Source organism: Streptomyces sp. cg40 (assembly GCF_050320165.1).
GTDB lineage: Bacteria > Actinomycetota > Actinomycetes > Streptomycetales > Streptomycetaceae > Streptomyces > Streptomyces hokutonensis.
Map to the genome: position 1 here is coordinate 3,610,190 of NZ_CP190128.1, position 57,671 is coordinate 3,667,860.

The window sequence follows — 57,671 nt, forward strand, 5'->3', positions numbered from 1 at the left end:
GCTGGACGAACCGGCCACCGGCCTCGATCTGCCGGGCCGGGAGCGGCTGCTCGACGCTCTGGACGGGCTGCGCCGGGAGCATCCGCGGCTGGCCACCGTCCTGGTCACCCACCACCTGGAGGAACTCCCGGCCGGCACCACCCACGCCCTGCTGCTGCGCGACGGCCGCCCCCTCGCGCAGGGTCCGGCGGCCGAGGTCCTCACCAGCGACCAGGTCGGCAAGTGCTTCGACCTGCCGCTGGTCCTGGAGCGGCACGAGGGCCGCTGGAGCGTACGGATCAGGCACCGGCGGTGAACGAGAGGGGCGCCCGTCCACCGAAGGACGGGCGCCCCTTTCGCTCGGGTCACTCCCGGGTCACTTGTTCAGGTGGGCCCAGAACTCGTCGAACGACAGGACCTTGTCCCCGTTGAGGTCCCGCGTCTTGATGATGGCCTCGGCGACCGACTCGGTCACGTTCCAGTCGCCTCCCTGTGCCAGGGCGGTCTTGAACTCGGCCGCGGTGATGAAGCCGTCACCGTCCGTGTCGATCCGCTGGAAATGCTTGCGTGCTTCCTCGATGTCCGCCACCGGATCCGCCCCTTCGTAACGCTTTACTGCCTGTTGACGGAGGCCAGATTAACCGGCCGCCCGCGCACGCAGTGCGGCGACCACCCACGCGAACTCCTCGCGGTGCGCTCCGGCGGGCCCGGAGCCCTTCACCGTGGACAGCAGCTCCCGGTACCGGGCCAGCCGGTCGTTGGCCGCCGACTCCATCCGCTCCAGCACGACGGCCGGATCGCCGCCGTCCCCCAGCACCTCCCGTACGATCTCCGCCGCCTCCGGAGACTCGGGGGCGATCCCCCGCTGCCGGGCCTCCCCGCCCAGCTGCACCAGGCGCATGGGGAACCAGGTGGCCCGCCCGGGTGCGGCGCTGCGGCCCTGGTCCGCCGAGTTGAACTCCATGACCTTCCGCATCTCCCCCCGGAACTCCGGGTCCTGCACCATCTCCGCCAACTCCACCCAGGCGTCGACCTGTTCGGGGGTCGGATCGTCCGGCAGGTCCACCGCGATGGTGCGCATCCGCTCCTCGATGGACGGATCCACGGTGTCGAGGCCGTGGAACAGCTCGTCCACGAACTCCTCCATGATCCGCCTGCGTTCGGCTGCCGACAGCCGCGCCAGCTTGTTCATGAGCGTCATCTCCTCTGCGGTCGAACCGCGTCGCGCCACGGTCGACAGCACCGCGCGGGTCACCCGGAGCGCACGGATCTGCGCGTCCAGCGCCACCACATGGGCGGCGGCCACCTCCGCGACCGTCGTCTCCCCGGCCAGCACCTTGCGTACGTCGTCCAGGCCGAGGCCCAACTCCCGCAGGGTGCGGATCAGTTCGAGACGGGCGGCGCACTCGGCGTCGTAGAGCCGATAGCCGCCGGCGGAGCGGGTCACCGGGGTGAGGACGCCCTCGTCCGACCAGTAGCGGATGGTGCGCACGGTCAGTCCGGTGGCCCTGGCCAGCTCCCCGATGGTGAGCAGTGCGGTGCCGTCGTCGATCATGTCGTGAGTGTGGGCCTTCCAGTGGGTGGAGACTCAAGGAGTGCGAGGAGCACGGCGATGGAGACTCTCCGGGACATTCTCGACGCGGCGGCGCGGGGTGTCCTCCCGCCGCCGGACGGCCGTACGACCGTCGTGCCGCAGGCGTCCGAGCGGGACGCGGGGGTGCTCGCCTTCACGGCCCACGCGGTGGTCTTCGTCGACGAGGACCCGCAGTGGGTGTACGACACCCTGGCCGCCGTTCCCTGCGACGCGCTCGCGGCGCCGATGAACCCGCGGTTCCTGGCGGCCCTGCTCGACCGGACGGGCCGTACGGCGGAGACCGTCGACGCGATGCTCGTGGGCGCCCCGCTGCCGGGCGAACCGCCGCTCCCGCTGAAGGAGATCACGGACGGCGACCATCCGAGGATCGTGTACGCCCGCGGCCGGCGCGACGACGTGCGCGCGTGGACGACCGAGGGCGGGGTGCTGGTGACGGGCCGCGGGATCGCGGGCCGCCTGGAGGTCTCGGTCGAGATCGAGGAGGGCGTACGGCACCGGGGGCTGGGGCGCGCGCTGGTGGCCGCCGCGCGGCAGCTGTCGGCCGAGCCGCTGTGGGCGCAGGTGGCGCCGGGGAACGCCCGCTCGATGCGGGCGTTCCTCGCGGCGGGCTACCGTCCGGTGGGTGCGGAGGCGCTGCTGCTCGGCGCGCCCTGAGCGTCAGTGCCAGGGCTGGTAGTACGGGTTGCTCTCGCAGTCGCTCATGATCTCGACCTTGGTCTTCTTGTCGACCGGGCAGACACCGATGATGTACTGCCGCTTGATGCCGCCGGGGAAGGCGACCTCGACCTGGTCGGCCCACTTGTGGGTGTCGCCGATGGTCTTGTTGACGTCCACACCGCCGGGGGCGTCGATGTAGTAGTTGTAGCCCGACTTGTACCAGGTCTTGTACAGGTCGTGGTCGTAGGTCGTCGAGACGTACGGCGAGGGCTGGTTGACCAGGACGTACTTCTCGATGTCGTACTGCCCGTTGATGACGTCCTTGGGAGCGAAGCCCTGCTCGAAGACGACCGCCGGGCCGCGGCTGTCGCTGCGGTAGAGGGTGCCGCACGTGGTGCGCCAGACCGGGTCGGGGGTGATGCGGGAGATGTCCACGCGGTCGTCGACGGCGGCCGTCGCCGGGTCGGCGACCACGGGACAGGCGGGCGCGGCGGCCCGGACCGGCGTGCGGGTGGTGTGGACGGGGGCGGTGGCGGCGGTCGTGGCGAACACGGCCGCGAGGGACAGGACGGCGGCAGCGGTCCGTCGCCGCAGATGCAGGGTGATCATGCGGGGCACGATTCCGGTTCTGCGACGGCGGACCGTGGATCATCACCCGTACGGGGCGTGTCCAACTGACCGCATTTCAATCCGACTTCAGCACTTCAGCACTTCAGCACTTCAGCGGAAGATGCCGGTGTGGCCGAGCGAGTAGCGGCCGGGCTGCGGGTAGACGGCGAGGCCGTGCGGGCCACCGCCGACCTTGATGCGGGCGAGCTGGGTGCCGGTGCGGGTGTCGATGGCGTACACCTCGGAGTTGTAGCGGCCGGACAGCCACAGGACCTTTCCGTCGGCCGAGACACCGCCCATGTCGGGGCTGCCGCCGTGCGGCAAATGCCACTTCTTGGTCAGCCTGTTCTTCGTGAAGTCGAAGATGGAGATGGAGCCCTCGCCCCGGTTGGAGATGTACATCTCGCGCGAGTCCCGGCTGATGTAGAGGCCGTGGCAGCCCTTTCCGGTGGGCAGGAAGTCCGGCTTGGCGAAGGTGTCGCCGTTCAGCACCCACATGCCGCCCGCCATCATGTCGGCGATGTAGAATCGCTTGCCGTCGGGCGAGATCTTGACGTCCTGCGGCATCGAGCCGTGGAACGGCAACTTCTGCTGCCCGATCACCTTCATCTTCTCGGTGTCGACCTTGAGCAGTTCGCCGCTGAACTCGCAGGAGACGATGAAGTAGCGGCCGTCCGTGGAGAAGTCGGCGTGGTTGACGCCGTAGCAGCTGACCGGAACCGCCTTCACCGTCTTCATGGTGTGCGCGTCCCGGAAGACCAACTGCCGGTCGAGGGAGGCCATCACGATCGCGTACTTGCCGTTCGGCGTGAAGTACAGGTTGTACGGGTCGTGCACGTCAACCGGCTTGCCCGCCCTGCCCGTTCGCGGGTCGATGGGCGTCAGGGTGTTGCCGCGGTCGTTGTTGACCCACAGGGTCTTCAAGTCCCATGAGGGGACGACGTGTTGGGGCTGGACCCCGACCGGGATGGTCTCGACGACCTTGTACGTCTTCGGGTCGATCACCGAGACCGTGTTGGAGCCGGTGTTGGGGACGTAGACCCGGGACGGGAAGTCCCGTACCACCGAGGAGAGTTGATTGGGCCGGTCGGCCGCGTACACGTCGGCCGGGTCGAGCACCGGCGGCATTCCGGGCAACCCCTTTGCCACCTGCGGCTGTTGCTTCTTCTGCTGCTGCGGCTGGAGCGCGGCCTTGGTGCCGAGGGCCTCGTCGGCGTGGTCCTGCGAACCGCAGCCGGCGAGGGCGGCCAGTGCGGCGAGGGCGGCGCCGGAGACCAGGGCGCGGGTGAGGAGGGTGGATCGCATCAGCTCAGCAGCTCCGTGGTCGTCACCGCGCGCAGTCCGCGGCGGTCGAGTTCTTGCAGTACGGCGGGGAGCGCGGCGACCGTGCCGGCGTACCCGAAGTGCATGCTCACGACGGAGCCGTCGCGGACCTCGGCGAGCACCTTGCGGGTGACGGCGGGGGCGCCGGGCTCGGTGAAGTCGAGCGAGTCGACGTCGTAGGAGAGCACGTGCGGGTAGCCCACGCGGTGGGCCAGGCGCTGGACGAGGGGGGACGCGGCCGGGGCGCGCGAGGGCCTGAACCAGGTGCCGATCGAGCCGGTGAGCCGCTTGAGGCGCTCGGCGCAGCCGGTGATCTCGGCCAGCGCGTCGGCCTCGGACAGGGTGTTGACGGCGATGTGCCGCTGGGTGTGGTTGCCGAGGTCGTGGCCGCCGTCGAGGATGCGGCGGGCCATCTCGGGGTGGGTGTCGAGCCAGGTGCCGACGGCGAGGACGGTGACGCGGGCGCCGTGTTTCTCCGCCTCGGTGAGAAGGGCGGTGGCGATCTTGGGGTCGCCCTGGCCGTGGAAGGTGAGCGCGATCCGGGGGCGGTCGCGCGGTCCGTGGGTGATCTGCGCGGGCTGCCGGGGGAAGGCGCGCGGGGCGGGAGCGGTGAGCGGGGTCGCCTTGGCGGCGGGGGCGCGGGCGGGCGCGGCGGGGGCTGCGGCGGGGCCGGTCGTGGCACATCCGGCGGCGAGTGCGCCCCCGGCGACGAGCCCGGCACCCGCACGCAACGCCGTACGGCGGTCGGTCGTGGTCACCCGGTCCATTTAAGGGGCGTTGAGCAAGAAAGCGGGGCATTAACCCGATCGAGGGACCCTCACGGGTCGCACTCCGAACAGGAGTCCTACGACGGTTTTCGCTTCGGCGCTACGACCGTTTCAGCGGTCGGCGACCCGCATCTCGAACCACGTCGTCTTGCCCCGCGGGAGCAGATCGACGCCCCAGCGGTCGGAGAGTTTGTCGACGAGGAAGAGACCGCGACCGCTCAAGTCCATTTCCTGGACCGGCATCAGACAGGGCAGGCCTCTGGAGGGATCGCGGACCTCGACGCGGATCCAGCCGCGGCGGCGCTTCATCCGCAGTCCGAACACCCGGGCGCCCGTGTGCCGTACGGCGTTTCCGACCAGTTCCGAAACCAGCAGGACGGCGTCCTCGGTCATTTTCGGGCTGAGGCCCCAGTGCCGCAGGACGACGATCTGGGTGAGCCGGCGGGCCGCGGCGGCGGACTCGGGGCGGGACGGGAGCGGAACCTCTGCCTCCGTCGGATCGCCGAACAACTCGATCGCTTTGAGTGCCCGCTCGTCCTCGACCGCAGGCGACCAGCGCGCCGCGGTCGCACGGCCTTGTCCCCGCGGCTGTCCGATACCTTCCAGCCCCGCCATGCGTCCATCATGGCCGCCACGGACGGCCTCCGGGGCGGTTCCGGAGGAATACGCCCCCCGGAAGCACCCGTTCCGCGACATCCGATTGACATATGCCAAGGGCATTTCGGTCTCGGCCGCGACCCCTCCGACCTGCGGTGAAGGCTCTGTTGGCGGCAATCGACAGACTCCCTCGACAAGGCAGGCTTAAGGTCACCTTAAGGTTCCCATAAACCATCCTGTCGAGGTACCTGTATGAGACATCGCGTCAATTGCAAGTGGCTGAGCGGTATTTGACCGTCCGGTTCAGCGGAACTTCGCCTTGCCGGGACCCTCTTCGACGAAACTGCGCATCCCGATCTCACGGTCCTCGGTCGCGAACAGCCCCGCGAACCAGGTCCGTTCGACCGCGAGCCCGGTCTCGATGTCCGTCTCCAGACCGGTGTCGATCGCTTCCTTCGCCGCACGGAGCGCGATCGCCGGTCCCTGCGCGAGCCGCGCCGCCCACGCGTGCGCCTCGGTGTACACCTCGGCGGCCGGCACCAGCCGGTCCACCAGGCCCAGTTGGAGCGCCTCGTCGGCCTTGACCATACGGCCGGTGAAGATGAGGTCCTTCGCCTTCGAGGGGCCGATCAGCCGGGCCAGCCGCTGGGTGCCGCCCGCGCCCGGAATCAGACCGAGCAGGATCTCCGGCTGCCCCAGCTTGGCGTTGTCCGCCGCGATCCGGAAGTCCGCGCACAACGCCAACTCGCAGCCCCCGCCCAGCGCGTAGCCGGTGACGGCCGCGACCACCGGCTTGGGGATCCGGGCCACCGCGGTGAACGAGTCCTGGAGCGCGCGCGAGCGCACGACCATCGCCGCGTGGTCCATGCGCTGCATCTCCTTGATGTCCGCGCCCGCCGCGAACACCTTCTCCCCGCCGTAGATCACCACGGCCCGCACGTCCTCGCGGCGCGTGGCCTCCTCGGCGAGCTCCTTGAGGCGGTCCTGGGTGGCGGTGTCCAGCGCGTTCATCGGCGGGCGGTCGAGGCGGATGGTGCCGACGCCCTCGGCGACTTCGAGATTCACGGTCATGCACGCAGGTTAACCGCCGCTAACGACAACGGGCCCGGTGCTGTCGGTCACAGCACCGGGCCCGCAGTACGTCGCTAGGAAACTGTCACGCGGTCCACTTGGCCCACGACATGTTCCAGCCGTTGAGCCCGTTGTCGGGTGCCACGGTCGCGTCGTTGGAGTTCTTGACGACCACGACGTCACCGAGGATCGAGTGGTTGAAGAACCACGCGGCCGGAACGGTCTTGCTGTAACCGCCCTTGACGTCCCGCAGGCCTATGCAGCCGTGGCTGGCGTTGTAGTTGCCGAAGGCGTCGCCGCCCCAGTAGTTGCCGTGGACGAAGGTGCCGGAGTCGGTCAGGCGGGTGGCATGCGGGACGTCCTTGATGTCGTACTCGCCGCCGTAGCCGACCGTGTCACCGTTCATCCGGGTCACGGTGAGCTTCTCGCTCATGACCATCTGGCCGTTCCAGGTGTCGTAGCCGGGCTTGCCGGTGGTGACCGGGATGGTCTTGATGGTCTTGCCGTCCTGGGTGACCTTCATCGTGTGCTTCTTGGCGTCGACGATGGAGACCTGGTTGCGGCCGATGGTGAACCTGACCGTCTTGGTCTGCTTGCCGTAGACGCCCGAACGGCCTTCGACGCCGTCGAGGTTGAGCTTGATCGTGACCTTGGTGCCGGACTTCCAGTAGTTCTCGGGGCGGAAGTCGAGGCGGTCGTTGCCGAACCAGTGACCCTCGACGTCGACGGCCGGCGAGGTCGTGATGCTGATGGCCTTCTTCACGTCCTCGGGGTGTGTGATGCCCCGGGTGAAGCGGATGGAGAACGGCATGCCGACGCCGACCGTGGAGCCGTCCTCGGGGGTGAAGTAGCCGACGAAGGTGTTCGCGGGGGTCAGCGTGGTGAAGCTGGAGTCCTCTGCGGCGACGCGGCCCGCGGAGTCCTTGGCGACCGCGTGCACGGTGTACTTGGTGGAGGCGGCGAGATGCGTCGCGGGAGTCCAGGTCGCGCCACCGCCGGTGATCGCGCCGTCGACCTCGGCGCCACCGGCGTCCTTCACGGTGACCTCGGTCAACTTGCCCTTCGCGGCGCTGATCTTGAGGGCGCCGCTCGTGTCGACGGACTTCGAGCCGTCCTTGGGGGCGATGGTGACGACCGCCTGCGACTGCTTGGTCTGGGCCGTGTCCGAGCCCTTGCCCTTGGCATCGCCGGAGCCGGACCCGGAACCGGAGTTGGAGCCGCCGCCACCGCCTCCGCACGCGGTGACGGCGAGCAGCAGCACGCCGAGGATCAGCGCCAGCAGGCCCTTGCTTCTCCGGCCGCGCGCGTCAACCGACGCCCCCGATATCGGTCGCACGTTCAAGACTTTCTCCCCTCGCCGGGCCCGGTCCGGCCCGCACCCCTTTGCGCATCTGACGTGCGCGTCCGCGCATATTAACCGCCAGGATTTGAGCTTCGTGTCAGGTGATTGTCACCGTTCGGTCGCAACTTCAACTGTCGCCTGACACGGGGAGCCCACCCCTTCTCCGGTCACTTGAGCGAGCTGCCCGCCTTCCACTCCTTCCAACCCATGTTCCACCCGCCGAGGCCATTGTCCGGAGCGACCTGTTTGTCGTTGCTGTGCACGACCTCGACGACGTCCCCGACGATGCTGCGGTCGAAGAACCACCCGGCCGGGGTGTCCGAGCCGCCGCCCTTCACGTCCCGCAGCCCCACGCACCCGTGGCTGACGTTGACGTGCCCGGGGGCGTCCGGCGCCCAGTAGTTGCCGTGCAGGAAGGTGCCGGAGTCGGTGAGCTTCATGGCGTGCGGGACGTCGGGGATGTCGTACTCGCCGCCGAAGCCGACCGTGCGGCTGTTCATGCGGGTCACCTCCAGCATCTCCATGACCACCATTTTCCCGTTGTACGTCGTCCTTCCGGGGGCGCCGGCGGTGATCGGCACGGTGGCCAGGAGGTCGCCGTCGCGCCGTACCTCCATGGTGTGTTTGGCCGCGTCGACCAGGGAGACCTGGCTGCGTCCGACGGTGAAGGAGAACGTCTTGTACTGGAGGCCGTAGACGCCGGGTGCGCCCTCGACGTCACGGAGGCGGAGGGAGACGGTGACCTGGGTGCCGGGTTTCCAGTAGGACTCGGGGCGGAAGTCGAGGCGGGCGTTGCCGAACCAGTGGGGGCGGACCTCGACGGCCGGCTTCGCGGTGACGTGGATCGCGCGCTCGACGGCGGCCCGGTTCTCGATCTCCCGGTTGAAGCCGAGGGAGACGATCATTCCGGTGCCGACGGTGGCGCGGTTCTCGGGGGTGACGTAGCCGATGAACCGTTCGCCGGGGACGTACGTCGTGAACGTGGTGTGCCGGGCGGAGCGGCGGCCGTCGCCGTCGAGGGCGACCGCGTCGACGGTGTAGCGGGCGGCCAGGGCGAGTTTCGGGTCCTCGGGTTCCCAGCGCAGTCCGTCGTCGGAGATACGGCCCGGGACGGGGGTGTCCTGGGCGTCCTGCTCCTTGACGACCTGCACCGACTCCAGGCGCCCGCTGGGCACCTTGACCAGCAGCCGCTGGTCGGGTTTGACGCCCTTGGCGGTGTCGTCGGGCGAGATCCGGATCACATCCTCGGGCGCCGGTGCCTTGCCGAAGAGCTCGTCGATGCCGCCCCCGCCCGATCCGTCGGAAGTACAGCCGGTGGCTCCGGCCAGCAGTCCTGCCCATGTCAGTACGGCGGCCAGTGCGACCCCTGCGCGCCGCGCGCGCCCTTGTGCATGCCTCACGGGGTGCCCAACGAGCGGCCCTGCCTCAGGGAAACGTGAGTGCGACCCAAGCTCTGGGCAGAACAGTGGGGAGGATGACAGGACAGGGGCCCGCGACCGGGACGTCGCGCGCCCTTCACCTCGTCGTTCCATGAGCCGCAGGAGGCCGGACGGTGTCGAGCGCAGCCGAGCAGGAGGCCGTGCAGGAGGGGCGCGTCGACGGCGACGGCGTGCCGGTGGAGCGGTCCATCGACGAGGAGGCCCTTCCGGCACCACGTGCCGCCCCCGTGCTGAACGGCGCCCCGCACCGGGCGCCGGCCGCGCCCGTGTGGCCGGGGACGCCGATGCCGCTGGGCGCCCGGTTCCGGGTCGGCCCGGACGGGGTGGCGGGCACCAACTTCGCGCTGTGGGCGGGGGGTGCGGAGGCGGTCGAGCTGTGCCTCTTCGACGAGCGGGGGGTGGAGACCCGCGCCCCGCTGACCGAGCTGACGCACGAGATCTGGCACGGCTTCCTGCCGGGCGTCCTGCCCGGGCAGCGCTACGGCTTCCGGGTGCACGGCCGCTGGGACCCGTGGACCGGCGCCCGCTGGAACCCGGCGAAGCTGCTCCTCGACCCGTACGCGCGGGCGGTGGACGGCGAGTTCGGGCTGCCGCCCGAGGTGTACGCGCATGTCCGGGACTGGCCGCAGCAGCAGGTCGCGGACACCGTGCGCGACGACCGCGACTCGGCGCCCCACGTCCCCAAGGGAGTTGTGGTCCACGACGACACCACCGACGACGAGTGGATGGACGACCGCCGCCCGAAGACCCCGTGGGCGGACTCGGTCATCTACGAACTCCATGTCGGCGGCTTCACCAGACTGCACCCCGGGATACCCGAGGAACTCCGGGGCACCTACGCCGGGTTGGCGCATCCGGCGGCGATCGAGCACCTGGTCAAGCTGGGCGTGACGGCCGTAGAACTCCTCCCCGTCCACCAGTTCGCGCACGAGGACCATCTGCTGCGCAGGGGCCTGAAGAACTACTGGGGCTACAACTCCATCGGCTACTTCGCCCCGCACGCGGCCTACGCGGCGACCGGTACGGCGGGTCAGCAGGTCGGCGAGTTCAAGCGGATGGTGCGGGCGCTGCACGAGGCCGGGATCGAGGTCATCCTCGACGTGGTCTACAACCACACCGCCGAAGCGGGCGAGTTGGGCCCGATGCTGTCGTTGAAGGGCATCGACAACCGCGGCTACTACCGCCTCCAGAGCGACGCCCGCCGCTACGCGGACTACACCGGCTGCGGCAACACCCTGCACGTCGTCCAGCCGCACGTCCTCCGCCTCATCACCGACTCCCTCCGTTACTGGGTCACCGAGATGGGCGTCGACGGCTTCCGCTTCGACCTCGCGGCGGCGCTGGCCCGCTCGATGCACGACGTCGACATGCTGTCCCCGTTCCTCGCGGTCATCGCCCAGGACCCGGTGCTACGACGGGTGAAGCTGATCGCCGAGCCCTGGGACGTCGGCTCGGGCGGCTACCAGGTGGGCGCCTTCCCGCCCCTGTGGACGGAGTGGAACGACCGCTACCGCAACGCCGTCCGCGACTTCTGGCGCGGCGCGCTGCCGGACGTACGGGACCTCGGATACCGCCTGTCGGGGTCGAGCGACCTGTACGCGTGGGGCGGCCGGCGCCCCTACGCCTCGGTCAACTTCATCACCGCGCACGACGGTTACACCCTGCGGGACCTGGTGTCGTACGAGCGCAAGCACAACGAGGCCAACGGCGAGGGGAATCGGGACGGCACGGACGACAACCGGTCCTGGAACTGCGGGGTCGAGGGCGAGACGGACGACGAGCGCGTACAGGCGCTGCGGCGGCGGCAGTTGAGGAACCTCCTCACCACGCTCCTCCTCTCCACGGGCGTGCCGATGCTGGTCGCGGGCGACGAGCTGGGTCGGACGCAGCGCGGCAACAACAACGCCTACTGCCAGGACAACGAGATCAGTTGGGTGGACTGGGAGCTGCGGGACGACCCCGGCTGGCGGGCGCTGACCGACCTCACCGCCCGGCTGATCGACCTGCGCCACCGCCATCCGGTGCTGCGCCGCCGGGCGTTCTTCTCCGGGCGGGCCCGATCGGCGGACGGCATAAGGGACTTGGCCTGGTTCACCGCGCGCGGCACGGAGATGACGGAACGGGACTGGTACGCGCCCGCCGCCACCCTGGGCATGTACCTCTCCGGGCGCGACATCCCCGGCCGCGACGAACGCGGCGACCCGATCCTCGACGACAGCTTCCTCGCCGTCCTGCACGCGGGCGACCGGCCGGTGAGCTTCGTACTGCCGGGGCCGCCGTGGGCGGAACGGTACGAGGTGGTCGTCGACACCTCGCGGGAGGAGCAGGCGGAGGCGCCGGGGGTGGTGCACCGGGCGGGCTCGGCCATCACGGTGCCGGCCCGGGCGGTGCTGCTGCTGAAGGTGGGCTGAGGGGCGGCTCGGCAACCGGAGGACGGCCGAAGGGACGGCCGGGGTGACGTTTCAGCTCCGTGAACTCACGGGCAGATGCCTGGGCACGGGGGTGGGCCGGCTGATCGCATGGAGGGCGCGCCCCTCGCCGATTCCACTGCCTGCCCTAAGGAACCCGCATGCCCGAATTAACCCGCCGTGCCTTCGGCGGCCTCGTCGGTGGCGGTGCCGTCACCGCCGTCGCCGGTACGGCCGCCAGTGCCGAGGGTGCCGAACAGGCCCCCGCGGAACGCCCGTTCAAGGCCCGCCCCGCCGCCTCCGGGAGACGTCCCAACCTCCTCGTCGTCCTCGGCGACGACCTGGGCTGGGCCGACCTCTCCTCCTACGGCGCCCCGCACATCAAGACGCCGAATCTGGACCGGCTGGCCCGGCAGGGGGTGCGGTTCACCGACGCGTACTCGGGCTCGGCGACCTGCTCCCCGACCCGGTTCAGCCTCTACACCGGACGCTATCCGGGCCGTACACCGGGCGGCCTTGCCGAGCCGATCAACAACCGGTCGCAGGGACTCGACCCCGGCCACCCGACCCTCGCCTCCCTGCTGCGGAAGGCGGGTTACTCCACCGCCATGATCGGGAAGTGGCACTGCGGCTGGCTGCCCGAGTACAGCCCCACGAAGTCGGGCTGGGACGAGTTCTTCGGCAACCACGGCGGTGTGCTGGAGTACTTCTCCAAGCTCGGCCAGCTCGGCGACTACGACCTCTACGAGGGCGACGCCACCTACCAGGACCTGCGCTACTACACCCAGGTGCTGACCGAGCGGGCCGTGGAGTACGTCGGCCGCGAGCACGAGAGGCCGTGGCTGCTGAACCTCAACTTCACCACCCCGCACTGGCCCTGGCTCGCCGAGGGCGACGCGGAGACCGGCGCCGGGATCGCCGCGAAGATCCGGGCGGCCACCAGCCAGCTGGAGATCAGCGACGCCCTCAACCAGTGGGACGGCGGCTCGGTCGCGAAGTACACGGAGATGGTGCAGAGCCTGGACGCGGCCGTCGGTGAGGTGCTGGCCGCGCTGCGCCGGTCCGGGCAGGAGGAGCACACGCTGGTGTACTTCGCCAGCGACAACGGCGGTGAACGCTGGTCGTATCTCTGGCCGTTGAGCGGCGAGAAGTTCGTGCTCCAGGAGGGCGGCATCCGGGTGCCGACGATCCTGCGCTGGCCGCACCGGATCGACGGCAACCAGGTCAGCCACGAGCCGAACTTCTCCCCCGACTGGACCGCCACCTTCCTGGAGCTGGCCGGCGCCCGCCCCGACCCCGCCTATCCGCTGGACGGCACGAGCCTCGCGGGCTATCTACTGAAGGGCGAGGAGCTGCCCGTACGGGACCTGTTCTGGCGGGTGGAGGCCAACCGGGCGCTGCGGCGCGGCGGTTGGAAGTACTACCAGGACGAGGACGGCGACGACCACCTCTTCGACCTCGCCGCCGACCTGCGCGAACAGGCCGATCTCGCCCCCGACAAACCGGAGTTGCTGGCCGAGCTGAAGGCCGCCTGGGAGCAGATCGCCTCCGGGCTCCTCCCCTACCCGGACTAGGCCTGGGCCCTAGCCGAGGATCCCCCGGTCGTACGCCGTCGCCACCGCCGCCGCGCGGTCCTTGACGCCCAACTTGCCGTACAGGTGGGTGAGATGGGTCTTGACGGTCGCCTCGCTGATGAAGAGTTCGCGGGCGATCTCACGGTTGGAGGTGCCCTTGGCGACGAGTGCCAGCACTTCGCGTTCGCGGGCGGAGAGCGGTTCGTTGCCGGGGGTCTGGGGGCCGCGCACGGCGGAGACGAGGCGGGAGGCGACGGCGGGCGAGAGGACCGTACGGCCTTCCGCCGCCGCGCGGACGGCGGTGAACAGCTCGTCGCGGGGCGCGTCCTTCAGCAGATAGCCGGTCGCGCCCGCCTCGATCGCCGGCAGCGTGTCGGAGTCGGTGTCGTACGTCGTCAGCACGAGCACCTTCGCGCGGGCGGCGCGGCGGGTCAGCTCGCGGATGGCGTCGACTCCGCCGCCGGCGGGCATCCGCAGGTCCATCAGGATCACGTCCGGGTCGAGGGCGGCGGCCCGCTCCACGGCCTCGACGCCGTTCGCCGCCTCGCCCAGGACGCGGAATCCGGGCGCGGACTCGAACATGCCGCGCAGACCGTCCCGTACGACGGGATGGTCGTCGACGATCAGCAGGGAGATCAGCAACTCGTCACTCATGGCGGACCAACGGTACGCGAGCCGACAGGGCGGTGCCGTGCCCCGGCTCGGACTCGACCGCGAGCGTGCCCGCGATGCGCTCGGCGCGGGCCCGCATGCCGTCGAGGCCGAAGCCGCCGGTGCGGGTGCGCTCGGGCAGCGCGAGCGGGTCGAAGCCCTGGCCGTCGTCGCGGATGTCGAGGATGACGTCCTCGCCGAGGAAGGAGAGGGTGACACCGACCCGGGTGGCCCGGGCGTGCCGGGCCGCGTTCGACAGGGCCTCCTGGGCGATGCGCAGCAGGGTCGCGGAGACCTCGTCGTGGAGCTGCTCGGCGATGCCGGTGACGGTGAACTCGGCGCGGACACCGGTGCGTTCGCCCCATTCGGCGACCGTGTTCTTCAGCGCCTCGGGCAGTCCGTCGTGCTCCAGCGCGATGGGCGCGAGGTTCTGCACGGAGCGCCGGGCCTCGCCGAGGCTGTGCCGGGCGAGGGTGGCGGCGCGGTCGAGGTGGGTGCGCGCGGTCGTCAAGTCCGGCGCGTTCGCCACGACTTGGAGCTGGGCGATGATGCCGGTCAGGCCCTGCGCGATGGTGTCGTGGATCTCGGCTGCCAGCCGCCGTCGTTCGTCGGCGACCCCGGCCTCCCTTGCCTGGACGAGGAGTTGGGCGTGCAGGGCGGCGTTCTCGTCGAGGGCCTGTTGCAACGCAGTATTGGTGCGTTCGAGTTCGGTGATGGTCTCGGTGCGCTCGCGGGAGCGCCGTGCCTCCTGGTCGGTCATGTGGGCGATCGCCATCTGGAGGACGGAGTTGGCGAGCACGAGCGCCGCGAAGAGGATCCACTGGAGCCCGCTCCCGAACGGCAGCCCGCCGGCCTGCGCCCCGGCCACGGTGACCGCGCTCGCGAACAGCCCGACCCGCTGGCCGACCGTGCCCGGGATCAGTTCGTCGGCGTCCATGAAGCCGGAGGCCGCGTAGAACGCGAAGAACGGGTCGATCCAGGTGAGGGCGAAGGCGAGGGCCCAGCGGACGACGTAGTACGCGGTCCCCGTCCGCGACGGGGTCCGGCCGCGGCCGGGGCGGCGGACCCGGATGGCGTGCCACCCCAGCTGGAGGACGAGCGCGGCACCGGCCAGGGACCAGCCGGCCCACCACTGGGCGGCGCTGTGGTCGAACAGACCGGAGGAGGCGACGGCGAGGACGACACTGATGCCGAGCAGCCCGTACGGCCCCCAGGTGTGCAGCTGCTCCCAGCGCCGTTCGATCTGCCGGTCCCTGGTGGTCATCTCCCCAGTCTGCACGGCCGCCGCCCCTACTCCCAGCGGAACCAGCGGGAGGCACCCGCCGTGAGCAGGACGGTCCAGGCCACCAGGACGCCCAGGTGCGTCCAGCCCGGCCAGTGCCCGGCCGCCGCCCGGTTCAGGGCCTCGGCGGCGGCGCCGAACGGCGTGCAGCCGACGATGCGGGCCATGACGTCCGGCATGGAGTTCACCGGGATCCACACGCCCGCGCAGAACATCATCGGGAAGAACACGGCCGACCCGATCGCACCGGCGATCTTCGTGGTCCGCGACAGCGCGGACACCACCGCGCCCAGCGCGAGCGCGGCGAGGATCGCGAGGAGCAGGGCGAGGAGATAGCCGAAGGCCTGCTTGGGGAGCCGTACGCCGAAGGCGAGGCGCCCGACGGTCAGCGCGCACAGGGCGGAGGCCAGGGCCGCCGCGCCGTAGACCACCATCTGGGCGGAGAGGAGGGCGGTGGGGCGGACCGGGGTGGCGGACATGCGGCGGAGGATGCCGCGTTCGCGGTAGCCGGTGAGGGTCTGCGGCATCGACTGGAGCGCGCCGACGATCATGCCGAGGAGGACGGTGACCGGGACGTACACGTCGATCGTGCGCAGGCCGCCGAGGTCGGCCTCGTGGTGGCGGAAACCGGGGATGGAGCCCAGGATCACCAGCAGGACCGTGGGGAAGGCCAGGATCCAGAAGAGGGCGCCCGGCTCGCGGCGGAAGAGGCGCAACTCGGTGCGCAGGACTGCGGTGTTCATCGGGCGACCTCCGTCAGGTCCAGGAAGGCGTCGTCCAACGTGGCGTCGGAGACCCGGAGTTGGTGGGCGGTGATGTGACCCCTGGCGAGCAGGGTGATGACGGCGTTGACGGTCTCGTCGGTGCCGGAGAGCGTGATCCGGCCGTCCTTGCGGGCCACGGAGGTGAGCGCGGGCAGCGCGTTCAGGTCGCCGTCGTCGAGCGGCGCGGAGGGCGTGAAGCTGATGACGGTGGAGCCGGCCGAGCGGCGGATCAGCCCGTCCGGGGTGTCCAGTGCGGCCACCCTGCCCTTGTCGATCACGGCGATCCGGTCGCAGAGGCGCTGCGCCTCCTCCATGAAGTGCGTGACGAGCAGCACGGTGACCCCGCTCGCCCGGACGTCCTCGATGAGCTGCCAGGTGTCGCGGCGGGCGCGCGGGTCGAGCCCGGTGGTCAGTTCGTCGAGGACGACGACCCGGGGGTTGCCGATCAGCGCGAGCGCGATGAACAGGCGCTGCTTCTGACCGCCGGACAGCTTCGCGAAGCGGGTGGTCAACTTGTCGGTCAGACCGAGGCGTTCGGCCAGCGGCCGCCAGTCGGCCGGGTGCGGATAGAGGGCCGCGTACAGTTCCAGGGCCTCGCGGACGGTGAGCTTGGCCTGGAGTTCGCTCTCCTGGAGCTGGGCGCCGAGGACGCGGGCGACCTGCTCGTGGTCGGCGACGGGGTCGAGGCCGGTGACACGGACCCGGCCCGCGTCCGGGACGCGCAGGCCCTCGACGCACTCGACGGTGGTCGTCTTGCCGGCGCCGTTCGGGCCGAGGATCCCGAAGATCTCGCCCTCCTCGACGCCGAACGAGACACCGTCGACGACGGCCCGGCCGCCGTAGGACTTGCGCAGTGCGGTGACTTCGATGACAGGTGTGGCTGACATGCTCCGAGGATCCCGTCGGCGCCGGGTCGGCCACATCGCCCATCGCGCTCGACCGCGCATCAACCGATCGGTTGATGCGGCGCTACGACCCCCCGGACCCGCAGGTCGTAGGACCAGCGACGGATCCGGGTCCGGCCAAAACTCGGTGGGCACTGTCAGTGGCGGTCCGTAGGCTCGCCCGTGATGTCGACGACGCATGCCACCACCAAGGACCGCTCCGCCGCCCGCACGCTCGCGCGGCTGTGGCCGTACGTCCGCCCCGTGCGGGTACGGCTGTTCGCCGCGGCCGGGGTGGCCGTCGTCGCGTCCTGTACGGGGCTGGTGTTCCCGCTCGTCCTGAAGTGGATGGTGGACGGCCCGGTCGCCGACCGGGACACGGCGGGGGTGTGGCTCGGAGCCCTGTACCTGCTGCTGCTCGGCATCGCGGAGGCGGGCCTGTTCGGCCTGCGGCGCTGGCTGGTGGCCCGGCCGCTGTCACGGGTCGAGGCGGAGATGCGAGCGGACCTCTACCGCCATCTTCAACGGCTCCCGGTGGCCTTCCACGACAGATGGCCGTCCGGCCAGCTCCTCTCCCGGGGCACGACGGACCTGATGCTGCTGCGGATGTTCCTCGCCTTCCCCCTCACATTCCTGCTGGTCAACGCCGTGACGATCCTGGTGGGCGTGATCATCATGCTGCTCCAGGACTGGACACTGGGACTGGTGATCCTGGGACCGGCCGTGCCGGTGATCGTCACCTGCGTGATCTTCGAGCGGCGGTACGCGCACGTGGCCCGCCTCGCGCAGGACCAGGTCGGCGACCTGACCACGGTCGTCGAGGAGAGCGTCCTCGGCATCCGCATCATCAAGGGCTTCGGCCGCCACCGCAGCCAGGCCAGGGCGTTCCGTGAACTCTCGCGGAAGCTGCGCGGCACCGAACTGCACAAGGCCCGCCTGCTCGCCACGATCTGGGGCGTCATCGTGACCCTCCCCGAGCTGGCACTCGGGGCGACGCTGGTCCTGGGCACGATCCAGGTCGCGGACGGCGACCTGTCGGCGGGCACGCTGGTGGCCTTCCTCTCCACGGCCCTGGCCCTGCGCTGGCCGGTGGAGTCGATCGGCTTCCTGCTGGCGATGAGCCAGGAGGCGGCGACGGCGACGGAGCGATTCTTCGAGGTAATGGATGAAACGCCGGAAGATGAGGCGTTTTTTAGGGGCGCGGGGAACTGCGCGACCAGCCCCGACGGCGGTGCACCCAACAACGACGGCATCCGCTTCTCCTCAGTCTCCTTCCGCTACCCGGACGCCCCTCCCGACTCCCCACCCACCCTCGACCGCATAGACCTGCACATCAAACCCGGCGAATCCATGGCCCTCGTCGGCGCCACCGGCACAGGCAAAACCACCCTCACCGCACTCGTCCCCCGCCTCCACGAGGTGACCTCGGGCCACATCACCCTGGACGGCGAGGACATCACGGCGATGCCCCGCCACACGCTGCGCGAGCTGGTCGCGGTGGCCTTCGAGGAACCGACCCTCTTCTCGACCAGCGTCGGCGAAAACGTCCTGATGGGCGCCGAAGAGGGCGCGGGACAACCGGAGTTGGACCGCGCACTGGGTGTGGCCCAGGCAGACTTCGCCCACGCGCTCCCCCAGGGCACGGACACCAAGGTCGGCGAACAGGGCCTGAGCCTCTCCGGCGGCCAGCGCCAACGCCTGGCGCTGGCAAGGGCGGTGGTGGGCAGGCCCCGCTTCCTCGTCCTCGACGACCCGCTGTCCGCACTGGACGTCCACACCGAGGCCGCCGTAGAAGCCGCGCTGCGCGACGTCCTCGCCGACACCACGGCGTTGATCGTGGCCCACCGCCCGTCCACGGTCCTGCTCGCCGACCGCGTGGCCCTGCTGTCGGACGGCCGTATCACGGCGGTCGGCACCCACCAGGAACTCCTGCGCACGAACGCGGAGTACGCGCACCTGATGTCGGGCGTCCAGTCGGCCGACCCGGAACAGGAGGACGAACGATGACTGCCCCCACCACATCGGCGCCCACCACCGACGACACCCCCGACCCCCCGCACCGGCCCACCGCGGGCGACCCCTTCGACCACGACGTCCTGCCCACTCCCCCGGGCGCGACCACCGCCCTGCTGCGCTCCCTGCTCGCCCCGATGAAGTCCAGGGTTGTCGTGACCAGCCTCCTCCTGCTGCTCCAGCAGGCGGCCGTGCAGGTGGGCCCGCTGCTGGTGGCGTACGCCATCGACCGCGCGGTGCCCGCCTTCCGCGATCACGACCACGGGCCGCTGATCGCCGTGGCCGTGGGCTATCTGCTGTGCGCGCTGCTCTCCGGCGGACTCCAGTACGCGTTCATCGGCGCCTCCGCCCGTGTCAACCAGGACGTGCTGCTCGATCTGCGCGGCCGGATCTTCCGGCACGCGCAGGCGCTGAGCATCGACTTCCACGAGCGCTACACGTCCGGCCGGCTCATCTCCCGTTCGACCACGGACGTCGAGGCGCTGCGCGAACTGCTCAGCGAGGGCCTCCAGGAGCTGATCACGGTCATCCTGTCGTTCGTGTACATCTCGGCGATGCTGCTCTGGCTGGACCTGGGGCTGGGCGCGGTCGCGGTGGCGTCCTTCGTGCCGCTGTATCTGCTGGTGCGGGTCTACCGGCGGCGCGCGGTGCGGGTGTACGCGGTGCGGTCCACGGCGATCGCGCGGGTGATCGTGAAGTTCGTGGAGACGATGAACGGCATCCGCCCGGTGCGCGCGTTCCGCCGCGAGGCCGTGAACGACGCCGACTTCCGGATCCTGAACCAGCGGCACGAACGGTCCAACGGTGACGCCCTGTTGGAGATGGCCCGCTATGTCACCGGCTCCCGCCTGGTCGCCAACACGGCGGTCGCGGTGATCGTGCTGTGGGGCGCGAGCCGGGTCGCGGACGGCTCGCTGGAGCTGGGCGTCCTGGCCGCCGCGGTGCTGTATCTGCGACGGCTGTACGACCCGATCGACCGGCTCGGCATGTTCCTCAACTCCTACCAGTCGGCCGCCGCGTCCCTGGAGAAGATCGCGGGGCTCCTCGCCCAGACACCGTCCGTGCCCGAGCCCTCAACGCCCGTGCAGCTGCCCGCACTTGAGTCGGAGCAGCCCGGCCGCGAGGTGGTCTTCGACGGGGTCCGCTTCGCCTACCGCACCGGCGGCGAGGTGCTCCCCGTCTTCGACCTCACCCTCCCCGCCGGGCAGACGGTCGCCGTGGTCGGCTCCACGGGCGCCGGCAAGTCCACCCTGGCCAAACTGCTGGCCCGCTTCTACGACCCCTCGGACGGGCGGGTGCTGCTCGACGGCGTCGACCTGCGCGAGCTGTCCGGACCCGAACTGCGGCGCGGGGTGGTGATGGTGACGCAGGAGGCGTTCCTGTTCTCCGGCACGGTCGCCGAGAACATCGCGATCGGCCGCCCGGACGCGCCGCGCGAGGAGATCGAGCGGGCCGCGAAGGCGATCGGCGCGCACGACTTCATCAGCGCGCTGCCCGACGGCTACGACACGGACGTACGCAAACGGGGTGGCCGTATCTCGGCCGGTCAGCGTCAACTCGTGGCGTTCGCGAGGGCGTTGCTCGCCGACCCGGCGGTGCTGATCCTGGACGAGGCGACGAGTTCGCTCGACGTCCCGGGCGAACAGGCCGTGCAGCGGGCCATGTCGACGGTGCTGCGGGGCCGTACGGCGGTGGTGATCGCGCACCGGCTGTCCACGGTCGAGATCGCCGACCGGGTGCTGGTCATGGAGCACGGCCGGATCGTCGAGGACGGCCGCCCGGCCGAACTCGTCTCGGGGACCGGGCGGTTCTCGGATCTGCACCGGGCGTGGCGGGACAGTCTGGCGTGAGGGGTCAGGAGAACCACACCTCGCGGATGTCCTGCTCGCCCTCCTCCGTGCGCTCGACGACGAATGCCGACTCCAGGCGCTCCTCGTCCGCGTAGACGGACAGCGCGCCGCCGGTGAGTACGTGCAGGAGGCCGTCGTGGTCCAGGAAGGCCTCGTCGCCGAACTCGTCGTCCTCGGCCAGCAGTTCGGGGGCGAAGCCGGCGGCCGTAAGGGTGGCGCGCCAGTCGCCGTCGATCTCCGGTTCGTCGAAGCCCTCGACCCTCAGTTCCGGGGCGCCGGGGACCGCGACGAGGATCTTCAAGTAGGCGGCGCCGAAGTCGCGTTCGCAGACGGCGACGATCCGGGCGTCCGGGCAGCGCTTGCGCCAGGCCCTGAACTCGTCCTCCAGAGCGCCGGTCAGCACGCCGTCCTCGACGAGCGCCGGATCACTGATCCGCAGTGTGGAGCCCCAGCCCGCCGCGTGGACGACGTCCAGTTCCGCGCGGTCGGCCGGGCTGCCGGGGTGCTCCAGCGGGGCCGGGGCGTGCTCGCCGCGGATCGCCGCGACGGACGACAGGGAGAGGACGGCCGCCCTCGCCGCGGCCGGGTCGTGGGCGTGCACGGGCGGCCGTTCGTCGGGCCGGAGTGGGGGCCCGAACGGGGGCTGTACGACGACGAGTTGGGCCTGCCCGCCGTAGCGGGGGTCCACCCGTGTGCCGGGAGTTACGGGGCTCATGGCGCCGAGCGTATGCCGGGGCCGCGCGCCGAGCTGTGAGCATCCTGTGGAGATGGCGGGGCGACCCGGTCGGTGAACGGTGGTTCGGCTTCGACATGTACACGCCTCTGCCTAGCGTGTGGTCCGTTCGCCGGCGCCACATCGACCACGGGGGCCCCTGGTGCCGCGCGGACACCCCATGCCCACTGGGCCCCCACGGGGACATCACGTGTACAAACCCATACGCAACCGCCGGTTGCGCGCGCTGCGACGCTCGGTCGTCGGCCTCGCGTGCGCCTCGGTCCTCACCCTCACCGGGCTTCCCGGTCTCACCTCGGCGGACGCCGCACCGAGGCCGCTGGACCCGGGCAAGCGCTGCGACGAGCTGTACGGCCTGCCCGGCGCCACCGGTCCGACCGTGGGGCTGCCGGCGTTCGACGCGTCCCGTGCGACCTCGCAGTGGGACACGTACTCGTACGTCAATCCGGCCAAGGAGTGGGACGGCCTCGGGGCGCCGTCCGCCGCGAAGCAGGCCGCGCTGTCAGAGCTGACGAGGGCACCGGCGGCCCAGCCCGACCGGGTCTGGTGGCGGTGGCTCCAGCAGAAGGACAAGTACCCGAACTTCGCGGACTACCGGGACGCCGTCTTCATCCCGAACTCCGGCAACGACCCCCGCGGCAAGGCCTTCGAGCAGAAGGTGATCAAGGATCACGGGCTGGTCGGGCCGGACTGGATCTGCCAGAAGGAGGTCGAGTTCAAGGACCCCGACACCGGGAAGACGTACCGGCGCAAGCTCGACGCGTACAACACGCGCACGAAGCAGATCCTGGAGATCAAGTCCAACGGCAGCCCGGACCGCACCCAGATCCCCAAGGACCTGGCGTGGGCCAAGGACCCGGCCTGGAAGGACAGCAGGGTCAAGTACGTGTTCGCCGAGCCGCAGAAGGCGGACGCGAAGAAGTTCCTCGGTGACATGCGGCAGCTCGCCGGGAACCGGGTCACCGAGTACAACTACCGTACGGACCGCGTGGAGTTGGCGCCCAGGGGCGGACAGCGCGCCACCAGCAGCCTGATGGAACCGCCGGGACAGTCCGGCAGCGGCACGCGCGGCGGGCTCACCGATCTGATCCGTGAGTCGCGGCCCACTCCCAAGACCATGGCGGACTATCTGAACGCCAGGAACGCCGCCAACACGGGCGGGCTGCCGCGCGGTCCCGGCGGTGTCGACTTCTCCACCCTGGACCTGAAGTACGTCGGCAAGCCGGTCCGGGGCAAGGGCGTCGACTTCGCGTTCGACGCCAAGGAGGACGCCACCGAGCAGTCCGGCTGGGGCGGCAAGGCCAAGTCGCAGCTGATCTCGGACGCGTTCTTCACCTGGCTCGCGCTCACGCCCGACAAGTTCTGGGTCAACCTCAACCCCGACGAGCCGGACCGCATCATGGACGCCAAGTTCGGCAGGACGGACGCCGGCCGGGTGCTGCTGGAGGCCGACCTCCGGATGAAGCACGACTTCTACAAGGCGATGGACCCGAGCACCGACCTCGGCAAGCGCTACTGGGCCGCGCTGCCCAAGGTCGACGGCAAGCCCTGCATGCCCGGCCTGCGCAACTGGATCGAGCCGAAGACCGCGCAGGTCCGTGAGCAGGACGGCGGGATCTACATCCTCGACACCCCGCTGCGGCTGAAGTCGACCGCGCAGACCACGGTCACCCCCGGCCCCGGCGAACCGATCTGCACCCCGGACGCGGCCCAGACCGCCGCCGCCCAGCGGGTCATCGACTCGATGATCGTGCCCGCGGTGGAGAAGACCATCAACACCGCGCCCCAGTACGCCGATCTGCGGCGCGTCTACACCGCGCGGGTCGCCGCCGAGTACATCCGCCAGCAGGACGCCAGGTCGCCCACCGACTACCACGCCATCATCAACAGCGGTGACGCCTCGCGCTGGCCGCTGCGCGCCCCCAACCAGAACTGGACCCGCGAGGCCCTGTTCCAGAAGTACCGGTACATCTACACGCACGGCGAGTTCACGTACGACGTGCCCGCCAACGGCACCGTGCTGGTCTACATCGTGGGCGGCGTCGACCTGTCCAAGCAGCCCAAGCAGAACGTCAGCAAGGTCAGCTTCACCGCTCAACACCGCTATCTGCCACGGCAGACGGAGACCAGCGTGAAGACGGTCACCGACAACACCGACACCACGGGGCAGTTGCTCCTCGGCGCCAACACGGCCGCCGACGACACCGGCACCTCGACACCCACGCCGACCCCGACGCCCACCCCCACGCACACCGGGAAACCGACCCCCACCCCGACCCACAGCGGCGGCGGCGGTGGCGGGAGCACTCCCGCGCCGGCGCCCACGACACCGGCGCCCGGTGAGCCCGGCGGTGACCTCGCCCACACCGGCAACGACACCCCGGTCGGCCTGATCTCCGGCATCGCGGGCGTCCTCGCCGTGGCCGGCGGGGCGCTCGTGTGGTGGATGCGCCGCCGCAGGGCCGCGCACGGATAACTCCCGGCATTCGCACATCAGTTGGGGCCGGTGCACACAGCCTGTGCACCGGCCCCCTCGCGCCCGATATTCGATGGGCAACCGCACTCACGCTCGGTAATCTTCGGGGTCTCCAACCACACCGGGATCGCTCACGGCTGCCCGCGTTCAGCGGCCTGGGCAAGGAGGCACATGATCGACGCGTACGAGGATCCGGGGACACCCGACTGTCGGGGCGGCTGGCACTTCCTGTGGTGGCTGGTGATGCGGCAGCGGTGGCGGGCGGCGTCCGGGGCAATGCTGTCGAGCGTCTGGATGGTGCTGATGGCGGCGGCGCCGTATCTGATGGCGCGGGCCGTCGACGACGGTCTTGTGCCGGGGCGGCTGGGCACGCTGGCCTGGTGGACCGGGGCGCTGTTCGTGGTCGGGGCCGTCAACTCGTGGCTGAGCATCATGCGGCACCGCACCATGACCCGCGTGCGCATGGACGCCAACTTCCGCACGGTGAAGCTGATCGTGGGCCAGGCGGTCCGGCTGGGCGCCGTGCTGTCGCGCCGGGTGCGGGCGGGCGAGGTCATCACGATCGGCGTCGGTGACGTGTGGACGATCGCCCAGTCCCTGACCGTCGTCGGGCCCGGCTTCGGTGCCCTGGTCGTCTACGGCGTGGTGGCCGGGGTGCTGCTGTCGATCTCGGCGCCGCTGGCCGCCGTAGTGCTGCTGGGTGTGCCGGTGCTCGCGCTGCTCGCGGGGCCGTTGACGCGGCGGCTGCAGGGTGTGGAGACGGAGTACCGGGACCGGCAGAGTGTGCTGACCGCGCGTATCGCCGACCTGTCGGGCGGCCTGCGGGTCCTCAACGGGCTTGGTGGCAAAGGGCTGTTCGCGGACGCGTTCCGGCGTGACTCGCAGCGGCTGCGGCGGCAGGGCTACCGGGTGGGCGCGGTGGCCAGCTGGGTGCAGGCGATCGGGGTCGGACTGCCGACCCTGTTCCTCGCCGTGGTGACCTGGCTCGCGGCCCGGCTCGCGGCCCAAGGGCAGCTCAGCGTGGGCGAGTTGGTCGCCGTGTACGGCTATGTCGCGGTCCTGGTGGGCCCGGTGGCCTTCTTCGTGCAGATGGTCTACGAGCTGAGCCGGGGCGTGGTGGCCGCGCGCCGGGTCGTACGACTGCTGGCGCTCCAGCCGGAGGCGGACACGGGCACGTCGGCCGCGCCCGCCGAACCGGCCGCTCTGCACGACCCCGACTCCGGTGTGCGGGTGCTGCCGGGGCGGCTGACCGCGCTGGTCGGGGCGCGGCCCGGGGAGACGCTGGCGGTGGTCGACCGGCTCGGCCGGTACGGGCCGTCCCGGGTCACCTGGGGCGGAATCGCGCTCGACGCGATCCCGCTGGACGAGGTCAGGTCCCGGATCCTGGTCACGGACAACGAGGCCGACCTGTTCGCCGGACCCCTGCGGGAGGTGGTGTCCGGGCGGCGGGAGCGGTCGGCGGACACGGTCGCGGAGGCCGTGTCCGCGGGTGCCGCCGACGACATCGTGCAGGGGTTGCCGGAGGGTCTTGACTCGCCCGTGGCCGCGCAGGGCCGCAGTCTCTCCGGCGGGCAGCGCCAACGGGTGCGGCTGGTAAGGGCGTTGCTCGCCGAGCCCGAGGTGCTGCTCGCGGTGGAACCGACGTCCGCCCTGGACGCCCACACGGAGGCGGCCGTCGCCCGGCGGCTGCGCGAGGCGCGCTCGGGCCGTACGACGGTGGTGACCACGACGTCCCCGCTGGTCCTGGACCAGGCGGACACGGTGCTCTACCTGGTCGACGGGAAGGTCGCGGCGGCCGGCGAGCACCGCCGGCTGCTGGCGGAGGAACCCGGCTACCGCGCGCTGGTGGCCCGGGACGCGGGTGCGGATGCGGATGCGGACACTGAGGAGGTCGTACGGTGACGGCGGACAAGGGTCAACTCCCCATCGCCGAACGGGCCGAGGTGCGGCGGGCCGCGGTCCGGCTGATCCGGGTGGACCGGCGGGCGTTCGCCGTCGTGCTGGTGGTGAACGCGCTGGCGGCCGGGGCCGGGCTGGCCGGGCCGTGGCTGCTCGGGCGGATCGTGGACGAGGTGCGGGCCGGGGCCGGGGTGGGGGTCGTGGACCGGCTGGCGCTGGTCATCGTGGTGTGCTCGCTGGCCCAGTTGCTGCTGGCGCGCTGGGCGCGGTACGTGGGGTACCGGTTCGGGGAGCGCACGCTGGCCCGGGTCCGGGAGGACTTCGTGGACCGGGCGCTGGCGCTGCCCGCGTCGGTGGTGGAGCGGGCCGGGACGGGCGACCTGACCGCGCGCGGCACTTCCGACGTGGCGACCGTGGGCACGACCCTGCGGGACGTGGCGCCCGAGCTGCTGGTCTGCTCCGTGCAGGCGCTGTTCGTGATGGGCGCGGTGTTCGCGCTCGACCCGCTGCTCGGTCTGTTCGGGGTGCTCGGTCTGACGCCGATCTGGTTCGCGCTGCGCTGGTATCTGCGCCGGGCCCGGGACGGCTATCTCGCGGAGGGCTCGGCGATGTCGGAGGTCGCCGAGATCCTGACGGCGACCGCGTCCGGGGCGCGCACGGTGGAGGCGTTCCGGCTCCAGGAGCGGCGGATCACGGCGAGCCGGGACACCCTGGAGACCGCCAAGGGGGCCCGGTTGTACACGCTGTTCCTGCGGACCGTGTTCTTCCCCGCGGTCGAGGTGTCGTACACGATCCCGGTGGCGGGCGTGCTGCTGGTCGGCGGGTGGCTGCACGGTCGCGGGGCGGTGGGCGTGGGCGCGGTGGTCTCGGCGGCCCTGTATCTGCGGCAGTTCACCGAGCCGCTGGACCAGATCCTGATGCGGGTCGAGCAACTCCAGAGCAGCGGCGCCTCGTTCGCCCGGGTGGAGGGCCTGGCCCGGGCACCGCGCGCGGAGGGCGACGGGGACGCGCCGGCTCCGGCGGACGACCGGATCGATGTGACCGGGGTGCGGTACGCCTACGAGCGGGGCGGCGAGGTGCTGCACGGCGTGGATCTGTCGGTACGGCCGGGCGAACGCCTGGCGGTGGTCGGCCCGTCCGGCGCCGGGAAGACGACACTCAGCCGGCTGCTGGCGGGCGTCGACGCTCCGACCGAGGGCACGGTGACCGTGGGCGGGGTGCCGGTCTCCGGGCTCTCACCGGAGACACTGCGCCGCCAGGTCGTGCTGGTCACCCAGGAGCACCACGTCTTCCTGGGCTCGGTCCGCGAGAATCTCCTGATCGCCGAACCGGCCGCCACGGACGAGGAGTTGTGGGCGGCGCTGGCGGCGGTCGGCGCGGAGGAGTGGGTACGCGAGCTGCCCGACGGCCTCAACACCCCGCTGGGCGCGGACGGTCGGGCCACGGACGGCTCCCAGGCCCAGCAACTCGCCCTGGCTCGCGTGGTGCTGGCCGACCCGCACACGCTGATCCTGGACGAGGCGACGGCCCTCCTCGACCCGGCCACCGCCCGCCACACCGAGCGTGCGCTGGCCGCCGTACTGGAGGGCCGCACCGTCATCGCCATCGCCCACCGCCTCCACACCGCCCACGACGCGGACCGGGTGGCCGTGATGGAGAACGGCCTGCTGACCGAACTCGGCCCGCACGAGGAGCTGGTGGCGGCGGAGGGCGCGTATGCGGCGCTGTGGCATTCGTGGCACGGGGACGGGCGGGCGTCGGGGGGCTGACGCCGGGCGGGCCGAAAGGCGCGGCTCACACCGCGTCCGGCCCCCTCTCCCGCGTCCTGATCCTCACCACCTCCTCCACCGGAGTCACCCACACCGTGCCGCCGCCCGTGCCGCGGGCGCCCGCGGCGCGGATGACGCGGACGAGGTCGGTCGCGTCGAAGTCGAGGGTGAGGATGTCCAGCCGGAGCCGCGGGGCGAGGTTCACCCGGTACTCGCTGCCCCGGTAGACCTCGACGCGGACGGACCGCGGCTCGTAGGACCGCACCTCGGTCACGGTCACTCCCCGTACCCCGAACGACTGGAGAGCCTTCATGACGTCCGGGACACGGTGGGGCGGGAGGACCGCGGTGACGAGTTTCACGGGTCGTCCTCAACTCCGGTCATTTCAGCTGGAGTCCGGTTCCTTGGCCTTCTCCGCAGCCGCAGCCGGTGCCGACGCCACCGCCACCGGTTCCGGCGCCGAAGTCACCGCCGACTCCGTCGGGTACGCCTCCTCGTCGTGGACCGCGAGGTCGCCGCTCTCCAGCACCTCGTCGGGCGCCCGGAGTTTCACGAACAGGCCGATGCCCTTGAGGATGAGGAAGGTCATCACGGCGTCGTAGAGGATGACCGTCCCGGCGGAACCCGCCTGTTTCCAGAGCTGGTCGAAGTTGCCGTAGAGCCAGCCGCTGGTGGACCAGGCCGTGGAGCCGTCCTTGTTCAGGTACACGGCGACCGCCGGGTCGGCGAAGATGCCGACGAGCAGGCCGCCGGCGAGGCCCGCTATGCCGTGGGTGTAGACGACGCCGAGCGCGTCGTCGACCTTGTTGAACGGCGGGACCTTGGAGAGGTAGTTCCAGGCCAGCCAGACGATCGAGGACGCGATGATGCCGATGTAGATCGCGCCGATCCCGCTGACGAAGCCGGCCGCCGGGGTGATCGCCACCAGGCCGACGATCATGCCGTTGATGCCGCCGAGGAACGTCGGCTTGCGCTGCGGGCCGACGAACATGTCCCAGAACACCCAGACCAGCAGGGCAACCGCCGTACAGAGATTGGTGTTGAGGACCGCGACCGCCGCGTTGTGGCCGCCGAAGTACATGTCGCCGCCGTTGAAGCCGTTCCAGCCGAGCCAGAGGATGCCCGCGCCGACGGCGACCATGGGCAGGTTGTTGGGGACGCCGTGGGCGCGGTCGCGGGCGAGGCGGGGGCCGATCACGGCCGCCGCGACGAAGCCCGAGGTGCCCGCGGCGAGGTGGATGACGTAGCCGCCGGAGTAGTCGAGCGCGCCCTTGGCCGCCCACCAGCCGCCGCCCCACAGCAGGAAGGCGTTGACCGTGTAGACGAGCGTCGACCACAGCGGGACGAACAGGAACCACGCGCGGATGTTCATCCGGCCGATCACGCTGCCCATGAAGAGCAGGGGCGTGATCGCCGCGAACGCGAAGTGGAAGTAGGCGAGCGTGGACTGCGGGAAGTGGAAGCTCGGCATCAGGTCGTTGCCGTTGACGAGCGGTATCCACGCCTGTTGCTGTTCGCTCGCCGAACCGACGATGGTGCCGGGGCGGCCGACGAACGCGCCGAGGATGCCGGGCCAGCTGGAGTTCAGGGGTTCGCCGAACCCCATCTTGAACTCCCAGAGGACCCAGCCGACCAGGACCAGCGAGAAGCCGGTGAAGGCCATGAACATGGTGTTCACGACCCACTTGCGCTGGACCAGGCCGCCGTAGAGGATCGCGATGCCGGGGATGCTCATCAGTCCGACGAGTGTCGCCGCGACGAGCTGCCAGGCGTTGTCGCCCGCGTCCAGCCAGTTGGGATAAGGAATCACTGCAACCGTCAACTCCCCTCGTGGGAGCGGCGGTCCGGCAGGACCGCCGGTTGCACGGCAGGATCGTGCCGGATCTTTTTCGGGTTGGTTCCGGGGGCATGTCGGCCGGGAAAATTTCTGTTCACGGTCAAGGAAGCGTCAAGTGGCGCTCCGTATAGCGGACATGAACACCCGGACAACGAACGAATTCCGGCCAAGTTCCTGACGCGCCCCTGACAGAAAGCGCGAGCTGGTGCCACTCTTCCCACTGGCGCTTCACAGCAACCCCACAGCTTCACTCCTGTGATCCCTGTGATCTCCCCTGGTCGCGCGATCCGCGACCGTCCTGAAGGAGTCAGTGTTGAGAAGCAATTCCTCGCGCAGACGCACCTCCCACATAGTCGCCGTAGCCGGCGTCACCGCTCTGCTCGCCGCGGCCGTCCAGGCGGGCGCGACCTCCTCCGCCGCTCCGGCCAAACCCCTTGCCGCCAAGGGGAATCCGGCGCACATGGCCCTCTCGCTCTCCGCCTCGCAGCGCGCCGAGCTGCTCCGCGACGCCCAGTCGGCGCGGACCGCGACCGCCAAGGACATCGGCCTCGGCGCCAAGGAGACGCTCGTCGCCCGTGACGTCGTCAAGGACGCGGACGGCACGGTCCACACCCGCTACGAGCGCACCTACGCCGGACTCCCCGTCCTCGGCGGCGACCTGGTGGTCGACACCGCCAGCTCGGGCGCCACCGAACGGGTCATCAAGGCGACCAACGCCACCATCGCGGTTTCCGACCTCACCCCGGCCGTCGCCACCGCGACCGCCGAGAAGCAGGCCGTCTCCCGCGCCAAGGCGCTCGGCTCCACCAAGTCGGCCGCGGACTCGGCCCGCAAGGTGATCTGGGCGGCGAGCGGCAAGCCGGTCCTCGCCTACGAGACGGTCGTCGGCGGCCTCCAGGACGACGGCACGCCGAACGAGCTGCACGTCATCACCGACGCGGCCACCGGCAAGAAGCTGTACGAGTACCAGGGCATCGAGAACGCCACGGGTACGGGCAACACCCAGTACAGCGGCACCGTTTCGCTGACCACGACCCAGTCGGGCACGTCGTACAACCTCACCGACGGCGACCGCGGCGGCCACAAGACGTACAACCTCAACCACGGCACCTCGGGCACCGGCACGCTGTTCTCCCAGACCAGCAACACCTGGGGCAACGGCACCACGTCGAACGCGGCGACGGCCGGCGCCGACGCGCACTACGGCGCGGCGGAGACCTGGGACTTCTACAAGAACACGTTCGGCCGCAGCGGCATCAAGAACAACGGCGTCGGCGCCTACTCCCGTGTCCACTACGGGAATTCGTACGTCAACGCGTTCTGGGACGACAGCTGCTTCTGCATGACCTACGGCGACGGCTCAGGCAACGCGGACCCGCTGACAGCGCTGGACGTCGCGGGCCACGAGATGAGCCACGGTGTCACCTCCAACACCGCCGGGCTCAACTACTCCGGTGAGTCCGGCGGGTTGAACGAGGCGACCTCCGACATCTTCGGCACCGGCGTGGAGTTCTACGCCAACAACTCCACCGACGTGGGCGACTACCTCATCGGCGAGAAGATCGACATCAACGGCGACGGCACCCCGCTGCGTTACATGGACAAGCCGAGCAAGGACGGCGGCAGCGCGGACAGTTGGTACTCCGGCGTCGGCAACCTCGACGTGCACTACTCCTCGGGCGTCGCCAACCACTTCTTCTACCTGCTGAGCGAGGGCAGCGGCGCCAAGGTCATCAACGGTGTCAGCTACAACTCGCCCACCTCGGACGGGCTTCCGGTCACCGGGATCGGCCGGGACAAGGCGCTGCAGATCTGGTACCGCGCGCTCACCACGAAGTTCACGTCCACCACCAACTACGCGGCGGCCCGCACCGGGACGCTCGCGGCGGCCGGTGAGCTGTACGGCACTACGGGCGCCGAGTACAAGGCGGTGCAGGACGCGTGGGCGGCCGTAGCGGTCGGCGCGCGCTCCGGTGGCGGCGGCGGTGGCGGTACGTCGTTCGAGAACACGACCGACGTGTCGATTCCGGACAACGGACCGGCCGTCACCTCCTCGGTCACCGTCTCCGGGCGGACCGGCAACGCGCCCTCGAACCTCGCGGTCACGGTCGACATCGTGCACACCTGGCGCGGCGACCTGGTGATCGACCTGGTGGCCCCGGACGGGTCGACGTACCGCCTGAAGAACTCCAGCTCGTCCGACTCGGCGGACAACGTGCAGGCGACCTACACGGTCAACGCGTCCTCCGAAGTCGCCAACGGCGTCTGGAAGTTGAAGGTCCAGGACGTGGCAGCACAGGACACGGGATACATCAACAGCTGGAAGTTGACGTTCCCGTAAAAACCAGCCGTCCAGTTCCGGCCGCACGAACTGAGCGCCGCCTCGGGGTTTCAACTCCGGGGCGGCGCTCTGTTGTGGACGTTTACATGGCCGCAACGTTCACCGGACAGTCGATTTTCAGCCAACATCACTTCGGGGTCCTGACATGTACGCGCCCCTGATGCAAGTCTTCCCTCACGCCGCTTCAGCACAGCAATTTCACAACCGCTCCGGTCAGTAACCCCACACTGCCGGACTCCCCCACAGAGGAGCTCGCGTGACCCCCCTCTACGCGCGTCACAAGCGCACCACCCTGGCCATCGCCACCGCGGTGGCCGCAGGCGCCCTGCTCGCCACCGGTGTCAGCACCGGTGCCTCCGCCCAGCCCGCCACGGGCAAGGCGGCCCCCCTCGCCGCCGCCCCGCAGCTGCTCTCCAACGCCGCGCGCACCGCGCTGGTCAAGGAGAAGCAGGCCGACGCGGCCGAGACGGCCACGCAGATAGGCCTCGGCACCAAGGAGAAGCTGGTCGTCAAGGACGTCGTCAAGGATGTCGACGGCACGGTGCACACCCGCTACGAGCGGACCTACGCGGGCCTCCCGGTCCTCGGTGGCGACCTGGTCGTCCACACCTCGCCGGCCGGAAAGACGGAGGGTGTCACCAAGGCGCACTCGGCGGCCATCAAGGTCGCCACGGTCACGCCGAAGATCACCGTCGCCAAGGCCGAGAAGCAGGCGCTGACCGCCGCCAAGGCCGCCGGTTCGGACAAGACCGCCGCCGACGGTGCCCGCAAGGTCATCTGGGCCGGCGGCGCGAGCCCCGTCCTCGCCTACGAGACGGTCGTCGGCGGCCTCCAGGACGACGGCACCCCGAACAAGCTGCACGTCATCACCGACGCGGCCACCGGCAAGAAGCTCTTCGAGTACCAGGGCATCGAGAACGCCACCGGCACCGGCAAGACCCTGTACTCGGGCACGGTCAGCCTCACCACCACACTGTCGGGCACGACGTACTCGCTGACCGACGCCTCGCGCGGCGGCCACAAGACGTACAACCTCAAGCACACCACCAGCTCCGGCACCGGCACCCTGTTCACCAACACGACCAACACGTGGGGCACCGGCGCCGCGTCCAGCTCCACCACCGACGTGACCGCCGCCGCGGACGCCGCCTACGGCGCCCAGGAGACCTGGGACTTCTACAAGGCCACGTTCGGCCGCAGCGGCATCAAGAACGACGGCGTCGGCGCCTACTCCCGTGTCCACTACGGCAGTTCGTACGTCAACGCGTTCTGGGACGACGACTGCTTCTGCATGACCTACGGCGACGGGTCCAGCAACACCCACCCGCTGACCTCGCTCGACGTGGCCGGCCACGAGATGAGCCACGGCGTCACCGCCAACACCGCGGGCCTCAACTACTCCGGTGAGTCCGGCGGCCTGAACGAGGCGACCTCCGACATCTTCGGCACCGGCGTCGAGTTCTACGCCGCCAACTCGTCCGACCCGGGTGACTACCTCATCGGCGAGAAGATCAACATCAACGGCGACGGCACCCCGCTGCGCTACATGGACCAGCCCAGCAAGGACGGCGGCTCCGCCAACTACTGGTCCTCCTCGGTCGGCAACCTCGACGTGCACTACTCGTCGGGCGTCGCGAACCACTTCTTCTACCTCCTCTCCGAGGGCAGCGGTTCGAAGACCATCAACGGGGTGGCCTACAACTCCCCGACGTACAACGGCGCCACCCTCGCCGGCATCGGCCGCGCCAAGGCGCTGCAGATCTGGTACAAGGCACTGACGACGTACTTCACGTCGACCACCAACTACAAGGCGGCCCGCACCGGCACCCTGAGCGCCGCAGCCGCGCTCTACGGCTCCGGCTCCGCCGAGTACGCCGCGGTCGCGGCGACCTGGACGGCCGTCAACGTCACCTGACAGCCGCCGAGTTGACAGCCAAGCGGTAAGGGCGGTACCCGGAGCGAAGGCATCTCCGGGTACCGCCCTACTCTTGGGTCCCATGTCCTTCACGTACGACGACGTCGGCGCGACCCGCGAACGCGGCTTCTGCCCCCCGGGCTTCCACCCCCTGTTTGTGCGCACCCGGATCGGCGAGGGCGAGAAGGTCTTCCGCCGGGCGTCCGACGCGCTCCTCACCTGGGAGCTGCACCGCGAGCTGGGCGTCGGCATCGAGGCGAGCGCCGACAAGGCCGCCCCCGGCGTGGACGTGACGGTCACCCTGGCCGGCCTGATCAAGGCCCCCTGCCGCATAGTCTGGACGGCCGAGGAACACCGCAGATCCGGCTGGGCCTACGGCACGCTCCCCGGCCACCCCGAATGCGGCGAGGAGGCCTTCGTGGTCGACCGCACGGGCGACGGCACGGTCTGGCTGACGGTCTCGGCCTTCAGCCGCGGCGCGAAGTGGTACGCCCGCCTGGGCGGTCCGGCGACACGGGGCTTGCAGCACGCGTACGCGAGGCGGATGGGCAGCACGCTGCGGCAGATGTGCGCGCCGTACTCGGAGGTGTGAGGGGCCTGCGTCCCTAAAGGGGCCTCGCGCCCCTAAGGGCCGCGAGGCCCCTTAGGGGCGCGGGGCTGTGACATTTGCGGCTCCGCCGCGTGGGCGCGACCAGCCCCCACCGGCCCGCAGCCGAAGCACTACCGCATCAAAACCCCGGCTCCCTCCACCCCATCCTCCGAAGGCACCGCCACAAGCCCCAACTCCGCACTGGACGCCAGCAGTCGATGCGCGGGCAGAATCCGGACCGTATATCCGTAGGGCCCGGTCCGATCAAGGGAAAGCGGCCCCTCGAACAACCAGTGCCCCTCCGCATCCGGACCGCCGACCGGCTTGAGCGGCACAGCCACCCCGTCCCCGATCCGGTCCTCGGGATCCACCCGCCCCGACACCGCCTGCACTTCGACGTCGTCCGGGGCCAGGCCGCCCAGGCCGACCCGCACCCGCAGATTCAGCGTCGTACCGAGTTCGGCGGTGGCCGTAGCCGCCGACGTCTCCACGTGGTCTACGGACACCCCGTGCCAAGCCGCCCGCACCCGCCCCTTCCACGCGGCGAGTTCACGCGCCGCGTCCGGGGTCATCGCGCGGTGCGCGTGCGCGGCCGGGGCGTACAGCCGCTCCACGTACTCGCGGACCATCCGGCCGGCCAGGACCTTCGGGCCGAGCAACGTCAGTGTCTGGCGGACCATCTCGATCCAGCGGTCGGGCAGCCCGTCCTGGCCGCGCTCGTAGAAGCGCGGGGTCACGCGCTGCTCCAGGAGGTCGTAGAGCGCCGCGGCCTCCACGTCGTCGCGGTGGTCGGGGTCCGTGCCGGTGCCGTCGGCCGTGGGGATGGCCCAGCCGAAGTCGGGCTGGAACCACTCGTCCCACCAGCCGTCCAGGACCGAGAGGTTGAGGCAGCCGTTGAGCGCGGCCTTCATCCCGCTGGTGCCACAGGCCTCCAGCGGGCGGAGCGGGTTGTTGAGCCAGATGTCGCAGCCGGGGTACAGCTTCTGCGCCATCGCCATGCCGTAGTCGGGGAGGAACACGATGCGGTGGCGGACGCGCGGGTCGTCCGCGAACTTCACCAGTTCCTGGACGAGGCGCTTGCCGCCGTCGTCCGCCGGGTGCGCCTTGCCCGCCACCACGATCTGGATCGGGTGGTCCGGGTGCAGGAGGAGGTCCATCAGCCGGTCGCGGTCGCGCAGCATCAGCGTCAGGCGTTTGTACGACGGGACGCGGCGCGCGAAGCCGATGGTGAGGACGTCGGGGTCGAGCACGCCGTCGATCCAGCCCAACTCGGCGGATCCCGCGCCGCGTTGACGCCAGGAGGCGCGCAGCCGCTCCCGTACCTCCACGACCAGCTGCTCGCGCAGATCGCGCCGGAGCGCCCAGATGTCCTGGTCCGGGATCTCCGCGACCGCGTCCCAGCGGTCGGAGCCGCCGACCGACATCGCGTCCTCGGTGCGCTGGGCGCCGATCTGCCGGGCGCCGAGCCGGAACACCTCGGGGGCGACCCAGGTCGGGGCGTGCACGCCGTTGGTGACGGAGGTGATCGGCACCTCCTCCGGGTCGAAGCCCGGCCACAGGCCGGAGAACATCTCGCGGCTGACCTGCCCGTGCAACAGCGAGACGCCGTTGGCACGTTGGCCAAGGCGCAGGCCCATCACGGCCATGTTGAACAGGTTGGGTTCGCCGCCCGGGTAGGTCTCCATGCCCAGGCGGAGGATGTTTCCGACGTCCATGCGCGGGAGTTCGGCGTCCGGGCCGAAGTGGGTGGCGACCAACTCCCGGTCGAAGCGGTCGATTCCGGCCGGGACGGGGGTGTGCGTGGTGAAGACCGTGCCGGCCCGTACCGCTTCCAGGCCCGCGTCGAAGTCCAGCCCGGCGTCGCAGAGTTCGGCGATCCGCTCCAGGCCGAGGAAGCCCGCGTGGCCCTCGTTGGTGTGGAAGACCTCGGGCTCGGGGTGACCGGTGAGGCGACAGTACGTGCGTACGGCCCGCACACCTCCTATGCCGAGCAACATCTCCTGGAGGAGCCGGTGTTCGCTGCCGCCGCCGTAGAGGACGTCGGTCACCCCGCGGGCGCCGAGGTCGTTCTCCTCGACGTCGGAGTCGAGCATCAGCAGCGGCACCCGGCCGACCTGCGCGAGCCAGATCCGGGCGCGCAGCGAGCGTCCGCCGGGCAGGGCGATGGCGACCTGGGCCGGGGAGCCGTCGGCCTCCCGGAGCAGTGCCACCGGGAGTTCGTTGGGGTCGAGGACGGGATAGGTCTCCTGCTGCCAGCCGTCCCGGGACAGGGACTGGCGGAAGTAGCCGTGCCGGTAGAGGAGTCCGACGCCGATGAGCGGTACGCCGAGGTCGCTGGCCGACTTGAGATGGTCGCCGGCGAGGATGCCGAGGCCGCCGGAGTACTGGGGCAGGGCGGCCGTCACGCCGAACTCGGGTGAGAAGTAGGCGACGGCGGCGGGCAGTTCACCGGACTGGGCCTGGTACCAGCGGTCGCCGCCCACATAGTCGGCGAGATCGCCGGCCACCTCGGTGAGCCGGCGCAGGAAGCGGTGGTCCTCGGCCAGCTCCGCGAGCCGCTCGGCGGACACGCTGCCGAGCAGTCGTACCGGATCGCCTTCCGAGGCGGTCCAGCGCTCGGGATCGACGGACTGGAAGAGATCGCGGGTTTCCGCGTGCCAGGACCAGCGCAGGTTGCGCGCGAGATCGCTGAGCGGCCGGAGGGGTTCGGGGAGAACGGGACGGACGGTGAATCGACGGATCGCCTTCACAGCTCCACCTTGCGCGTTCGCTGGATGACACACGGCAATGTGCGTCGTCGTCTCTGAAGACGGTACCGGCGATGGTGCGGGCGTCGCCGGTGACTGACGGCCCCCGCCGAAGATGAGCCGTCCTGGGCCGAAAAGGGCCCCTCATGCGCCCTTGTGGTGCTTCGCACCGCACGAGAGGCTGCCCAGTGGAGAGTTGAAGGAGGGGAACTCGACCATGGCACGGACGCGTACGCGGCGTCTGCGCCGGGCGGGGGGACTGACCGCGGTCGCCACAGCCGTGGTGTTTTCGGCCATCACCCTGCCCGCGCACGCCGCACCGGAGGGGACCATACTCGGCGCCGGCGCACCCGGCACCGTCAGCGGCAGTTACCTGGTGACACTCAAGGGGGGAACAGAGGCTCCGTCGGCGGCCGGCAAGGGGCTCGCCGAGAAGTACGGGGCGAAAATAAGCCACACCTACGGCACGGCCATGAACGGCTACGCCGTCGAGGCGAACGAGAGACAGGCGAGACGCCTCGCGGCGGACCCGCGGGTCGCCTCGGTCGCCCAGGACACCCGCGTGACCCTGGACAGCGTCGGCCGCACCGAGCGCAACCCGCCGTCCTGGGGCCTGGACCGCCTCGACCAGCCGAGCCTGCCGCTGGACAAGAGCTACACCTCGCCGGACTCCGGGGGCAGCGGGGTGACGGTGTACGTGATCGACACCGGCATCCGCATCACCCACAAGGACTTCGGCGGCCGGGCGAGCTACGGCTGGGACTTCGTCGACGACGACGCCACCGCCCAGGACGGCAACGGCCACGGCACGCATGTGGCCGGCACGATCGTCGGCTCCACGTACGGCGTCGCCAAGAAGGCCAAGGTGGTCGCCGTCCGGGTTCTGGACAACAACGGGGCCGGTACGACCTCGCAGGTCATCGCGGGGATCGACTGGGTCACCCGGCACGCGCACAAACCGGCGGTCGCCAATCTCAGCCTCGGCGGCTACCACAACGCCCAGCTCGACGCCGCCGTACGCAACTCGATCGCCTCCGGAGTCACCTACACGGTGGCGGCGGGCAACGACGGGCTGTCGGCCGGTCTCTACTCCCCCGCCGACGTGAAGGAGGCGATCACGGTCGGCGCCACCGACCGCACCGACGCCCGGGCGGCCTTCTCGAACTTCGGCCCGGCCGTCGACCTGTTCGCCCCGGGCGTCTCGATCACCTCCGCGACGTACACGAGCGACACAGCGAAGGCCACCTTCTCCGGCACGTCGATGGCGTCACCGCACGCGGCCGGCGCGGCGGCGGTCTATCTCGGCACTCACCCACGCGCCACACCCGCACAGGTGTCCAAGGCGCTCGTCGCGGGAGCGGTTTCCGGCAAGGTGTCCGGTGAAGGGCTCGGTTCGCCGGACAAACTTCTGCAAGTACCGCGGTCGTAGTGCGGGAGTGACGGCTCCGGCCCCGTTCGCCCAGGACGGGGCCGGATCATTTGTGGAGACCTGCGCGTAAGTAGTTGGCAACCTGCCGGATTGCCAACCGGAATAGGGTGGGAAGGCTCCACCGGTACACCCCCAGACGCAGTACGGGATCTCCTTCGCAGGACCCACCTCCCCACATCCATCCGCCCATACCCACGTTGACGCGGACAGGAGCGGTCATGCCCGCCACGCACCACTCGTCAGCACCCCCGACACCCGGCACGGCCACGCCCCCCGTGCGCCCCGCCGGCACGGCACCACCCGCCCCGGAGCCACCCTCCGCGGTCGGCACGCCCCCCGGCATCGGACGCATCCCCGTCCTCGATGTCCGGCCGGTCGTCCAGCACGGCCACCGGGCCGCCAAGGCGGTCACCGGTGAGACGTTCGAGGTCTCGGCCACCGTCTTCCGCGAGGGCCACGACGCGGTCGCCGCCAACGTCGTCCTGTACGACCCGGACGGCCGCCCCGGCCCCTGGACCCCGATGCGGGAGCTCGCCCCGGGCACCGACCGCTGGGGCGCCGAGGTCACGCCGGACGCGCCGGGCCACTGGTCGTACGTCGTGGAGGCCTGGAGCGATCCGGTCTCCACCTGGCGCCATCACGCGGGGATCAAGATCCCGGCCGGGATGGACACGGACCTGGTCCTGGAGGAGGGCGCGCGCCTCTACGAACGCGCCATCGCCGGGGTGCCGAAGGGCAAGGGCCTCCGGCCCCTCCTCCGCACCGCGGTCACGGCCCTCCGCGACGAGACCCGCCCCGCCTCGGCCCGCCTCGCCGCCGCGCTGACACCGGAGGTGGACCAGGTCCTCGCCCGGTATCCCCTGCGGGACCTGATCACGGCCTCCGAGCCGCGCGCGCTGTTGGTGGAGCGGGAGCGGGCGCTGTACGGCTCCTGGTACGAGTTCTTCCCCCGCTCCGAGGGCACGGCGGCCGAGCCCCACGGCACGTTCCGCACGGCGGCGAAGCGGCTCGCGGGCATCGCGGCGATGGGCTTCGACGTGGTGTATCTCCCGCCGATCCATCCGATCGGGACGACGTTCCGCAAGGGCCCGAACAACACGCTGTCCGCCGGTCCCGAGGACGTCGGCGTGCCCTGGGCGATCGGCTCCCCGGAGGGCGGCCACGACGCGATCCACCCCCGCCTCGGGACGCTGGAGGACTTCGACGCGTTCGTCGCACGGGCGACCGAGCTGGGCCTGGAGATCGCGCTCGACTTCGCCCTCCAGTGCTCGCCGGACCACCCCTGGGTGGACAAGCACCCCGAGTGGTTCCACCACCGCCCCGACGGGACGATCGCGTACGCGGAGAACCCGCCGAAGAAGTACCAGGACATCTACCCCATCGCCTTCGACCGGGACCTCGACGGCCTGGTCGCAGAAACCCTGCGGGTGCTGCGGCACTGGATGGACCACGGGGTGCGGATCTTCCGCGTCGACAACCCGCACACCAAGCCGGTGGTGTTCTGGGAGCGGGTCATCGCCGACGTCAACGCCACCGACCCGGACGTGATCTTCCTGGCCGAGGCGTTCACCCGCCCCGCGATGATGGCCACCCTCGCCCAGGTCGGCTTCCAGCAGTCGTACACCTACTTCACCTGGCGCAACACCAAACAGGAACTCACCGACTACCTCAGCGAGTTGTCGGGCGAGGCGGCCGCCTACATGCGGCCCAACTTCTTCGTCAACACCCCCGACATCCTCCACGAGTTCCTCCAGCACGGCGGCCGACCCGCCTTCGAACTCCGCGCGGTGCTCGCGGCGACGCTCGCGCCGACCTGGGGGGTGTACAGCGGGTATGAGTTGTGCGAGAACGCTCCGCTACGGGCCGGTAGCGAGGAGTATCTGGACTCCGAGAAGTACCAACTCCGGCCGCGCGACTGGGCGTCGGCCGAGCGGGAAGGACGTAGCATCGCGCCATTGCTGGGCAAGCTGAACGACGTCCGGCGCCGTAGCCCGGCGTTGCGGCAGTTGCGCGACCTCCAGTTCCATCACACGGACCAGGAGGCGGTGATCGCCTACTCGAAGCGGAGTGGTTCGAACACGGTTCTGGTGGTTGTGAACCTGGACCCCCACCACACCCAGGAGGCCACGGTCTCGTTGGACATGCCGCAACTCGGCCTGGAATGGCACGAGTCGGTGCCGGTGCGCGACGAGCTCACCGGTGAGACCTATCACTGGGGCAGGGCCAACTATGTGCGCCTGGAACCGGGCAACCGGCCCGCACACATCCTCACCGTCCTGCGACCGTCCCCGCAGATCGGAGGGTCACCCACAATATGATCGTCAACGAGCCCGTCCCGGACACCTTCGAGGACACTCCCGCCAAGGACCGGGACCCCGAGTGGTTCAAACGCGCCGTCTTCTACGAGGTCCTGGTCCGCTCCTTCCAGGACAGCAACGGCGACGGCATCGGTGACCTCAAGGGCATCACCGCCAAACTCGACTACCTCCAGTGGCTCGGCATCGACTGCCTCTGGCTCCCGCCGTTCTTCAAATCCCCCCTGCGCGACGGCGGTTACGACGTCTCCGACTACACCGCCGTCCTCCCCGAGTTCGGCGACCTCGCGGACTTCGTGGACTTCGTGGACTCCGCACACCAGCGGGGCATGCGGGTCATCATCGACTTCGTCATGAACCACACCAGCGACCAGCACCCGTGGTTCCAGGAATCCCGCCGCGACCCCGAAGGCCCCTACGGCGACTACTACATGTGGGCCGACGACGACAAGCAGTACCCCGACGCCCGCATCATCTTCGTCGACACCGAAGCCTCCAACTGGACCTTCGACCCGGTCCGCAAACAGTACTTCTGGCACCGCTTCTTCTCCCACCAGCCGGACCTCAACTACGAGAACCCGGCCGTGCAGGAAGAGATCATCTCGGCGCTGAAGTTCTGGCTGGACCTGGGCATCGACGGCTTCCGCCTCGACGCCGTGCCCTACCTCTTCGCGGCCGAGGGCACCAACTGCGAAAACCTTCCGGCAACCCACGAGTTCCTGAAGCGGGTGCGGAAGGAGATCGACGCCCAGTACCCCGACACGGTGGTGCTGGCGGAGGCGAACCAGTGGCCCGAGGACGTCGTCGACTACTTCGGCGACTTCCAGAGCGGCGGCGACGAAGCCCACATGGCGTTCCACTTCCCCGTCATGCCCCGCATCTTCATGGCAGTCCGCCGGGAGTCCAGGTATCCCGTCTCGGAAATCCTCGCCAAGACCCCCGCGATTCCCTCCGGTTGCCAGTGGGGCATCTTCCTGCGCAACCACGACGAGCTGACCCTGGAGATGGTCACCGACGAGGAACGCGACTACATGTGGGCCGAGTACGCCAAGGACCCGCGGATGCGCGCCAACATCGGCATCCGACGGCGCCTGGCCCCGCTCCTGGACAACGACCGCAACCAGATCGAGCTGTTCACCGCCCTGCTCCTGTCGCTGCCCGGCTCGCCGATCCTCTACTACGGCGACGAGATCGGCATGGGCGACAACATCTGGCTCGGCGACCGCGACGCCGTCCGCACCCCCATGCAGTGGACACCTGATCGCAACGCAGGTTTTTCGTCCTGTGACCCCGGCCGGCTGTCGCTGCCGACCATCATGGACCCCGTCTACGGCTACCAGGTCACCAACGTCGAGGCGTCGATGTCGTCGCCCTCCTCGCTGCTGCACTGGACCCGCCGCATGATCGAGATCCGCAAGCAGAACCTGGCGTTCGGCCTCGGCTCGTACCGGGAACTGCCGTCGTCGAATCCCGCGGTGATCGCCTTCCTGCGCGAGTACGAGGACGACCTGGTCCTGTGCGTGAACAACTTCTCCCGGTTCGCGCAGCCGACGGAACTCGACCTGCGGGCGTTCAATGGAAGGCATCCGGTCGAGCTGTTCGGCGGGGTGCGCTTTCCGGCCGTAGGAGAGCTGCCGTACTTGCTGACGCTGGCGGGGCACGGCTTCTACTGGTTCCGGCTCCGCAAGGAAGCCGCCTAGTCACCCCGTGGGGCGGGAGGATCCGGTTTCGGTTTCTTCCGCCCCGCCCGGGGCACGCAACAGTGACACCCCGACCACCCCGGGGAAAGGAACGTGACGCCATGGCGGAAACTGTCACACTTTCCGGCCGGACCAGTCCCGGTCCCGGCCTCCTCGCGTCCCTCGACCCCCTCCTGCGGGAGTGGCTGCCGAGGCAGCGGTGGTTCGCGGGCAAGGGCCGTCCCGTCACCGGTTTCTCGCTGGTGGCCGCCACCGAGCTGCTGCCGGCGGACGGCACGCTCGGCCTCTACCACCTGCTGGTCCGCGCCCATCAGTCACCCGCGCCCGGCGACTGCTACCAGCTGCTCATAGGTGTGCGCGAGGCGCTGCCGCCCCGGCTCGCGCCCGCGCTGATCGGACATGTGGAGGAGGGCCCGCTCGCCGGCCGCACGGTGTACGAGGCCCTGTACGACCCCCGGCCCGCCGAGGTGCTCCTGGAGGCGCTGCGCACCCAGGCCCACATCGGCGGGCTGCGCTTCGAACGGGACCCGGGCCAGGAGATCGCGGCCGGCCTGGCCCCCCGCCTGATGACCGCCGAGCAGTCCAACTCGTCCGTCGTCTACGGCGACCGGTTCATCCTGAAGCTGCTGCGCCGGATCGTCCCCGGCACCAACCCCGACCTGGAACTCCCGCTCGCCCTCGCCCTGGAGGGCTGTCCCCGGGTGCCCGCGCCGACGGCGTGGCTGCGGGCGGAGTTCGCCGGGGAGCCGTACGTCCTCGGGGTGCTCCAGCCGTTCGTACGGGGCGCGACCGACGGCTGGGAGCTGGCGCTGCGCGAGCTGCGCAAGGGCGAGGAGTTCTGCGCGGAGGCACGGGCGCTGGGGCGGGCCACGGCCGAGGTCCATGTGGCACTGGCCCGGGCGCTGCCGACCGCGACCCTGGGCCGCGTCCAGCTGGACCTGCTGGTCACGGGCATGACCGAGCGGCTCGACGCGGCGGCCCAGGCGGTGCCCGCGCTGCGGCCGTACGCGCCCGGGCTGCGTACGGCGTTCTCGGCGCTGGCCGATCTCGCGGCCGAGGGGCACACCTGGACCGCCCAGCGCATCCACGGCGACCTGCACCTGGGCCAGTGCCTGCGCTCGCCGTCCGGGGAGTGGTCGCTGATCGACTTCGAGGGCGAGCCGTCCCGGCCGCTGGCGGAGCGCCGGCTGCCGCAGCCGCCGGTGCGGGACATCGCGGGGATGCTGCGGTCCTTCGACTACGCGGCCCACTCCGCCGACCCGCCGGCCCCGGGCTGGGCGGCGCGGTGCCGGGCCGCGTACTGCTCCGGGTACGCGGAGATCGCCGACGCGGACCCGCGCACCGACCCCGTCCTGCTGCGCGCGTACGAGACGGACAAGGCGGTCTACGAGGTCGTCTACGAGGCCCGGCACCGCCCCGACTGGCTCCCGGTCCCGCTCTCCGCCGTACGCCGCCTCGCCAACCCGACCACCTGACCCACCCCGCCCAGGAGGCCCCGCCGTGACCCCGCGCACCCCGTCGTCCAACGGTCCGGATCCGAAGAAGAAGGCCGCCGCGAAGAAGGCGACGGCCAAGAAGGGTGCCGGGAAGAAGAAGTCGACGAAGAAGAACGCGCTGAAGAAGGCGTCCGAGAAGAAGACCTCCGTGGACAGGGCGTCAGCCAAGAAGACGAGCGCCGCCGCCGAGAAGGCCGCACACGAGACGGTGACCGCCGACACGCGCACCGAATCGACCACACCCGCACCCGCACCCACCGCCACGCCCACGCCGTCCGCACCCCCCGCACCCGCACCCGCACCCGCACCGGAGATCGCCATATCCCCTGCCCTCGATGCCCTGGACCGCGACCGCCTCCTCCACGGCACCCACCACGCCCCGCACTCCGTCCTCGGCGCCCACCCGGTCCCCGGCGGCGTCGCGTTCCGGGTGTTCCGGCCGTTCGCGCTCGGCGTGACCGTCGTGACGGGCGGCTCGACGACCGAGCTGCACGACGACGGGGACGGCTTCTTCTCCGGGCTGCTCCCGCTCCCGGACGTGCCGGAGTACCGGCTGCTCGTGGCCTACGACGGCACCGTGCAGGACACCGAGGACGCGTACCGTTTCCTGCCCGCGCTCGGTGACCTGGACCTGCATCTGATCGGCGAGGGCCGGCACGAGCAGCTGTGGCAGGCGCTCGGCGCGGAGCCGATGACGCACCAGGGGGTCACCGGCACCCGCTTCACGGTGTGGGCGCCGAACGCACAGGGTGTACGGCTGGCGGGCACCTTCAACTTCTGGGACGGCACGGGCGCCCCGATGCGCTCGCTCGGCGCCACCGGTGTCTGGGAACTGTTCATGCCGGGCATCGGCGAGGGCGAGCTGTACAAGTTCGAGATCACCAGGCCCGACGGTTCCAAGACGCTGCGCGCCGACCCGATGGCCCGCCGCACCGAGGTCCCGCCCGCCACGTCCTCCATCGTCACGGCCTCGCACCACGTGTGGGCCGACGAGGAGTGGCTCGCGGGCCGCACCGAAGTCCCGTCCCACGAGGCGCCGTTCTCCGTCTACGAGATCCACCTCGCGTCCTGGCGGCCTGGCCTGACGTACCGTCAGCTGGCCGAGCAACTCCCGGCCTACGTCAAGGACTTGGGCTTCACCCACGTAGAGCTGATGCCGGTCGCCGAGCATCCCTTCGGCGGTTCCTGGGGCTACCAGGTCACCGGCTTCTACGCCCCGACGGCCCGCCTCGGCACCCCGGACGACTTCAAGTTCCTGGTCGACGCCCTGCACCAGGCCGGTATCGGCGTCCTGATGGACTGGGTGCCGGCCCATTTCCCGCGCGACGACTGGGCGTTGGCCGAGTTCGACGGCCGCCCCCTGTACGAGCACGAGGATCCGCTGCGCGCCGCCCACCCCGACTGGGGCACCCTGGAGTTCGACTTCGGCCGCCGTGAGGTGCGCAACTTCCTGGTGGCGAACGCCGTGTACTGGTGCGAGGAGTTCCACATCGACGGCCTGCGCGTGGACGCGGTCGCCTCGATGCTCTACCTCGACTACTCGCGCGAGCCGGGCCAGTGGACCCCGAACGAGCACGGCGGCCGGGAGAACCTGGACGCCGTCGCCTTCCTCCAGGAGATGAACGCGACCGTGTACCGGCGCGTCCCCGGTGTCGTGACCATCGCCGAGGAATCCACCGCCTGGGACGGCGTCACCCGCCCCACCGACACCGGCGGCCTCGGCTTTGGGTTCAAGTGGAACATGGGCTGGATGCACGACTCGCTCGACTACATGTCGCACGAGCCCGTCCACCGCAAGCACCACCACGGCGAGATGACGTTCTCCATGGTGTACGCGTACAGCGAGAACTACGTCCTCCCGATCTCCCACGACGAAGTGGTCCACGGCAAGGGCTCGTTGGTCTCCAAAATGCCCGGCGACTGGTGGCAGCAGCGCGCCAACCTCCGCGCCTACCTCGCCTTCATGTGGGCCCACCCGGGCAAGCAACTCCTCTTCATGGGCCAGGAGTTCGCCCAGGGCGCCGAATGGTCCGAGACCCACGGCCCCGACTGGTGGCTCCTCGACCCGGCCTACGGCGCGGAGGCCGACCACCGGGGCGTACGCGACCTGGTCCGCGACCTCAACACGGTCTACCGCCACACCCCTTCGCTCTGGCAGCTGGACACCACCCCCGCCGGCTTCCAGTGGATAACGGGCGACGCCGCCGAGGACAACGTCTTCGCCTTCCTCCGCTACGACACCGACGGCACCCCCCTCCTAGCCGTCAGCAACTTCTCCCCCGTCGTCCGCCACGACTACCGCCTGGGCGTCCCCGACGACACCCCCGCCTGGCACGAGACCCTCAACACCGACACCGCGCTCTACGGCGGCAGCGACGTCACCAACCCCGACCCCGTCAAGCCGGAACCCACCGCCTGGCACGGCCGGTCGGCAAGCATCCGCCTTACGCTGCCACCGCTGGCGACGGTCTGGCTGCGCCCGGCCTAGAACAGCTCCGGCACTTCGGTGAGCGCGCGCGGCAGCGGTCCCGTGTGCACCACGCCGAGCCGCTGCGTGGCCCGGGTCAACGCCACGTACAGGTCGCTCGTGCCGTACCGCCCCGGCTCGACGACGAGCACTGAGTCGAACTCCAGGCCCTTGGCCTGGCGCGGGTCGAGCAGGACGACGGTCCGCGTCAGGTCCGGCTCCGCGCCCGCCGTCACGCCGTCCAGGCGCGCGGCCAGCCGGCGGTGCAGGTCGCGCGGGGCGATGACGGCCAACCGGCCCTCGGAGGGGGTCAGTTCGCCGACGGCCTTCGCTACGGCGCCGGGGAGGTCGTCAGTTGCCCGTACCCAGGGCCGTACACCCGTGGACCGCACCGAACTCGGCGGTTCGAAGCCGGGGTTCTCGGCGCGGACGACGGCCGCCGCGAGGTCCATGATCTCGGCGGGGGTGCGGTAGTTGACGCCGAGGCGGGTGTGGGTGAAGCGGTCCTCGACGTAGGGGGCGAGGATCTGGGACCAGGAGCCGACGCCCGCCGGCTCGGCCGTCTGGGCCGGGTCGCCGACCAGGGTCATCGAGCGGGTGGGGCTGCGCCGCATGAGCAACCGCCAGGCCATCGGGGAGAGTTCCTGCGCCTCGTCGACGATGATGTGGCCGAAGGCCCAGGTGCGGTCGGCCGCCGCGCGCTCGGCGGCGCTGCGGTGGTCCTCCTCCTCGTGCCGCTCGGCGAAGCGTTCGGCGTCGATGATGTCGTGCGCGGACAGCACCTCGGAGCCCTCGGGGTCGTCCTCCTCCTTGTCCTCGAACTCGAAGGTCCGGGACGCGAAGGACACGTCCAACACGCCCTGGGCGAACGACACTTGCTCGGCGCGCTCGCGCTCGGCCCGCGCCCGCACCACCCGGTCGTCCCGGCCGAGGAGTTCGGCCGCCTCGTCGAGCAGCGGTACGTCCGCCACGGTCCACTCGCGGGTCACCGGGCGGCGGACGGCGTCCGCGTCGTCGTCGGAGACATAGCCCACAGGGTCGGCGAGGAAGTCCGCGACGAGGTACTGCGGGGTCAGCCGCGGCCACAACTGGTCGATGGCGGCCCAGACTTCGGGGTTCTCGGCCAGTTCGTCGCGGATCTGCGTGATGTCGCTGGGGTCGAGCAGGTTGCTGCCGTCGAAGGGGTCGGTGCCGATGCGTTCGGCGACCATCTCGGTGAGCGTGTTGAGGATGTGCCCCTCGAAGTGCTCGCGGGCCGCGTTGTGCGGGAGCCCGGCCTCGCGGGTGCGGTCGCGGGCCACCCGGACCAGTCCGTCGTCGAGCATGAGGATCTCGCGGTCGTGCTCGATCGCGATCACTGGGTCGGGCAGCGACTGCCAGTCGCGTACGACCCTGGCGAGGACGTCGGCCATGTCGGCGCGGCCCTTCACCGCGGCGGCGGCCCGGCTGTCGGTGGCGGTCGCCTTCACGCCGGGGAACAACTCGCCGACGGTCGCCAGCAGCACGCCGGTCTCGCCGAGGGAGGGCAGCACCTCGCCGATGTAGCCGAGGAAGGCGGGGTTCGGGCCGACGATCAGGACGGCGCGCTTGGCGAGCAACTCCCGGTGTTCGTAGAGGAGATACGCGGCCCGGTGCAGCGCGACGGCGGTCTTGCCGGTGCCCGGCCCGCCCTCGACGACCAGGACCCCCCGATGGGGTGCCCGGATGATCTCGTCCTGTTCGGCCTGGATGGTCTGCACGATGTCGCTCATCCGCCCGGTGCGCGCGGAGTTGAGCGCGGCGAGCAGCACGGCGTCGCCGGTCGGATCCTCGTGGCCGGTGCGGGTGGCGTCGCCGAGGTCGAGGATCTCGTCGTGCAGGGCGGTGACCCGGCGGCCGTCGGTGGTGAGGTGCCGGCGGCGGCGCAGGCCCATCGGGGTGTGGCCGGTGGCGAGGTAGAAGGGGCGGGCGACGTCGGCCCGCCAGTCGATCAGGATCGGGGTGAGGTCGGCGTCGTCGGCGCGGATGCCGATCCGGCCGATGTGGTGCCGGACCCCGGAGGTCAGGTCGATCCGGCCGAAGCAGAGCGAGCCGTCCACGGCGTTCAGCGCGGCGAGCAGCCCCGAGCGCTCGGCGACCAGGATGTCCCGCTCCAGCCGGGCCTGCATGGGCGTGTTGCCCTGCCCGAGCGCGTCCGTGACGGAGTCCTCGGTGGCGCCGCGCAGCGCGTCCACGCGTGCGTACAGACCGTCGATGAATTCCTGCTCGCCGTGAATTTCATCGCTGTTTGACAATTCCACTCCCGGACCTATATACTGTGCTCACTGAGCCTCTTTGTGACTCAATTCCCGCGAAGTCACGAACCATTGAATATACGCAAAAGAATCCCCCGAGCGCAATTGCTCAGGGGATTTTTTCGTGCCGACAGGTCGTGTCAGCAGACTCAGATCACGTCGGCCAGTTCCTCCAGCAGCCGCCGCTTCGGCCGGGCTCCCACCATGGCCTTCACCGGCTCACCGTCCTGGAAGACCATGAACGTGGGCATCGAGAGAACCTTGTAGGCGTTCGTGGTCTCGGGATTCCGGTCCACGTTCAGCTGCACCACCTTCAGCCGCTCGCCCTCCTCGGCGGCGAGCGCCCGCAGCACCGGCCCCATCTGCCGGCACGGCGGACACCAGTCCGCGGTGAACTCCACCAGCACCGGCAGCTCGGCCCCGATCACCTCCGCCGCGAAACTCTCGTCCGTCACGTCCCGCACGCCCGCTACGTCGGTCACAGTTCACGCCCTCCCAGTTCGCACAACGGTGTTGGCTCCTCGACCGACGCCAGCCGCACCCCGATCTCCGCCCGCACGGCCTGCAACTCCCCGATCAGGGAGTCCAGTTCGGCCAGCTTGCGGCGGTAGACCGCGAGCGACGCCGGGCACGAGTCGCCCTCCGGGTGCCCGGCCCGCAGACACTCCACGAAGGGCCGCGTCTCCTCCAGGTCGAACCCGAAGTCCTGCAAGGTCCTGATCTGCCGCAGCAGCTTCAGATCGGCCTCGTCATATGTCCGGTACCCGTTGCCACCGCGCCGCGCGGGCAGCAGCCCCCGCGACTCGTAGTACCTGAGAGTCCGAGTCGTGGTCCCGGCCCGCGCGGCCAGCTCGCCGATTCGCATGCCCCGACGGTAATCCTTGACGCGGACGTCAGGGCAAGAGCGGATTCCGGGACCCGAGGCCCAAGGCGTCGGCGAAGGCCGAGAAGGTGGGCGCGATCGGGCGCCACGCACACCGCGGCGGCGTCGCCGTCCAGAAGTCGCTGCCGACGACCCGGGGATCGGCGGGGTCGGTGCGGTAGTCGAGGGCGACGGCCACGTCGTCCCCGGGGTGACGGTTCACGGCGATGAAGAACGCCTGCTCCACGTCCAGCCAGGGCAGGTCCACCGGAGCGCCCAGGCTGCCGCCGCGCACCTCACGGAACAGCGCCGAGCCACGCGGGTCATCGGCGAACTCGTCCAGCGACCGGGATTCCCATGCCATCTCGTCGGCGCTGGTGAGGAAGTCCAGCGGGTCCTCGAACCACGGGATCAGCCGGGCCAGTTCCACGTCCCCCGGGTGCAGCCAGCGGCCCTCCCGCAGCAGCGACGTCAACCGCGTGGGCAGCACCAGTCCACGGACCATCACGCTCTCCGACTCCATGCCGGCCAGCCTGTCACGTCGGATCGCGCCGGCCACGGGCGTCAGACCGTGACGCCCGCGGAGACCTCCACCTCCAGCAGGGACGCGCTCTCCCGCTCCTCGTCGAAGGCCTTCCGCCCCCCGCGCAACCCGAACAGCCGCTTGGCGAGGGCGATATAGAGGACGGCGAGGATATTGAGCACAAGCGTGGCGATCTTCAACCAGCTGATGTGCTCGGTGAGTTCGTAGATCTCCAGGGGCAGGAACGCGGCGGTCGCGACCACCGTCAGGTACTCCGCCCAGCGCTTGGCGTACCAGAGTCCGCCGGCCTCGACGAGTTCGATCAGCGCGTACGCCAGCAGCAGTACGGCGACCAGGACCAGCGTGGAGTGCTTGTAGCCGAAGGTCTTCTGGATGGAGCCGACGACCGGCGAGTGGTCGAGGTCGTAGTGGAAGTGCTTGAAGACGGGCCGGAAGACGTCGAGGTACTCGTCGAAGAGCTTGCGCACCGAGTCCTGGCTGTTGCTGAACTTCCAGACCGCGGCGGCGACCAGCACGATGAAGATCCCGCGCACGGCCCGCTCGATCGCCAGGAAACGGAGAATGAACAGGTCCCGCAGCACTTTGCCGCGCGGCACCAGCGGGGCGTGGTCGGCCGGCCCCTTGCCGTGCGGTTCGCCGAGCACGAAGTCACCGCAGCGCAGACACCTCCAGGCCGTCCCCAGCCCGGTCTCGGCGCGCAGCCGCTCGCGCAGCGCCGTCTCGTCGGGCGCGTACGTCACATGCCCGTGCCGTGCGCAGTGCCGCCGGTCCCAGTCGATCTTCATGCCCATGTCCCCCGTGACTCCCGCCGAACGAGAACGTGCCGTGCCGCGCCGGATTTTTCCGGCACGGCACGGCACGCTAGTGCATCCCCCGGAGGGGCGGGGAGGTGGACCGGGCGGCTGAGCGACGGGGGGACACCCAGCCGCCCGGAGTCCGTGGGGCGTCCGGACCTTGTTCAGGTGGGTCCGGGCGCCCCGCTCTGGGAGGGCGGGTCAGGCCTTGGCGAGTTCCTTCTCGCCGCCCTGCTCGGGCACGCCGTCGAGGTGCTCGTCGCCGTCCTTCTCGTCGAGCAACGTCTTCTCGTCGAAGGGCAGTTCGCCCGCGAGGACCCGGTTCACCCGCTCCTTGTCGACCTCGCCGGTCCAGGTGCCGATGAGCAGCGTGGCGACGGCGTTGCCGGCGAAGTTGGTGACCGCGCGGGCCTCGCTCATGAAGCGGTCGATGCCGATGATCAGGCCGACACCGTCGACCAGGGCCGGCTTGTGCGACTGGAGACCACTGGCGAGTACGGCGATACCGGAGCCGGAAACCCCGGCCGCACCCTTCGAGGCGACCATCATGAAGAGCAGCAGGCCGATCTGCTGGCCGATGTTCATCGGCTGGTCCATGGCGTCGGCGATGAACAGCGAGGCCATGGTCAGGTAGATCATCGTGCCGTCGAGGTTGAAGGAGTAGCCGGTCGGCACGGTGATGCCGACGACCGGGCGGCTGACACCCAGGTGCTCCATCTTCGCGATGAGCCGCGGCAGCGCGGACTCGGACGAGGAGGTGGAGACGATCAGCAGGAACTCGCGGCCGAGGTACTTCAGCAGCTGGAACAGATTGACCTTGGCGACCAGCTTGGTCAGCGTGCCGAGCACTACCACGATGAACAGGAAGCAGGTGACGTAGAAGCCGAGCATGATCGTGCCGAGCGCCTTCAGCGCGTCCATGCCGGTCTCGCCGATGACGGCGGCCATCGCGCCGAAGGCACCGACGGGCGCGGCCCACATGATCATGCCGAGGATGCGGAAGACGAGCTTCTGGATGTACTCGACCCCGCGCAGCACCGGCTCGCCGGTCCGGCCCATGGCCTGGAGCGCGAAGCCCGCGAGGAGCGCGATCAACAGGGTCTGGAGAACCTGGCCCTCGGTGAAGGCCGACACGAAGGTGGTCGGGATGATCCCGAGCAGGAAGTCGACGGGGCCCTCTGCGGCGGCCTGGGCCTGCGTGTGTCCGACGCCCTTGACGGCCTCGGTCAGGTGCATGCCGCTGCCCGGGTGAATGATGTTGCCGACGACCAGGCCGATGGCCAGCGCCACGAACGACATCGCGATGAAGTAGCCGAGCGCGAGTCCGCCGACCTTGCCGACCTGCGCGGCCTTCCGTACGGAGCCGACGCCGAGCACGATCGTGCAGAAGATGATGGGGGAGATCATCATCTTGATCAGCGAGACGAAGCCGGTACCGATCGGCTTCAGTTCCTTGGCGAAGTCGGGCGCGATGAACCCGACGGCGATGCCGAGGGCGACCGCGACGATCACCGCGATGTAGAGGTAGTGGGTACGGTCCCGCTTCGCGGGGGGTGCGGCAGGTGCGGGAGCGGTGCTGGCCACGGCTGCCCTCCTTGACGACGTCGTCGGCATCATCCGGCGTGCGGCTCACGACCGGCGGAATCCCGTTGTGCGGCTCACATCCGGGAAGATCCGGGAGGTGGGGGCTCCCAGGGGGTTGCGGTGACTATCTCCTGGCTTGTGAGGGCGGTCACCCTTACGTTCATTTAGTTCGCGCCATTTCGGAGAGGCACACTGACGACATGCGCTTCCCGCACATCCCCCGCCCCCGCAGCCTCGCCGGTCAGCTTTTCGGCATGCAGGCGGTGCTGATAGCGGTCGTCGTCGCCGGGTACGCGCTGTTCACCTACGTCAGCGACCGCAGCCAGGCCGAGGACGCGGCCGGCCGCCAGGCCACGGCGGTGGCCCGCTCGGTCGCGGACTCCCCGTCGGTGGTCGCGGCGATCGGTACGTCCGACCCCACCGCGCACCTGGAGACGTACTCCCTGCGCGTCCAGCGCGACACCCAGGTCGACTTCGTCACGATCATGAACCCGAAGGGCATCCGCTGGACCCACCCGGACCGGAACCAGATCGGCAAGAAGTTCCTCGGCCACATCGGGCCCGCCCTCCAGGGCAACTCCTTCACCGAGACCTACACCGGCACACTCGGCGCCTCCGTCCGCGCGGTCACCCCCATCTGGGACACCGGGCACACCCGGATCATCGGCCTGGTCAGCGCCGGCATCCGGGTCGAGGCGATCACCCAGCGGGTGCAGGACCAGGTGACGGCGCTGATCGCGGTCGCGGCCGGCGCGCTGGCCCTGGGTGCCGTAGGAACGTACGTGGTGAACGCCCGTCTCCGCCGCCACACCCACAACATGAACGCGACCGAGCTGAGCCATATGCACGACTACCACCAGGCCGCGCTGCACGCGGTACGGGAAGGACTGCTGATGCTCGACGGGCAGTACCGGGTGGCGCTCATGAACGACGGGGGTCGGGAGTTGCTGGGGGTCGGGGCGGAGGCCGATGTCGTGGGGCGGTCGGTGGCGGATCTCGGGCTGCCGGCGCCGTTGACGGGGGCGCTGCTGTCGTCGGAGCCGCGGGTGGACGAGGTCCATCTGACGGAGTCCCGGGTGCTGGTGGTGAACACGTCGCCGGTGTCGGGCGGTGAGCGGCGCGGGACGGTGGTGACCCTGCGGGATGTCACCGAACTCCAGTCCCTGATGGGCGAGTTGGACTCCGAGCGTGGGTTCACGCAGGCGTTGCGGTCGCAGGCGCATGAGGCCGCGAACCGGCTGCACACGGTCGTCTCGCTGATCGAGCTGGGGCGCGCGGAGGAGGCCGTCGACTTCGCGACGGCCGAGCTGGAACTGGCCCAGGCGCTCACCGATCAGGTGGTCGCCGCGGTGAACGAGCCAGTGCTGGCTGCGTTGTTGCTCGGGAAGACCGCCCAAGCGAATGAGCGGGGCGTGGAGTTGGTGGTCTCGGAGGACAGCGGGCTCGATGACGGGTTGCTGCCGGCGTCGTTGTCCGCGCGGGATCTGGTGACCATTCTCGGGAACCTGATCGACAACGCGGTGGATGCGGCTCAGGGGAGCTTGCGGGGGCGGGTGACGGTGACGGCGTATACGGAGGGCGGCCTGGAGGGCTCCGCGTTGGTGCTGCGGGTGGCGGACACGGGGGCGGGGGTGGATCCGGCGCATGCGGAGGCGGTGTTCCAGCGGGGGTTCTCCACGAAACCGGCGGGGCCGGGGGGTCCGGGGCGGGGGCTGGGGCTGGCCTTGGTGCGGCAGGCGGTGAACCGGCATGGCGGGGCGTTGACGGTGGCGGAGGCGGAGGGGGGTGGGGCGGTGTTCGAGGTGCGGTTGCCGTTGCGAGGGCTGGCTCCGGCGGCTTCTGACGACGCCCCCGCGTCTCAGGGCGCTGTCTCCGGAGGTGTCGAGTCATGACCGTCGCCGAGCCGATCCGAGTACTGGTCGTCGAGGACGATCCCGTCGCCGCGGACGCGCATGTCATGTATGTGGGGCGGGTACCCGGGTTCGTCGCCGTCGGGAAGGCGCATACGGGGGCGGAGGCTCGGCGGGCGCTTGAGCGGAGCAAGGTGGATCTGCTGCTGCTCGATCTGCATCTGCCGGATGTGCATGGGTTGCAGCTGGCTCGGTCGTTGCGGGCGGCTGGTTATCACGCGGACGTGATAGCGGTTACGTCGGCTCGGGATCTGGCGGTGGTGCGGGAGGGGGTGTCGCTGGGGGTCGTGCAGTACGTGTTGAAGCCGTTCACGTTCGCGACGCTTCGGGATCGGCTGGTGCGGTATGCCGAGTTCCGGGGGGCTGCGGGGGAGGCGAGCGGGCAGGACGAGGTGGACCGGGCGTTGGCTGCGTTGCGGGCGCCTTCGCCTGCGGCGCTGCCCAAGGGGTTGAGTGCGCCGACTTTGGAGCGGGTGACGGTCGCTCTGCGGGATTGTGGGGAGGGGCTTACGGCTGCGGGGGTGGCTGAGGCGGTGGGGATCTCGCGGATTACTGCGCGGCGGTATTTGGAGCATCTGGTGGAGGCGGGGCGGGCGGTGCGGAGTCCGCAGTACGGGACTGTGGGGCGGCCTGAGTTGCAGTATCGGTGGGTGGGGAGGGGGCGGTAGGGGGTGGGGAGGTGTCGAGGGCGATGGCTCGGGTGCGGGCTTGGACGGCTTCGGCGGGGTCATCGGCGCGGGTGAAGGCATCGGCGGCCTGGAGGTAAGCGGTGCGGGCGTCGGCGGGGCGGTGGGCCTCCGCCAAGACAAGGGCCAGGTTGTGAAAGGTCACGCCCTTGCCGTACCAGTCATCGAACTCCCGGCGGGCCTCCAGGGACCTGCCGTACGCCTCGATCGCCTCCTCCGCCCGGCCCGCTTTCCGCAAGGCGATGCCAAGGTTGTGCAATGCGATGCCCTCGGAGTGGCGGTCCCCTACGACCTGGGACAGGTCACGGGCCCGGGTGTGGGCCTCAATCGCCTCCTCCTCCCGGCCCGCCTCCTGCAAAGCGTTGCCGAGGCTGTCCCACACGATGGCCTCGCCATGGCGGTCCCCTAGGACCCGAAACAGATCACGGGCGCGGGTGTGGGCCTCGACCGCCTCCTCTTCCCGGCCCACCTCCTCCAAGGCGCTGCCAAGATTGTGCCATGCGACGGCCTCGCGTCGGCGGTCCCCTACAGCCTGAAGCAGGTCACGGGCGCGGGTGAGTGCCTCGACCGCCTCCTCCTCCCGGCCCACCTCCCGCAGGGCGCAGCCGAGGCTGTCCCAGGCTATCGCCTCACGCACCCGGTCCCCGGCCCGCTCGGCCGTCTGCCGTGCCACCTCCTCGACGGCGATCCTGTCTTCGAAATACCGCCGCCAGACCAGATATGCCCCCAGGCACGTAGCCAGCACCACCGCTGCCTGCGCGAACCGCTCCTCCCGCGCCCACCCCACCGCCGCCACCAGCCCCGCCCGCTCCCCGTCAAACCACGCCAGTGCCTCCCCCCGCTCCCCGAACCGCTCCGGCACAGGCATCCCCGGCAGCCACCGCAACCGGTCATCAGCCGCATCCGCCCACCACAAATAGAAGGCCATCACCCGCACCCGCGCAGCCTCCCCCTCTTCCGACAACCCCACATCCCCCGCCACTACCCCCACCCCGAACACCCGCACCAAGTCATGCACCCGCCACCACCCGCGCCCGCTCCCCCGCTCCACGAGGTGCGCACGGAACAATGCCTTGAGCTCGCGAACCGGAGGCCCTTCAACGCCAACCAACGCAGCAACGACCTCCTCACTCACCTCAGGTCCCGGCGCGAGGGTGATCAGCCGCAGCACCCGCGCCTGCTCCGAGGACAGTCGGCTGTACGACAGCTCGAAGGCGGCCCGCACACTGCGCTCGCCGTCGTCGAGGTGGCTGAGCCGGTCGCGGGACTCGGCAAGCTCCTCCACGAGTTCACTCACCGGCGTACTCGGATCCTCAGCCAGTAGCGCGGCGGCGATCTGGAGCGCCAATGGCAGATGTCCGCACAGACCAGCCAGTTGCTCAGCCGCGTCAGGGGCGTCCACGACCCGGCTGTCGTCCGGGTCGGCAATCCGCAGCGCCTGGTCGAGGAGTTCGTAAGCCTCCTCCCGCCGGAGCTGGTCCAAGGCGACCAACCGCGCCCCCAGTTGAGGCAACCGATCCCGAGACGTGACCAGCACATGATGCCGAGCGTCCCCCGGCAGAAGCGGCCGTACCTGATCCGGCGAGGACGCATTGTCGGCCAGCACAAGCACCGCCCCGCGCTCCCGCGCCCGCCGAGCCAACGTCGACCGATAGAGCACCGCCCGCTCATCCGCCGTACCGGGAATGTGCTCCGGCTGGACACCAAGGGCTCGCAGCAACGCCTGAAGCGCCCGGTCGGCGGTAACCGGCTCCCGGTCGTACCCATGCAGGTCGATAAAGAGAACCCCACCCGGGAACCACCCCCGCTCGCACGCCAGATGCGCCGTCTCGACAGCGAGCGCGGTCTTCCCGATGCCCCCGAGCCCGGACACGGCGGCGACCAGCACCGCCGACGACTCCCCCGCCCTCGCCCCACCCGGCTCAAGCGCCCGCAACAGCGCCGCCGTCTCCTCCTCCCGCCCGGTGAACCCGCTAGGCCTCGGCGGCAGTCCGGCCAGCGCCTCGGGTACGGAGACGCCCCCGCCCGGCGGGAACACGACCTGTACGCCGATCACTTCGCGCAGGAAGACGCCGTTCCTGAAGTCGGTGTGGTCCCCGTCGTACCAGGAAGCCCCGCTCCCCGGCGCGTACCGCTCCATGGCCTCCGCGACAGCTTCGGCTGCCACCCCCTCCGGATCCCCCGCGAGCAGCCGCGCCACCGCCTCGCCCCACTCCCCCACGGCCTCCCGCCGGCCCGGATCCCGCGCAGCCTCGACAATGGCCTCCACGGACGCCCCCGCGCCCAACCCCAGGGCCCCCGCCAACCCAGCCACCGCCCGGCGCCCACCATCCCCGCCCGCGCCCTCACCCAGGGCCACCAGCAACGCCGCCAACGCCGCCTTCATCGCTCGTCCGCCCGCCCGTTCCGCACCCGGCGCCCGCCCCCGTCAGCCGACAAGTGACCGTACGTCAAAGGTACGGCGACAGCCAGGACTTCACGCCCTTCACGCCCGCTTCGCG

44 protein-coding genes (2 of these 44 running past the window's edge) are annotated in these 57,671 nt (G+C 70.5%); 19 read left to right on the forward strand and 25 right to left on the reverse strand.

The genetic code is table 11. The features are described 5' to 3' along the window. On the forward strand, positions 1-295 hold the final stretch of the coding sequence (locus ACQHII_RS15700) for an ABC transporter ATP-binding protein (protein WP_427919893.1). Its footprint begins 557 nt before the window's first position; only the last 295 of its 852 coding nucleotides appear in the window; its start codon lies off the left edge, out of view; the stop codon is at positions 293-295. Between the two features lie 60 nt (positions 296-355). Here the strand turns inward: ACQHII_RS15700 and ACQHII_RS15705 are convergent, their stop codons facing one another. Together ACQHII_RS15705 and ACQHII_RS15710 are read right to left on the reverse strand one after the other, a co-directional pair. Beyond that, on the reverse strand, positions 356-568 hold the full coding sequence (locus ACQHII_RS15705) for an EF-hand domain-containing protein (RefSeq protein WP_200715263.1): 213 nt from the start codon (positions 566-568) through the stop codon (positions 356-358). Positions 569-616: 48 nt separating this feature from the next. Beyond that, positions 617-1,534: a MerR family transcriptional regulator gene (locus ACQHII_RS15710; protein ID WP_427919894.1), complete on the reverse strand. Its 918-nt coding sequence runs from the start codon at positions 1,532-1,534 to the stop codon at positions 617-619. Between the two features lie 57 nt (positions 1,535-1,591). On the opposite strand from ACQHII_RS15710, the gene ACQHII_RS15715 reads away from it, so the two are divergent. Further along, positions 1,592-2,227: a GNAT family N-acetyltransferase gene (locus tag ACQHII_RS15715; RefSeq protein ID WP_427919895.1), complete on the forward strand. Its 636-nt coding sequence runs from the start codon at positions 1,592-1,594 to the stop codon at positions 2,225-2,227. A 3-nt stretch (positions 2,228-2,230) separates the two neighbouring features. Here the strand turns inward: ACQHII_RS15715 and ACQHII_RS15720 are convergent, their stop codons facing one another. The 7 genes from ACQHII_RS15720 to ACQHII_RS15750 form a co-directional block, all read right to left on the reverse strand. Continuing rightward, entirely contained in the window at positions 2,231-2,839 is a 609-nt protein-coding gene (locus tag ACQHII_RS15720; protein ID WP_427919896.1) for an ADP-ribosyltransferase, read from the reverse strand. Positions 2,840-2,950: 111 nt separating this feature from the next. Beyond that, the gene (locus ACQHII_RS15725; protein WP_427919897.1) at positions 2,951-4,144 is read right to left on the reverse strand and encodes a hypothetical protein; all 1,194 of its coding nucleotides are present in this window, start codon (positions 4,142-4,144) and stop codon (positions 2,951-2,953) included. Next, positions 4,144-4,929 carry a polysaccharide deacetylase family protein gene (locus tag ACQHII_RS15730; RefSeq protein WP_427919898.1) on the reverse strand — a complete coding sequence of 262 codons (786 nt, stop codon included), beginning with the start codon at positions 4,927-4,929 and terminating at the stop codon, positions 4,144-4,146. Before ACQHII_RS15730 ends, ACQHII_RS15725 begins: the two co-directional genes overlap by 1 nt. 111 nt (positions 4,930-5,040) lie before the next feature. After that, a complete protein-coding gene (locus tag ACQHII_RS15735) occupies positions 5,041-5,544 on the reverse strand; it encodes an ATP-binding protein (protein ID WP_019074483.1) in 504 nt (167 codons plus the stop codon). 285 nt (positions 5,545-5,829) lie between these two features. Beyond that, on the reverse strand, positions 5,830-6,597 hold the full coding sequence (locus ACQHII_RS15740) for an enoyl-CoA hydratase/isomerase family protein (RefSeq protein ID WP_317887425.1): 768 nt from the start codon (positions 6,595-6,597) through the stop codon (positions 5,830-5,832). A gap of 85 nt (positions 6,598-6,682) precedes the next feature. Then, positions 6,683-7,939: a L,D-transpeptidase gene (locus ACQHII_RS15745; protein ID WP_427919899.1), complete on the reverse strand. Its 1,257-nt coding sequence runs from the start codon at positions 7,937-7,939 to the stop codon at positions 6,683-6,685. Between the two features lie 167 nt (positions 7,940-8,106). After that, positions 8,107-9,339, reverse strand: a complete 1,233-nt coding sequence (locus ACQHII_RS15750) for a L,D-transpeptidase (protein ID WP_427919900.1) — start codon at positions 9,337-9,339, stop codon at positions 8,107-8,109. A 152-nt stretch (positions 9,340-9,491) separates the two neighbouring features. Between ACQHII_RS15750 and glgX the strand changes: the two genes are divergently transcribed. After that, the gene (glgX, locus tag ACQHII_RS15755; RefSeq protein ID WP_427919901.1) at positions 9,492-11,789 is read left to right on the forward strand and encodes a glycogen debranching protein GlgX; all 2,298 of its coding nucleotides are present in this window, start codon (positions 9,492-9,494) and stop codon (positions 11,787-11,789) included. 158 nt (positions 11,790-11,947) lie between these two features. Beyond that, a complete protein-coding gene (locus tag ACQHII_RS15760) occupies positions 11,948-13,360 on the forward strand; it encodes a sulfatase family protein (protein ID WP_427919902.1) in 1,413 nt (470 codons plus the stop codon). Positions 13,361-13,369: 9 nt separating this feature from the next. Here ACQHII_RS15760 and ACQHII_RS15765 read toward each other — a convergent pair whose 3' ends face one another. Genes ACQHII_RS15765 through ACQHII_RS15780 form a run of 4 tightly spaced genes read right to left on the reverse strand, consistent with a single transcriptional unit; the run spans position 13,370 to position 16,944 of the window. Beyond that, the gene (locus ACQHII_RS15765; RefSeq protein WP_262063796.1) at positions 13,370-14,014 is read right to left on the reverse strand and encodes a response regulator; all 645 of its coding nucleotides are present in this window, start codon (positions 14,012-14,014) and stop codon (positions 13,370-13,372) included. Next, entirely contained in the window at positions 14,007-15,275 is a 1,269-nt protein-coding gene (locus ACQHII_RS15770) for a sensor histidine kinase (RefSeq protein WP_427919903.1), read from the reverse strand. The genes ACQHII_RS15765 and ACQHII_RS15770 overlap by 8 nt, the downstream gene beginning before the upstream one ends. Before the next feature lie 26 nt (positions 15,276-15,301). Further along, positions 15,302-16,036: an ABC transporter permease gene (locus ACQHII_RS15775; RefSeq protein WP_427919904.1), complete on the reverse strand. Its 735-nt coding sequence runs from the start codon at positions 16,034-16,036 to the stop codon at positions 15,302-15,304. After that, on the reverse strand, positions 16,033-16,944 hold the full coding sequence (locus tag ACQHII_RS15780) for an ABC transporter ATP-binding protein (RefSeq protein WP_427919905.1): 912 nt from the start codon (positions 16,942-16,944) through the stop codon (positions 16,033-16,035). Before ACQHII_RS15780 ends, ACQHII_RS15775 begins: the two co-directional genes overlap by 4 nt. Positions 16,945-17,127: 183 nt before the next feature. On the opposite strand from ACQHII_RS15780, the gene ACQHII_RS15785 reads away from it, so the two are divergent. Then, on the forward strand, positions 17,128-18,948 hold the full coding sequence (locus ACQHII_RS15785; protein WP_427919906.1) for an ABC transporter ATP-binding protein: 1,821 nt from the start codon (positions 17,128-17,130) through the stop codon (positions 18,946-18,948). Beyond that, the gene (locus ACQHII_RS15790) at positions 18,945-20,804 is read left to right on the forward strand and encodes an ABC transporter ATP-binding protein (protein WP_427919907.1); all 1,860 of its coding nucleotides are present in this window, start codon (positions 18,945-18,947) and stop codon (positions 20,802-20,804) included. The genes ACQHII_RS15785 and ACQHII_RS15790 overlap by 4 nt, the downstream gene beginning before the upstream one ends. A gap of 4 nt (positions 20,805-20,808) precedes the next feature. On the opposite strand, the gene ACQHII_RS15795 is transcribed toward ACQHII_RS15790, so the two are convergent. Continuing rightward, a complete protein-coding gene (locus ACQHII_RS15795) occupies positions 20,809-21,519 on the reverse strand; it encodes a DUF6333 family protein (RefSeq protein ID WP_427919908.1) in 711 nt (236 codons plus the stop codon). A gap of 208 nt (positions 21,520-21,727) precedes the next feature. On the opposite strand from ACQHII_RS15795, the gene ACQHII_RS15800 reads away from it, so the two are divergent. The 3 genes from ACQHII_RS15800 (at position 21,728) to ACQHII_RS15810 (ending at position 27,681) form a co-directional block, all read left to right on the forward strand. After that, positions 21,728-24,013 (forward strand): hypothetical protein, encoded by a 2,286-nt coding sequence (locus ACQHII_RS15800; RefSeq protein ID WP_427919909.1) that lies wholly within the window; start codon positions 21,728-21,730, stop codon positions 24,011-24,013. 171 nt (positions 24,014-24,184) lie between these two features. Further along, entirely contained in the window at positions 24,185-25,915 is a 1,731-nt protein-coding gene (locus ACQHII_RS15805; protein ID WP_427919910.1) for an ABC transporter ATP-binding protein, read from the forward strand. Continuing rightward, positions 25,912-27,681 (forward strand): ABC transporter ATP-binding protein, encoded by a 1,770-nt coding sequence (locus ACQHII_RS15810; protein WP_427919911.1) that lies wholly within the window; start codon positions 25,912-25,914, stop codon positions 27,679-27,681. Before ACQHII_RS15805 ends, ACQHII_RS15810 begins: the two co-directional genes overlap by 4 nt. Before the next feature lie 25 nt (positions 27,682-27,706). On the opposite strand, the gene ACQHII_RS15815 is transcribed toward ACQHII_RS15810, so the two are convergent. Both ACQHII_RS15815 and ACQHII_RS15820 read right to left on the reverse strand, forming a co-directional pair. After that, entirely contained in the window at positions 27,707-28,042 is a 336-nt protein-coding gene (locus tag ACQHII_RS15815; RefSeq protein WP_427919912.1) for a P-II family nitrogen regulator, read from the reverse strand. A gap of 24 nt (positions 28,043-28,066) precedes the next feature. Beyond that, the gene (locus ACQHII_RS15820) at positions 28,067-29,491 is read right to left on the reverse strand and encodes an ammonium transporter (protein ID WP_427919913.1); all 1,425 of its coding nucleotides are present in this window, start codon (positions 29,489-29,491) and stop codon (positions 28,067-28,069) included. Between the two features lie 340 nt (positions 29,492-29,831). On the opposite strand from ACQHII_RS15820, the gene ACQHII_RS15825 reads away from it, so the two are divergent. From ACQHII_RS15825 to ACQHII_RS15835, 3 genes are all read left to right on the forward strand, one after another. Then, a complete protein-coding gene (locus ACQHII_RS15825) occupies positions 29,832-31,859 on the forward strand; it encodes a M4 family metallopeptidase (protein WP_427919914.1) in 2,028 nt (675 codons plus the stop codon). Between the two features lie 256 nt (positions 31,860-32,115). Next, positions 32,116-33,774, forward strand: a complete 1,659-nt coding sequence (locus tag ACQHII_RS15830) for a M4 family metallopeptidase (RefSeq protein WP_427919915.1) — start codon at positions 32,116-32,118, stop codon at positions 33,772-33,774. A gap of 82 nt (positions 33,775-33,856) precedes the next feature. Continuing rightward, positions 33,857-34,366, forward strand: coding sequence for a DUF1990 family protein (locus ACQHII_RS15835; RefSeq protein ID WP_427919916.1), 510 nt, complete (start codon positions 33,857-33,859; stop codon positions 34,364-34,366). Between the two features lie 128 nt (positions 34,367-34,494). On the opposite strand, the gene ACQHII_RS15840 is transcribed toward ACQHII_RS15835, so the two are convergent. Continuing rightward, positions 34,495-37,113, reverse strand: coding sequence for a glycosyltransferase family 1 protein (locus ACQHII_RS15840; protein ID WP_427919917.1), 2,619 nt, complete (start codon positions 37,111-37,113; stop codon positions 34,495-34,497). A gap of 214 nt (positions 37,114-37,327) precedes the next feature. Between ACQHII_RS15840 and ACQHII_RS15845 the strand changes: the two genes are divergently transcribed. The 5 genes from ACQHII_RS15845 to glgB all read left to right on the forward strand — a co-directional run bounded on the left by ACQHII_RS15845 (position 37,328) and on the right by glgB (position 46,538). Next, positions 37,328-38,539, forward strand: a complete 1,212-nt coding sequence (locus ACQHII_RS15845) for a S8 family peptidase (RefSeq protein WP_427919918.1) — start codon at positions 37,328-37,330, stop codon at positions 38,537-38,539. Between the two features lie 218 nt (positions 38,540-38,757). Continuing rightward, positions 38,758-40,857 (forward strand): alpha-1,4-glucan--maltose-1-phosphate maltosyltransferase, encoded by a 2,100-nt coding sequence (locus ACQHII_RS15850; RefSeq protein ID WP_427919919.1) that lies wholly within the window; start codon positions 38,758-38,760, stop codon positions 40,855-40,857. Then, complete coding sequence (gene treS / locus ACQHII_RS15855; RefSeq protein ID WP_427919920.1) at positions 40,854-42,554, forward strand: maltose alpha-D-glucosyltransferase; 1,701 nt, start codon at positions 40,854-40,856, stop codon at positions 42,552-42,554. Before ACQHII_RS15850 ends, treS begins: the two co-directional genes overlap by 4 nt. 101 nt (positions 42,555-42,655) lie before the next feature. Beyond that, on the forward strand, positions 42,656-44,029 hold the full coding sequence (locus ACQHII_RS15860) for a maltokinase N-terminal cap-like domain-containing protein (RefSeq protein WP_427919921.1): 1,374 nt from the start codon (positions 42,656-42,658) through the stop codon (positions 44,027-44,029). 25 nt (positions 44,030-44,054) lie between these two features. After that, positions 44,055-46,538, forward strand: coding sequence for a 1,4-alpha-glucan branching enzyme (gene glgB / locus ACQHII_RS15865; protein ID WP_427919922.1), 2,484 nt, complete (start codon positions 44,055-44,057; stop codon positions 46,536-46,538). Here the strand turns inward: glgB and ACQHII_RS15870 are convergent. From ACQHII_RS15870 to ACQHII_RS15895, 6 genes are all read right to left on the reverse strand, one after another. Beyond that, on the reverse strand, positions 46,535-48,790 hold the full coding sequence (locus ACQHII_RS15870) for a HelD family protein (RefSeq protein WP_427919923.1): 2,256 nt from the start codon (positions 48,788-48,790) through the stop codon (positions 46,535-46,537). The genes glgB and ACQHII_RS15870 overlap by 4 nt on opposite strands. 149 nt (positions 48,791-48,939) lie before the next feature. Continuing rightward, positions 48,940-49,272: a thioredoxin family protein gene (locus ACQHII_RS15875; protein WP_427919924.1), complete on the reverse strand. Its 333-nt coding sequence runs from the start codon at positions 49,270-49,272 to the stop codon at positions 48,940-48,942. Next, a complete protein-coding gene (locus tag ACQHII_RS15880; protein ID WP_427919926.1) occupies positions 49,269-49,655 on the reverse strand; it encodes a MerR family transcriptional regulator in 387 nt (128 codons plus the stop codon). Before ACQHII_RS15880 ends, ACQHII_RS15875 begins: the two co-directional genes overlap by 4 nt. Before the next feature lie 28 nt (positions 49,656-49,683). Beyond that, positions 49,684-50,175: a hypothetical protein gene (locus ACQHII_RS15885; RefSeq protein WP_427919928.1), complete on the reverse strand. Its 492-nt coding sequence runs from the start codon at positions 50,173-50,175 to the stop codon at positions 49,684-49,686. 41 nt (positions 50,176-50,216) lie between these two features. Next, a complete protein-coding gene (locus ACQHII_RS15890) occupies positions 50,217-50,981 on the reverse strand; it encodes a DUF2127 domain-containing protein (protein ID WP_427919929.1) in 765 nt (254 codons plus the stop codon). 210 nt (positions 50,982-51,191) lie between these two features. Continuing rightward, on the reverse strand, positions 51,192-52,607 hold the full coding sequence (locus tag ACQHII_RS15895; RefSeq protein ID WP_427919930.1) for a cation:dicarboxylate symporter family transporter: 1,416 nt from the start codon (positions 52,605-52,607) through the stop codon (positions 51,192-51,194). A gap of 167 nt (positions 52,608-52,774) precedes the next feature. On the opposite strand from ACQHII_RS15895, the gene ACQHII_RS15900 reads away from it, so the two are divergent. Both ACQHII_RS15900 and ACQHII_RS15905 read left to right on the forward strand, forming a co-directional pair. Continuing rightward, complete coding sequence (locus tag ACQHII_RS15900; protein WP_427919931.1) at positions 52,775-54,466, forward strand: sensor histidine kinase; 1,692 nt, start codon at positions 52,775-52,777, stop codon at positions 54,464-54,466. Continuing rightward, complete coding sequence (locus ACQHII_RS15905; RefSeq protein ID WP_427919932.1) at positions 54,463-55,152, forward strand: response regulator; 690 nt, start codon at positions 54,463-54,465, stop codon at positions 55,150-55,152. The genes ACQHII_RS15900 and ACQHII_RS15905 overlap by 4 nt, the downstream gene beginning before the upstream one ends. Here ACQHII_RS15905 and ACQHII_RS15910 read toward each other — a convergent pair. Together ACQHII_RS15910 and ACQHII_RS15915 are read right to left on the reverse strand one after the other, a co-directional pair. Beyond that, on the reverse strand, positions 55,034-57,556 hold the full coding sequence (locus ACQHII_RS15910) for a tetratricopeptide repeat protein (protein ID WP_427919933.1): 2,523 nt from the start codon (positions 57,554-57,556) through the stop codon (positions 55,034-55,036). The genes ACQHII_RS15905 and ACQHII_RS15910 overlap by 119 nt on opposite strands. 99 nt (positions 57,557-57,655) lie before the next feature. Continuing rightward, on the reverse strand, positions 57,656-57,671 hold the end of the coding sequence (locus ACQHII_RS15915) for a hypothetical protein (RefSeq protein WP_427919934.1). 536 nt of this gene lie beyond the right edge of the window; the window shows 16 of its 552 coding nt (coding positions 537-552); its start codon lies beyond the right edge, outside the window; it ends in the stop codon at positions 57,656-57,658.

What these genes read in the sequence shown, in the direction of transcription:
- ACQHII_RS15785 (WP_427919906.1), top strand. Translation starts at nt 17,128, where the DNA reads ATGTCGACGACGCATGCCACCACCAAGGACCGCTCCGCCGCCCGCACG.
- ACQHII_RS15730 (WP_427919898.1), bottom strand. Translation starts at nt 4,929, where the DNA reads ATGGACCGGGTGACCACGACCGACCGCCGTACGGCGTTGCGTGCGGGT.
- ACQHII_RS15890 (WP_427919929.1), bottom strand. Translation starts at nt 50,981, where the DNA reads ATGAAGATCGACTGGGACCGGCGGCACTGCGCACGGCACGGGCATGTG.
- ACQHII_RS15725 (WP_427919897.1), bottom strand. Translation starts at nt 4,144, where the DNA reads ATGCGATCCACCCTCCTCACCCGCGCCCTGGTCTCCGGCGCCGCCCTC.
- ACQHII_RS15905 (WP_427919932.1), top strand. Translation starts at nt 54,463, where the DNA reads ATGACCGTCGCCGAGCCGATCCGAGTACTGGTCGTCGAGGACGATCCC.
- ACQHII_RS15790 (WP_427919907.1), top strand. Translation starts at nt 18,945, where the DNA reads ATGACTGCCCCCACCACATCGGCGCCCACCACCGACGACACCCCCGAC.
- ACQHII_RS15895 (WP_427919930.1), bottom strand. Translation starts at nt 52,607, where the DNA reads ATGATGCCGACGACGTCGTCAAGGAGGGCAGCCGTGGCCAGCACCGCT.
- ACQHII_RS15910 (WP_427919933.1), bottom strand. Translation starts at nt 57,556, where the DNA reads ATGAAGGCGGCGTTGGCGGCGTTGCTGGTGGCCCTGGGTGAGGGCGCG.
- ACQHII_RS15770 (WP_427919903.1), bottom strand. Translation starts at nt 15,275, where the DNA reads ATGACCACCAGGGACCGGCAGATCGAACGGCGCTGGGAGCAGCTGCAC.
- ACQHII_RS15795 (WP_427919908.1), bottom strand. Translation starts at nt 21,519, where the DNA reads ATGAGCCCCGTAACTCCCGGCACACGGGTGGACCCCCGCTACGGCGGG.
- ACQHII_RS15715 (WP_427919895.1), top strand. Translation starts at nt 1,592, where the DNA reads ATGGAGACTCTCCGGGACATTCTCGACGCGGCGGCGCGGGGTGTCCTC.
- ACQHII_RS15780 (WP_427919905.1), bottom strand. Translation starts at nt 16,944, where the DNA reads ATGTCAGCCACACCTGTCATCGAAGTCACCGCACTGCGCAAGTCCTAC.
- ACQHII_RS15885 (WP_427919928.1), bottom strand. Translation starts at nt 50,175, where the DNA reads ATGGAGTCGGAGAGCGTGATGGTCCGTGGACTGGTGCTGCCCACGCGG.
- ACQHII_RS15805 (WP_427919910.1), top strand. Translation starts at nt 24,185, where the DNA reads ATGATCGACGCGTACGAGGATCCGGGGACACCCGACTGTCGGGGCGGC.
- ACQHII_RS15735 (WP_019074483.1), bottom strand. Translation starts at nt 5,544, where the DNA reads ATGGCGGGGCTGGAAGGTATCGGACAGCCGCGGGGACAAGGCCGTGCG.
- ACQHII_RS15860 (WP_427919921.1), top strand. Translation starts at nt 42,656, where the DNA reads ATGGCGGAAACTGTCACACTTTCCGGCCGGACCAGTCCCGGTCCCGGC.
- ACQHII_RS15775 (WP_427919904.1), bottom strand. Translation starts at nt 16,036, where the DNA reads ATGAACACCGCAGTCCTGCGCACCGAGTTGCGCCTCTTCCGCCGCGAG.
- ACQHII_RS15845 (WP_427919918.1), top strand. Translation starts at nt 37,328, where the DNA reads ATGGCACGGACGCGTACGCGGCGTCTGCGCCGGGCGGGGGGACTGACC.
- ACQHII_RS15835 (WP_427919916.1), top strand. Translation starts at nt 33,857, where the DNA reads ATGTCCTTCACGTACGACGACGTCGGCGCGACCCGCGAACGCGGCTTC.
- ACQHII_RS15720 (WP_427919896.1), bottom strand. Translation starts at nt 2,839, where the DNA reads ATGATCACCCTGCATCTGCGGCGACGGACCGCTGCCGCCGTCCTGTCC.
- treS (WP_427919920.1), top strand. Translation starts at nt 40,854, where the DNA reads ATGATCGTCAACGAGCCCGTCCCGGACACCTTCGAGGACACTCCCGCC.
- ACQHII_RS15880 (WP_427919926.1), bottom strand. Translation starts at nt 49,655, where the DNA reads ATGCGAATCGGCGAGCTGGCCGCGCGGGCCGGGACCACGACTCGGACT.
- ACQHII_RS15765 (WP_262063796.1), bottom strand. Translation starts at nt 14,014, where the DNA reads ATGAGTGACGAGTTGCTGATCTCCCTGCTGATCGTCGACGACCATCCC.
- ACQHII_RS15850 (WP_427919919.1), top strand. Translation starts at nt 38,758, where the DNA reads ATGCCCGCCACGCACCACTCGTCAGCACCCCCGACACCCGGCACGGCC.
- ACQHII_RS15900 (WP_427919931.1), top strand. Translation starts at nt 52,775, where the DNA reads ATGCGCTTCCCGCACATCCCCCGCCCCCGCAGCCTCGCCGGTCAGCTT.
- ACQHII_RS15740 (WP_317887425.1), bottom strand. Translation starts at nt 6,597, where the DNA reads ATGACCGTGAATCTCGAAGTCGCCGAGGGCGTCGGCACCATCCGCCTC.
- ACQHII_RS15760 (WP_427919902.1), top strand. Translation starts at nt 11,948, where the DNA reads ATGCCCGAATTAACCCGCCGTGCCTTCGGCGGCCTCGTCGGTGGCGGT.
- ACQHII_RS15710 (WP_427919894.1), bottom strand. Translation starts at nt 1,534, where the DNA reads ATGATCGACGACGGCACCGCACTGCTCACCATCGGGGAGCTGGCCAGG.